Origin of the sequence: Pseudomonas sp. StFLB209 (genome assembly GCF_000829415.1) — a bacterium.
Classification (GTDB): Bacteria; Pseudomonadota; Gammaproteobacteria; order Pseudomonadales; family Pseudomonadaceae; genus Aquipseudomonas.
Window position 1 is genome coordinate 4,363,472 of the sequence record NZ_AP014637.1, and the last position, 55,551, is coordinate 4,419,022.

The following is a 55,551-nucleotide window of genomic DNA, read 5'->3' on the forward strand; positions in this document are numbered from 1 at the left end:
TGGCCCGCCAGTTACTCTTCAAACTTTCTCCGGAAACCTCTCATGACCTGTCGCTGGACCTGATCGGTGCGGGTGGCCGGTTGGGCCTGAACGGCTTGCTGTGCAGGGCGCCTGCTCAGGCACCGGTGACGGTCATGGGCCTGAGCTTTGCCAACCCGGTCGGGCTGGCAGCAGGCCTTGACAAGAACGGTGCGGCCATCGACGGTTTTGCCCAGCTGGGTTTCGGCTTTGTCGAGATCGGCACCATCACCCCGCGGGCCCAGCCCGGCAACCCCAAGCCGCGTCTGTTCCGCCTGCCCGAGGCTGAAGGCATCATCAACCGCATGGGCTTCAACAACCTGGGCGTCGATCACCTGATCAACCGGGTCAAGGCCGCAAAATACCGTGGTGTGTTGGGTATCAATATCGGCAAGAACTTCGACACCCCGGTCGAGCGCGCGGTGGACGACTACCTGATCTGCCTCGACAAGGTCTACGACCATGCCAGCTATGTGACCGTCAACGTCAGTTCGCCCAACACCCCGGGCCTGCGCAGCCTGCAATTCGGTGATTCGCTCAAGCAGTTGCTCGAAGCCCTGCAGTTGCGTCAGCAAGCGCTGACCCAGCAATACGGCAAGCGCGTGCCACTGGCGATCAAGATCGCGCCGGACATCAGCGATGAAGAAACCGCGCTGGTCGCGGCGACCTTGCTCGAAACCGGGATGGACGCGGTCATTGCCACCAACACTACCCTGAGCCGTGAAGGTGTCGAAGGCCTGACGCATGCCGCTGAAGCCGGTGGCTTGTCAGGTGCACCGGTGCGCGACAAGAGCACCCATACGGTACGGATTCTGGCGGGGGAACTGGGCGGGCGTCTGCCGATCATCGCCGCTGGCGGTATCACCGAAGGCCGCCATGCGGCCGAGAAGATTCAGGCCGGGGCCAGCCTAGTGCAGATCTACTCTGGCTTTATCTACAAGGGACCTGCGTTGATTCGCGAGTCGGTGGATGCGATTGCCGCGTTGTCGCGTCACTGAGCCGGTAACCATGGACATAAAAAGGGGCTTCATGAAGAAGCCCCTGAGCCTGTGGCCCGCCGCCTGATGAGGCAGTAACGATGTTGATCGAGAAGTCAGACAAATTTTCAGATTGACTGGTCGGAATTACCTCATCCGACTGCGTGAAGTTCGTTGAGTCTGTGAATGCCCGCGGTGCCGGTCATACCGTCCCAGTTGTCGCCTCGTCCTTCGCGCCAGCCATTGATCCATGCCTGACGAACTGACGGTAGAGTAAATGGGCAAAGCTCACGGGATTTACCATTAACGCCGTATTGATATCCGCGTAAAAATGCTCTTTCCAACGGATCACGCTTAAGTCTTCTCATAGGGTGTTGCCCTCGTCTGTTGACTATGTAATGTCCATGAACCTCATGTCGAGGTTAGGCAGAAATCTTCTGCCTTGTCTGCCCGCTGCCGGCGTCACGGGCGTGGTGCCGACACCGTTGCGGTGACAGCCTGAGGAGATTTCTAACCAATGCGTTAACGGCTGTGAATGATCGATTTGTCATAAGCACGTCACATTTAGGACTGATGAGCGATAAGAACACCTGTGTTTCACCGGCGAAACAGTCAATAATCCTGCCCCCGCAAGGAGTTGCGTCGATCAACGGTAAACCGGGCCGGGCGACATAATGGCTGAATGCTTTTAGTTATTATTCGACGAAGGGTAAGAATGTGACTTTATATGTCCTCAAAACTCGGGCTCACTGGCACGGGGCGATATTTCCCCTTTTGCATAACTGTCGTTGAAGCCTACAACGCTTCACACGGTGGACCGGCACACGTTATGTGCCACGCAGGCGTTTGCTGAAAAGCGCCTGTATTGAATCTGGTCGGGCAATGCGTTGCCCGCCGCTGACGGCTCAGGCCCTGGAATACACATGTCGGATCGCTACGAACTTTACCTCACCTGTCCCAAGGGCCTTGAGGGCCTGCTGGCCGAAGAAGCCTGCGGGTTGGGCCTTGAAGAAACCCGGGAACACACCAGTGCCATTCGCGGCACTGCCGACATGGAGACCGCCTACCGGCTCTGCCTGTGGTCGCGCCTGGCCAACCGCGTGCTGCTGGTGCTCAAGCGTTTCCCGATGAGCAATGCCGATGATCTGTACGAGCAGGTGCTGCACGTCGACTGGCAGGATCATCTGGAGGCTGACGGCAGCATCGCCGTGGAGTTCAGCGGGCATGGCTCGGGCATCGACAATACCCACTTCGGCGCCTTGAAGGTCAAGGATGCGATCGTCGACAAGCTGCGTACCCGCGATGGCTTGCGCCCTTCGGTGGACAAGATCAACCCGGACCTGCGGGTGCACCTGCGCCTGGACCGTGGCCAGGCGATCCTCTCGCTGGACTTGTCCGGGCACAGCCTGCACCAGCGCGGCTACCGACTGCAGCAAGGCGCTGCACCGCTCAAGGAAAACCTCGCCGCGGCCGTGTTGATCCGGGCCGGCTGGCCGCGCATTGCCGCCGAAGGCGGGGCGCTGGCTGACCCGATGTGCGGGGTGGGCACCTTCCTGGTCGAAGCGGGCATGATCGCTGCCGACATCGCGCCCAACCTCAAGCGCGAGCGCTGGGGCTTTTCGGCCTGGCTTGGCCATGTACCGGCGCTGTGGCGCAAGCTGCACGACGAGGCACTGGCGCGTGCCGAAGCCGGGTTGGCCCGGCCAGCGTCGTGGATTCGTGGCTACGAGGCTGACCCGCGGCTGATCCAGCCGGCGCGCAACAACATCGAACGTGCCGGTTTGAGCGACTGGATCAAGGTCTATCAGGGGGAAGTCGGCACGTTCGAGCCGCGCACCGACCAGAACCAGAAAGGCCTGGTGATTTGCAACCCGCCCTACGGTGAGCGGCTGGGTGACGAAGCCAGCCTGCTGTATCTCTACCAGAATCTGGGCGAGCGTCTGCGCCAGGCATGTATGGGCTGGGAGGCGGCAGTGTTCACCGGCGCGCCGGACCTGGGCAAGCGCATGGGGATCCGCAGCCACAAGCAATATGCGTTCTGGAACGGCGCCTTGCCGTGCAAGCTGCTGCTGCTCAAGGTGCAGCCCGATCAGTTCGTTACCGGCGAGCGGCGCAGCCCCGAGCAGCGCCAGGCCGACGTCGAGCGCCCGCCAACCCGCGACGAAAGCAAGCCGGCCGCGGTCGAGCAGGCACGCCTGAGCGAGGGCGGGCAGATGTTCGCCAACCGTCTGCAGAAAAACCTCAAGCAACTGGGCAAGTGGGCACGCCGTGAGGCGGTCGAGTGCTATCGGGTGTATGACGCGGATATGCCTGAGTATGCCCTGGCGGTCGATCTGTATCGCGATTGGGTGCATGTTCAAGAGTACGCGGCGCCCAAGTCGATAGACCCTGAAAAGGCGTCGGCGCGCCTGTTTGACGCGCTGGCGGCGATTCCGCAGACCTTGGGTATCGACAAGAGCCGGGTAGTGGTCAAGCGCCGTGAACGCCAGAGCGGCACTCGCCAGTACGAGCGTCAATCGGCTCAGGGCCAGTTCCTGGAAGTCAACGAGGGCGGCGTGAGGCTGTTGGTCAACCTGACCGATTACCTGGATACCGGGTTGTTCCTCGACCATCGGCCGATCCGCCTGCGTATTCAGCGCGAGGCCGAGGGCAAGCGGTTTCTCAACCTGTTCTGCTACACCGCCACGGCCAGTGTGCATGCGGCCAAGGGTGGTGCGCGCAGCACCACCAGCGTCGATCTGTCGCGCACTTATCTGGACTGGGCACGGCGTAACCTGTCGCTCAACGGTTTTTCCGACAAGAACCGCCTGGAGCAGGGCGATGTGATGAACTGGTTGCGTGAGTGCCGGGAAGAGTACGAGCTGATCTTCATCGACCCGCCGACCTTCTCCAACTCCAAGCGCATGGAAGGGGTGTTCGATGTGCAGCGCGACCAGGCGGAACTGATCGATCTGGCCATGGCCAGGCTGGCGCCGGGTGGGGTGCTGTATTTCTCCAACAACTTCCGCAAGTTCGTGCTCGATGAGCACATTGCCCAGCGCTACAGCGTGCAGGATATTTCGGCGCAGACCATTGATCCTGACTTCGCCCGCAATGACCGGATCCACCGCGCCTGGAAAATCACTCCACGCCAGGCATGATCGATCAGCAAGCGCCGCTATGCTCACGGCTGAAGCAATAAAGGAGCAGGATGCTCTGGCCATCCCGGACAACCGGTTCGGGGATGGCTCGATTTGTCCAAGTTATGTCTTTCATGGGCTAGGCAAATTAATGGCGAATAGCTATAAGGGAAGCACGGCCAGCTTGACGTCACAGCCTTGTTGGCGTCACGAGTCGTGAGTATGGCTGCAAAACAATCCAGACCCAGAATCCTCGGGTTCATCAGTGAACAGGCATCGGCATGGCTGGTAGCCAGCCTGGTACTGATGGCCGGGCTGGCCCTCACTGCATTGCTGGCGCTGAGCAACTACGAGTTGTATCAGCGCCAGTTGCGGCAGCGCTTCGACCTGTTGGCCAGCGAGCGCTTTGTACGTATCCAAGAGCGTCTCGACAGCCAGATCAGCCGGCTCGACAGCTTGCGGCGGTTCTTTCTGTATTCCAAAGACGTCTCACGTCACGAATACAATGGTTTCAGCTCGGCCCTGCTCGATGGCACTCGTGCCTATTCCTGGAGCCCGCGGGTTACCGATGCAGAGCGAGCCGACTTTGAAGCCAAAGTGCGCCGTGAGCAGGAACTTGCCGACTTCGCCATCCGCGAAAAAGGCCCTGATGGACAACTGCAAGTGGCCGGGCAACGCGAAGAGTACTTCCCGGTGCTGTTCACTCAGTCAATGAGTTCGCTGCCGCTGCCGTACGGCTTTGACATCAATTCCGAAACCCTGCGCCACCAGACCCTGGAGCGTGCGCGGATGCTTGGCTCGATTGCCGCGACACCGCGCATCGAACTGGTGGGTCTGGAACAGGATTACGCCTACGGCGTGCTGCTGGTTGCACCGGTTTTTGCCACGCACAATCGGGATGCGGGCAGTGCTGCGTTGCGTGGCTACGTGATGGCGGTCATCAGCGTCGGCGAGTTGATGAACGAAGGCCTGCCGACCCAGGACAATCTGGCGGTGACGATGCTGGACCTCAGTTCGCCCGCCGAACCCGAGTTGCTGTACCAGTCCCAGGCGCAGCCGGCCCAGGCTGATTTGCGGGTCAGTACCCTGCTCAGTCTGGGCGATCGCGACTACCTGCTTGAGGTGCGGCCAACCGAGTCATTTCTGCAAAACAACCAGTCCATGGCCGGCAGTGTCGCGGTGTTGGGCGGGCTGTTGAGCCTGATGCTCAGCGCCTTGCTGTTCAGCCTGATCGGCCAGCGCCAGCGGGCGCTGCTGCTGGTCGACCAGCGCACTGCCCAGTTGCGTCTGCGTGAACAACAGCTGCGCATTACCCACGGTCAGTTGCGCAACGTGCTCGATGCCTCGACGGAGGTCGCGATCATTGCCACCGATCTCAACGGGCTGATCAGCACCTTCAATGTTGGCGCGCAGAAAATGCTCGATTACCCCGAGGCGCAGGTGTTGGGCAGGGTCAATATCAGCGACCTGCATGACCCGGCCGAATTGCACGCCCATGCGGCCCGGCTCAGTGAGCGTTACCGGCGCGAGGTCATGCCCGAGCAGGCCATGCTGCTGGAGGCCGCCGAGCCCGATAGCCATCCGGCCCGCGAGTGGACATTCCGGCGCAGCGACGGCAGCACACTGACGGTCAATATGCTGGTGACGGCGGTGCGCGACGACCAGGATCAATGGATCGGTTACCTGGCGGTGTGTATTGATGTTACCGAGCGCAAGCAGATTCACGAGGCCCTGGCGGCCCGTGATCGCCTGCTTGAGCGCCTTGGCTCCCAGGTGCCGGGCGGTATTTACCAGTTCCAGCGCTCGGCCGATGGCAGTCCGCAGTTCAATTACATCAGCGTGGGGATGTGCCGCCTGTATGAGCTGACCGAGGCGCAAATTGTCGCCGATGCGTCGCTGGTGTTCGAGCGTACCTACGTGGAAGACAAACCGCGGGTCATGCGCGTGATGGCCGCCAGTACCGAACAGTGCAAGCCATGGCGCGACGAGTTTCGCCTGAACCTGCCCGAACGCGGAATCCGCTGGATACGCGGCGAGGCGACCCCGGAGCGGCTGCCTGACGGCGGGATTCTCTGGCATGGTTTTTTAAGCGATATCACTGACATGAAGCGCGTCGAAGATGAATTGCGCGCCTTGTCGATCACCGACGTGCTCACCGGTGCCTACAACCGGCGTTACTTCCAGGAGCGCCTGCAGGCTGAACTGCGCCGCACTGCACGTCATGGCGGCCAGCTATCGGTCATCATGATGGATATCGACCACTTCAAGCGCATCAACGACCAGTATGGCCACGCGGTAGGTGATGCGGTGTTGCAGGCGATCTGCCGCAGCATCAGCCAGCGTGTGCGTGCCGAGGATGTGTTCTGTCGGTTGGGCGGTGAAGAATTCATTATTCTTTGCCCGTCCACCCATCCAGAAGAAGCCGGCCAGTTGGCGACTCAACTATGGCAAAGCATGCGCAGTCAGCCGCTTGACACCGTTGGCCAGGTGACGGCCAGTTTCGGCATCGCCAGCTGGCGTCGGGGCGAGGGCGCCGACGCCTTGCTGCTGCGCGCCGACTCGGGGGTCTACGCGGCCAAGCAGGCTGGCCGCGACCGGGTGCAGCCCGAGCAGCCCTGAAACCTCAGGGCTGCTGGATCGACACGGTGGTGGCGTTCAGCTTGGGCTGGCGGTACAGATCGACCAGCACCTCGTCGAGCACCGATGAGGCGCCGAACGGGCGCGGGTCGTTGAGGATCGCCACCACCGCCCAGGTGTTGCCGTTGCTGTCGCGGCTGTAGCCGGCAATCGCTCGAACGGTGTTCAGGGTGCCGGTCTTGATATGCGCCTCACCCAGCAGCGGGGTGCGTTTGAGGCGTTTGCGCATGGTCCCGTCCATCCCGGCCAGCGGCATCGAGCTGGTGAACTCGGCGGCATACGGGCTGCGCCAGGCGGCTTGCAGCAGGACGGCCATTTCACGGGCACTGACCCGCTCGGCCCGCGACAGGCCCGAGCCATTTTCCATGACCAGATGCGGTGCGGTGATGCCCTTTTTGGCCAGCCACTGGCGAATCACCCGTTGCGCGGCCTTGGCGTCATCGCCATCGGCGCTGGTGCGGAACTCTTGGCCGAGGCTCAGGAACAACTGCTGGGCCATGGTGTTGTTGCTGTATTTGTTGATGTCGCGGATCACTTCCACCAGATCCGGCGAAAAAGCCCGGGCCAGCAACTTGGCACCCGATGGCACGTTACCGACCTTGTCAGCGCCCTGAATGCTGCCGCCCAGCTCTTGCCAGATCGCGCGCACGGCCCCGGCCGCGTAGGCCTGATGATCAAGCAGCGACAGATAAGTCTGAGAGTTGCAGCCTTTGGCCAACTGGCCGGTCACCTGCACCAGCAGGCTACCGTCGGCCTGCGGCACCGGGTTGTAACGGACATCGTCGCCGCACTGCTTGGCGGCGATATTCTTGACCTGATTGTCGATCCGGATCGTGGCGATCGGCGGCTCTACCGCCACCAGAATGCGCCCGTCGTCGTTGCGGGTCACGAAGCGCAGGGCCTTGAGGTTGACCAGTAGCGAGTCAGGGCGGACCAGAAACGGCTTGCTGTGGTCGCCGCCGTCATCATCGAAGACAGGCAGTTGTGGCTGGACAAAATGACTGCGGTCCAGGATCAGGTCGCCGGTGACCTGCTGTACGCCATTGGCGCGCAGGTCGCGCATCAGCAGCCAGAGCTTTTCCATGTTCAGCTTGGGGTCGCCCCCGCCTTTGAGGTACAGATTGCCGCGCAGGACCCCGTTGCTCAGGGTGCCGTCGGTGAAGAACTCGGTTTTCCATTGGTGGGTGGGACCAAGGATTTCCAGGGCGGCGAAGGTGGTGACCAGCTTCATGGTCGAGGCCGGGTTGACCGACACATCGGCATTGAACACGGTGGGCGTGCCGGGGCCGGTGAGCGGTATGGTCACCAGCGACAGTGCGTCGTCGGTCAGCTTGCTGGCTTTCAGAGCCTGCTGGACCTTGGGCGGGAGGGTGGTGTTGATCGGTGCTGCATGGACCTGAAAAGCGAACGGCAGAAGAACGCTGGCCAGTAACAAGGGGCGCAAGGATCTGATCATCAATAAAACCCTGATGCAAAGATGAAAAGCCAGATAAGGGTGAAAAAGCCCTCGCTGAACAATAAAGGCGCAGAGGTGGTGAGCATGCGCGGCAACAAGCTTGCATTATGCCCCAAGCGCACCGGGCTTCGGGCGCTGCGCCGGGAATTTTCATCTGCACAGGCCGATTCCAGAGCCTGCCGCTGTTCGCCGGGCTGTCGATTGGGCAAAAAAAAGCCATCCGCAAGGGATGGCTTGTTGATCAGCGCTCGGCAACCCTGAAGGATCAGGCCGTCGGGTTGATCGGCTTGTCCGGGTACCAGGCGTCCAGCAGCGGGCTGACTTCGACCTTGGTTGGCTCCGGGCGAGCCTTGAGCCAGGCTTCCACGGCTGCGCGCTGTTGTTCGTTGACCGAGCCGCGGTTGGCCAGGCAAACCAGGCCGTAGTCGTCACCGCCGACATAGTCCAGGCCATTGGCGTCCATGGCTTCGGTCAGGAAGGCGTCGAGGAAGGCGTCGATTGCTTCTTCGGACAGGTCTTCCTTGAATTCCAGGTTGAGTTCAAAACCCAGTTCCTGGAACTCATCCACACAGAGCTTCTTGCGCAGACGACGGGAGCGGTTAGTAGCCATGAAGCAATCCTCTTGAGTATTTTCGCCGCGCAGTCTAACAGCTAAGCCATGACAACGCTTGGTTGTCTTTAGAGGCCCCTTTCAGGCCCTTAGGGTGTATCCGTTCAGGCCGGGGTATCGCTCAGCTTTTGCGCAACTGCTCCTGCAGCTGTTTTTCCAGCGTCTGCATGACGGCATCAAGATGCTGCTGGCAGGCTCTGACTTGGCCTGTTGCCGCGACCGGGGTGCAGGCCCGCTCCAGAGCTTCGCAGGCTTCGACCAAGGGGGTCGCACAGATGATCCGCGCTGCGCCCTTGATCCGGTGGGCCATGGCCTGGAGGTCCGGGCGCTGGTGATGCGGGTCGAGGCCGATCAGCGCCTGACGGTCCTGCTGGTTGCTGTCGAGCAACTGGCGAAGCAGTCGCCGGGTCATCTCGTTGCGTCCTGCGGTCAGCTTTTCGAGGCTGCCCGGGTCGAACAGCAGCGCTCTGGCACCATGCTCTGGTGCCGCTGCAAGGCTTGCCAGTCGCTCACCCAGCACGCCCAGGCCGATCGGTTTGAACAGGCAGTCATCCATGCCGGCGTCGCGGCAGCGCTGGATTTCTTCCGGTTGAGCGTTGGCGGTGAAGCCCCAGATGATGCACGGCAAGCGTTGTTCAAGCAGTTCCTGGTCGCGGATTGCACCTGTCAGTTCATAGCCATTCATCACTGGCATGTTGCAGTCGACCATCAGCAGATCGAAATCGGTTTGCTGCCACAGCTGCAGGCCGACCTTGCCATGTTCTGCGCTCTGGCAGCGATGGCCGAGAAACTCCAACTGCTGGGTCAGCACCATCCGGTTGGCCGGATGGTCGTCGACCACCAGAATGTTCAGCGCAGGTGTTGGGGGCGAAACGGCAGGCAATATGACGGACGTCTCCTGCGCAGCGGGTTGGTCAGTTGCCAGACGCTCCAGCATCAGTTCGAAGGTCACACAGGTGCCTTGTCCTGGACGGCTTTGCAAGTGCAGCTTGCCGCCCATCATGGTGCACAGCGTGCGGCAGATGACCAGGCCCAGGCCGGCGCCGCTGCGCGGCATTTGTCCGTTGTTGTCAACCTGGGCGAAGGGTTCGAACAGGCGTTGCTGGTCGCTGGCGCTGATGCCGATGCCGCTGTCCTGAACGCTCAGTTTCAGGTCCAGGTGTTCATGGCTCGATTGCTTGCCGGCTTGCAGCGTGACGCGCACCTGGCCGGCCGCGGTGAACTTGATTGCGTTGCTGATCAGGTTGGATAGAACCTGCTTGAAGCGCAACGGGTCAATCAGCACGTCAACGTCGAGCCGGCTGTCGAATTCAAGTTTCAGCGCAAGGTTTTTCTGTTGCGCCAGGCCTTCGAACATGCGCACCACCGCGCCGCTCAGCAGGCGCAGGCGGGCGCGTTCAGGGTTGAGGCTCAATTGCCCGGCCTCGATACGCGCGATATCGAGAATGTCGCCGATCAGTTCCAGCAGGTCATTGGCCGAACTGTAGGCCACCTCGATGGCCGGGCGCTCCAGTTGTCCTTGGTCAGCGCGCTTGAGGGCCAGCTCAAGCATGCCGATCACGGCGTTCATCGGGGTGCGGATTTCGTGGCTCATGGTCGCCAGGAAGGTGCTTTTTGCCCGGTTGGCGTTATCGGCGCTGTCTTTGGCGGCCTGCAGGTCTTCGAGCAACTGACGCCGCTCGCTGATATCGATCCAGCCACCGATGGTGCCTTGCATCTCACCCAGCGAGTCGTGAAATGGCAGGATCCAGTGATAGATGGTCAGCCGTCGCTGGCCGATGTGCAGAGGCCGGTCGGTGATCAGCGGCGTACCGCTGGCCATCACCTGGCGATAATCCTCGGCGTACTGCCGTGCCTGGTCCGGGTCACTCAGCACGCCCTCGGTGACGGTGTGGCCGATGACCTGGTCGCGCTGCGTTGCAAAGGTTTGTAGATAGCTGTCGTTGCACAGCCGCAGGCGGCCTTCGCGGTCGCGAACGTAGAGCGGATGCGGGGTGCCGTCGAGCATCGCGCCCATGAACTGCAGTTGATCGCTCAACGCGCGTTCGGCGGCTTTGCGCTGGCTGATCTGGCGGCGCATCCAGGCGTTCCAGGCCAGCAGCGCCAGAAGCGTCACGCCCGCGCCGAGCAGCACGCGGTAGAGCAGCGGCCGGTAGTCATGGTGATTGGCCGCGCTGCTCCAGGTTCGCCAGCGATCGTGGATGCTGGCCATTTCCTGTGGCGTGATGCTGACCAGCGCCTTGTTGATGATCGCGGCGAGTTCCGGGTTATTGCTGCGGCTGGCCAGGCTAATCAGGGCTGGGGCTTCACCGGCGGTGGCAGTGATGTGCAGACGATTTTCGAATTCGGGTGCCGATAGCAGGTAATTGGCGCTGAGCAGCGGCATGACCACCCCTTCGACCTGGCCGCGCATCAGCAGCGTCAGGGCCTGGTGTGCGCTGTCGTAGGGGGTCTGTTCAATCAGTCGATGGTGTTGGGCAAGCCAGGCTTGCAGGGTGTCGGAGCCGGCGACGGCGAGGCGCTTGCCGCTGAGTTGCTGCAACAGGGTCGGCTGATCCTCGCCCAGCCGGGTGACCAGTACAAAAGCGTTGTCCAGGTACGGGCGGCTGTAAGTCAGCTGTCCGCCAAGCGCTTGATCCGGCAGCAGAGCAGCGATCAGGTCAGCTTCCTCGCGGGCCAGTTGCTGGGCCATGTCTTGCGCGCTGCTGGCCGGGCGAATGTCGAACTGCAGGCCAGTGCGCAGGCGCAGCAGGTCCAGTACATCAGCGCTGACGCCACGCAGGTTGCCGGTGTTGTCGAAGAAGCTCAGCGGCGCATCGGCAGGGTCGACGACGACGCGCAGTTTTGGATGTCGGCTGATCCAGGCGTGTTCGGCGGCGCTCAGCTGCAGGCTCTGGTCTGACGGCGCGAGGTCGTCTGCGGCATTCCAGCGCCGCGCAATGTCGTTGCGTGTTTCGCTTGGGATGGCCCGCAGTGTGCGGTTGAGAATCTCCAGCAGGTCAGGATTGTCGTGGCGCACGGCAAAACCAAAGCCACTGGCTTCGTGCTTGCCGAAGCGCGCCATGCGGATGTTATTGAGATAACCGTGGTTGATCACGTAGCGGGTCGAGATGGTGTCGCCGAGAAACACATCGGCCTGACCGAACGCCACGGCGTTGATGGCACTGCGAAACGACGGGTAGGTCTGTAGTATCGCGCCTGGGTACTGGGTCTGGACCTCGTCGGGCGGCAGATAGTGATAGACCATGCTCAGGCGCAGACCCGCAAGGCCGGCGCTTAGTGGCCGGGTATCGTCGCTGTGGCTGACCAGCACCGGCTGATCCGTTGCGTAGGGCAGCGACAGGCTGATGCCGCTGTCAATCGCCTCGAAGCGGTTGGCGCTGCCCAGCAGGTCGATACGTCCCTGTTTAAGTGCGTCGATGGCTGCACTGCGGCTTTCGAAGCGCAGGGTCCGGACCGGCACGTTGAGCGCCTGGGAGATGACGCTGGCGTAGTCGGCGCTGATCCCTTCGTAGTCACGGCCTGAAACGCTGATGTCGAACGGCGGATAATCGGGGGCCGAGGTGCCAAGGACCAGCTCGTGGCGCTCGGCCAGCCAGCGCTGCTGATGGTTGCTCAGTGGCGGTGATATCGCCACCGGCCCGGTGCGCCCCAGCAAGGTGTAAGGATCGGGGTTGCCGAGCGCCGAGGTGGCCACCAGGATCAGTAACAGGCAGATGGCTGGCTTGGCAGGTTCAAGGCATCTTGATATCAGCATATTCATACCAACGAATTGCGTTTTGCCATGTCGATAAGTTCTACCAGGGTTCGGGTTCTGAGCTTCTGCATGAGGCGGGTTTTATAGGTGCTGACCGTCTTGTTGCTGAGAAACATGCCTTTGGCGATTTCCTTGTTGGAGCGTCCCTGGGCAAATAACTGAAGTACCATCAATTCGCGATCATTGACCAGTTTGAACAGTTCGATTTCGCTGGGCTTGCCATCTTCTCCGGGGGGCGCACTAAGTGCCTGGCTGGGGAAGTAATTGTAGCCGGATAATACCGCTTTGACCGAGCTGAGCAGTTCGCTGAGGTCTTCCTGTTTGCACACATAACCGGCCGCGCCCGACTGCATGCAGCGGATGGCGAACAGACTGGGGGTCTGGGAGGTCAGGACCAGAATCTTCGAAGGCAGCCCCATGGCGTTGAAGCGGGCCAGCACTTCCAGGCCATCAAGCTTGGGAATGCTGATGTCGAGAATGATCAGGTCAGGCATGCACTCGCGGACCATCTGCATGGCGTCTACGCCGTTATCGGTCTCGCCGACCACTTCATAGTTTTCGTTTTCCAGCAGCATACGTACGGCCAGACGAATGACCGGATGATCGTCGATGATAAAAACTGAGTTCATAATTAAATCCATACAGGCAGCGAAGAAAGCGCGCACATTAGCTCAGATGTTTAGCGAGTCACATGAATGAATCCGGTCTGTTGATATATATAGGAAAGTTCCTACAGCAATTAAAGTATCGGCGTACGAAATGACCCCGATGTTCAGGGGGTTGTTTAATGGCGCGTCAGTATCAGGGGGCTAAAAGATGGCTAGATAAGATCATCGTTTAATGCACTAAACAGCGTCTGGAAGTGAGGCGGAGTTGAGTGCTATGGGTCGTAATAAGGTTAGTGGCCGGCGAGGCTGTACCGCGCGGGTTGCTCAAGGTCTATCGAGCAAGCGGGCCAGATCGGCAACGCGCAGCGGTTTGCTCAGGCAGCCCAGCAGCGGTAGCGCGCGGCGTCGGGCGGTGTGTTCGAGCTGCAGCAGGCCCTCTTCGGTCAGACCGCTGAAGATGATCGCCTGGCGTACCAGCCCTTTACGCCAGGCCTGGCCGACCAGCTCCAGCCCTGGCAGGTCGGGCAGGCGCTGATCGCAGAGCAGCAGGTCGTAAGGCGTGTGGCTGCGCTCAAGCGCGGCGAAGGCTTCGGCGGCGTTAAGGGCCGGCGTGAGCAGAAAATAGCCCTGATTGTTGAGCAACGCTTGGGTGGCGATCAACTGGAACGGATGATCTTCCACCAGCAGGATCCGCAGGTTGTGTCTGGGCATTGGTTTTCCGGGGCATTCTGGTACCGGCTGCCCAATGTTCAGGCCAGCTGTGCGGCAGGTGGGAACAGGGCATCTCTAAAAACTACCAACTGGCTGGACGCCTGCGGCGCTACGCGCGCCATCGCTGCGTTGAAAACCGGCTCAAAATGCTCATTTACAAGCCGTAAAGTCGAACGCGACTCCGACCGTTTTTCACCGGTTTTCGCCTTGCGCTGGCTGCTTCGCCTACGTTTTTAGAGGTGCCCAACAGTATTGAATGCCGGGATTATTCAGAAAACTTTGCTTACAGGGCGATAGGAGAATTCTGGTGGGTTTGTAGGAAACGTCTGAAGATGCAAAGCGGGCCGGGGTGATGCTGGATCCCCGGCCTGTTCCGCTCAGCGATGATGCCCCGCGCCGCCGGTCATTTCCTGAGCCATTTCGCTGGCATAGCTGTCGGTCATGCCGGCAATGAAGTCGATCATGCGCAGAAACGCGCTGTGCAGTGGGGCATCGGCTGCCGGCGCGCTGCTACCCAGCAGGTCGAGAATGCGCCGATGCTTGAACGACGGGGTGCGCCCGCCGAATTGCTCCACCGCAGCGCCACAGAAGGCATTGAGCAGCACTTCCAGGGTGGTGTAGGCGCCGATCTCGAGCAGGGTCTTGCGCTTGTCCTGGAAGATCTTCTTGCGTGCCATGTCCTTGGCATTGAGGACACAGCGTTTGGCCGGACCGTGCATATGCTCGACCAGATCGCCTTCCAGCGTGCCGTCAAGCAGCGCCTGTTGCTGTTCGACAAAGGCCTGGGCCGCCGCATTGGTCAGGTGCTCGATGGCCTTGCCGCGCAGGATCGCCAGCTTGCGCCGCCGGGAGTCGTCGGCACCCAGTTGCCGATAGGTGTCGGGCAGGTCGTCACCGACCAGGTCCAGCAGCAGGGCTTCGACTTCACTGTATTGCAGCAGGTCCATCTCCAGCCCGTCTTCCAGATCGATCAGGGCGTAGCAGATGTCGTCGGCCGCTTCCATCAGATAGACCAGCGGATGGCGCGCCCAGCGTTGATCTTCGACTTGCGGGATGCCCAGCTTGTTGGCGATCTGCTCAAGCACCGGCAGCTCGCTCTGGTAGCAACCGAACTTGTGTTTTTTATAGCCTAGCGAGTCGGCGTGGCGCGCGGTCCACGGGTATTTGAGGTAGGTGCCCAGGGTCGCGTAGGTCAGGCGCATCCCGCCATCGAACTGGTGATATTCCAGTTGGGTGAGCACCCGCAGGCCCTGGGCATTGCCTTCGAAGTTGAGAAAGTCCAGCCGCTCGGTGTCACTCATGCCATCGAGCCAGCCGCGCCCGGCCGCCTGTTTGAACCAGTTGCGAATGGCGTCTTCGCCGGAGTGGCCAAAGGGCGGGTTGCCGATGTCATGGGCCAGGCACGCCGACTGCACGATCATCCCCAGATCAGTGGGTTCGCACCAGTCCGGCAGGCTGGCGCGCAGGGTTTCGCCCACCCGCATGCCGAGCGAGCGGCCCACACAGCTGACTTCCAGCGAGTGGGTCAGACGGGTATGGATATGGTCGTTGCTCGACATCGGATGCACCTGGGTCTTGCGCCCCAGACGCCGGAACGCGCCGGAAAAGATGATCCGGTCATGGTCCTTGTGAAACGGACTGCGCCCCAGTTCTTCGGGGCTGTGCAGCGGTTTGCCGAGTCGTTCGCGGTTAAGCAGGGTCTGCCAGTCCAAGGCCATTGCTCCGTCTGTTCACAAACCCCTAGCTTCCCGGTTCAAGGCGCAGGCTGCAAGGGGCAGGGCGCTCATAACCCGGCGGCATCGATGTCGATCAACAGCAAGCGCTGGCCGGCGTCGAAGAACTGCCCGGCGGTCAGGCAGTACTGGTTGCTGGTCGCGTCGCGATAGGTGGTAGAGAGAATCAGCCGGCGTTCTTCCCAACCCTCGGCCAGCAGGTGGTAGAAGTAGGGCCGCCACGACCAGTTATGCCCCACGTAGCGGCTATCGGCCTGCCAGGTGCCGTTGCGCCACTCCAGATTCGGGGTGAGCTGGGTGCCATGCCGGTCGCACTGATAAAAGCGCAGCAACCAAGGGTATTCTTCGGGGCGGGCCAGCTCGTTGAGTTCGCTGCCCGGCAGTTCGTTTAGCGTCCAGCGTTGCAGTGCGCTCATCAGTGCGGCCAGCTTGCGCCGCAGCACCATCAGTCTGGCGCGCTCGGCCACTTTAGCCAGCACGTAACGGTCGCGCAGCACGGCAAAGGCGTTGACGAAACTGTCGGCAGCGAAGAAATCCGGTTCGGCGCGGGCGAACAGAAAGCCCTGCACATAGCGTGCACCGCACTCCAGGGCAAAATGCAGCTCGGCCTCGGTCTCGACACCTTCGGCAATGATCCAGCAGCCGGTTTTTTCGGCCATCTGCGCCAGCGCACGTACCACATCGCTGCTCGGGCCACCGCGGGCCGCCGCCTGAAACAGGCGCATGTCGAGTTTGAGAATGTCCGGCTGCAAGGCCAGAACCCGATCCAACTGCGAATAGCCGGCACCAAAGTCGTCGATGGCGATCCGTGCCCCGGCTTCGCGGTAGCGCCTGACGACCTCGCTCAGGCGCTGGATATCACCGCCCAGTTCGGTGATTTCAAACACGATCCGTTGCGCCGTCACGCCATGGCGCTGCAACTGCTCAAGGCTTGGCAGTGGCGCGCCGGGTGTCAGGCTGCTGATCCAGCGCGGCGACATGTTCAGGCTCAGAAACCAGTCCTGCGGCGCCAGATGCAAGCGGCTCAGCGCATCATCACGAATCAGTCGGTCCAGTTGGCGCAGGCTGTCGGCCGATTGGGCGGGGTCATTGAACAGTGGCCCTACCGAATGCAGTTGGCCTTGCTCATCGCGCAGCCGACCCAATGCTTCGATACCGGCGATTCGCCCCGTAGCGGTGTCGATGAAGGGCTGGAAGCAGGCAATGGGTTGCCCCGTGATCACATGACACTCCTTGCGCACATAATAAAAAACCGCGCGATGCAGATGCTGCGCAGCGCGGTCAATGTGATCGTGTGTTGCAAGACAGAGGCCAAACAGCCATCAGGGCTTGCGGGTACGGCTCTGGATCGCCAGTTTGATCAATGGCATCAGGGTTACCCCTAGACGTATCAGCCGAGCCAGGCCGCCGCCACCTTGCCGGGGCGGCTTGTTGGCGCCGCGACCGCCGAGAAACCCCAGCAGCGCGACGGCGCCCACGCCCCATAACGGCGCATGGCGAATCCCCAACGAGCCCGGCAGCCCTTGAGCCATGCCGCGCACCCGGCGCAGCGGTTGCAGGACCTGTGTCGACTCGTGGCGGATTTCCTGACGATGCATTTCCATGCGCAGGCGTACCAGTGCCTTGCGCAGTTCCCGGCGGGTATTGCCTTGATGAGACTTCGGTTCACTCATGGCAGCAATCGCTCACGGTCGTTGGCCAGCTCTTCGAGGGTTGCGCTGAACGGCGAGGACTCGTCGAAGATCGCCGCGCGCAGGCGCAAGCCACAGAACACGGCGGCCAGGAAATAAAACACGCACAGGCCGATGATGCCGACCAGGCGATAACTGTCCCATAGCACGATCAACAGCAGCGCCGAGAGACCGGTGAGCAGCAGCAGGCCGAATACCAAGGCGAGACCGGCAAACAGCAGCAGGCTCACCGTGCGGGCTTTCTGCTCTTGCAGCTCGATGCCGAACAGCTCGACATGACTGTGCAGCAAGCCTAGAAACGCGGCGCCCAGGCGCCGTGGCGCAGACCCCGGTTGCTCGGCCTGGGCGGCGGATTCGTTTTGCCCGTGCATGGCCTTAACGCCTGGAGGCCAGCAGGCCGATCAGAAAACCGACCCCGGCGGCGATGCCCACCGACTGCCAGGGATTGTTTTGCACATAATCTTCGGTCGCCTGCACCGCCGCTTCACCGCGCTGACGCAGCGAGTCCTCGGTCAGTTGCAGGGTTTCACGGGCGCGCTCAAGGCTGTCCTTAATCTGGTCACGCAATTGGTCGGCCTGTTCACCGGCCAGCGAGGCGGTGTGGTCAAGGAGTTTTTCGGTGTCGGCAACCAGGGTCTGGAAGTCGGCCAGCAGGATTTCCTGGGCGGTCTGGGCAGTACGGCGGGCCATGGTGTTCTCCGTGAAATGGCGTGTCTGGGTTCAGAGTATGGCGTGTTGCAGAAGGTTCATTTGAATTGAATCAGTGTGTTTTTCATAGCGGCTGGTACAGCTTTTGCTTCGTCATGGTGCGTCAACGCCGCTGGCTGCGCCAGATAGGCGCGCCTGCCGGGCGCAAACCTTACGCCAAACTTTAATAACCGGGAAACATCCTGAGCTTTTTTCGTTTCGTGCTCGTTATCAGAGCACGGCCTATGGATCGGGGAGTCCGTGCGCTGCTCCAGTTCGGTGCGCGCGGATGCAGAACGTCTCGCTTTGGTGCTTCCAAGAACTTGCAGGTCTGCCTTCGCAATGGAAAATTTGCACAGCGCCGTGGACACTCTGGTCCATAGTTCCAACACCTTGTTTCTGTTGCTGGGGGCCGTCATGGTCCTGGCCATGCATGCCGGGTTCGCCTTTCTTGAAGTCGGTACGGTCCGGCAGAAGAATCAGGTCAATGCCCTGTCGAAAATCCTCAGCGATTTCGCGGTATCGGCGGTGGCGTATTTCTTTATCGGCTACTGGATCTCCTACGGCGTGACCTTCATGCAGCCGGCGGCGGTGATCAATGCCGACCATGGTTACGGGCTGGTCAAATTCTTTTTCCTGCTGACCTTTGCCGCTGCGATACCGGCCATCATTTCCGGCGGCATTGCCGAACGTGCGCGGTTCGTCCCGCAGCTGTGCGCCACTGCGTTGATCGTGGCGTTCGTCTATCCGTTCTTCGAAGGCATGATCTGGAACGGCAACTATGGCCTGCAGGCCTGGTTACAAGCCAGCTTCGGTGCCAGCTTCCATGATTTTGCCGGCTCTGTGGTGGTGCACGCCATGGGTGGCTGGCTGGCGCTGGCGGCGGTGTTGCTGCTGGGTTCGCGTAACGGCCGCTATCGCGACGGTCGGCTGGTGGCTTACCCGCCGTCGAGCATTCCGTTTCTGGCCCTGGGTTCGTGGATCCTCATCGTCGGCTGGTTTGGTTTTAACGTGATGAGTGCCCAGACCCTGCCTGCAGTCAGTGGTCTGGTGGCGGTCAATTCATTGATGGCGATGGTCGGCGGCACCCTGGCGGCCTTGATCGTTGGCCGCAATGACCCGGGCTTTTTGCACAACGGCCCGTTGGCCGGGCTGGTGGCGATCTGTGCCGGCTCTGACCTGATGCACCCGGTTGGCGCACTGGTCACCGGCGCGATTGCTGGCGCGATGTTCGTCTGGTGCTTCACCGCCGCCCAGGTGCGCTGGAAGATCGACGATGTGCTGGGTGTCTGGCCGCTGCACGGCATCTGCGGCGTCTGGGGCGGTATCGCTTGCGGAATCTTTGGCCAGCAGGCACTCGGCGGGCTGGGCGGCGTCAGCCTGATCAGCCAGTTGATCGGCAGCCTGCTCGGTGTCGTGGTGGCGCTGGCCGGCGGCTTTGCCGTGTATGGCCTGCTCCGGTTCACCGTCGGCCTGCGCCTGAACCAGGAGCAGGAGTACTACGGCGCCGACCTGTCGATCCACAAGATCGGTGCGGTCAGCCAGGACTGAAACCGGCAATAGCTGCCAGCCTTGCTATGCTCTAGCCGCAAGATGAGGAGCGATCCTCGGCGAATCGGGTAGCAGGCCGTTGAAAAACGTAGGCGAGGCAGCCAGTGCAAGGCAAAAACAGGCGAAAAAGCGGAGTTTACAGGTTGTAAATGAGCATTTTGAGCCTGTTTTTAACGCAGCAATGGCAACGCAGGTAGTTTTTCAACAGCCTGATAGTGCATGAGGTGGGCATGGAGCGGCTGTTTTCCCTGCAAGGGCTCAGGGGCCTGGCAGTACTGGGCGTTGTGCTGTTTCACATGACCTCGGTCGAGGCCAAATACGCTGGTGGTGATCGTCTGCTGCCGGCGTGGCTGGATTTTTTCCAGTTGGGCGTCGACCTGTTTTTCGTGATCAGCGGCTTTGTGATGGTGATCGTCAGCCGCGGACGCTTTCAGGACCGTGTGCAGGCCCAGCGCTTTGTCTTCAACCGCGTGTCGCGCATCTACCCGACCTACTGGCTGTACTACTTCCTGACCCTGGCGGTGTTTCTCGCGCAGCCAGGCATGGTCAATAGCAGCCACGGTGAGTCCAACCTGCTGCTGTCGTTCTTGCTGCTGCCCAGTGACAAGGTGCTGCTGGTCATGGTCGCCTGGTCGCTGGTGTTCGAGCTTTGGTTCTATCTGGTGTTCAGCGCGTTGCTGCCCTTGCGCGAACGCTGGCTGCCCGCCGCACTGGCGGTCTGGGCGCTGATTCTGTTGGTGTTCAACAGCCTGCAGGACTGGCGGGACTACTCGCCGGCGGTACAAATCATGCTGCACCCGCATGCGCTGGAATTCATCGCCGGTGCAGCGCTGGCGCTGTTCTTTTACAGCCCGCACAGTGCGCGGCTGCCGGATCGACTGGTCTGGGCAATGCTGCTGCTGGCCACGCTGGTGGGCATGCCGCTTGTTGGCTATTGGCACCTTTACCAGAGTCATGGCCTGCCACGCATGCTGGCTGTAGCGCTGGTGTTCGGTGCGCTGGTGTTGAGTATGGTGCTGCTGGAGCGCCGTGCTCATTTGCGCTTGAGCACAGCGCTGGTGGCGGTTGGGGATATGTCCTACACCATTTACCTGTCGCACCTGCTGGTGCTCGGGGTGATCGGCCGACTGTGGGCGTGGCTGGGGCCGTGGCCGGGCAGCTACCTGGACAACGTCGGTTTTGCGCTGCTGATGATGGCGGCGGTGCTGTGTTATGGCTGGGTCGGCTATCGGTTGTTTGAAAAGCCGATCCTGGATCGGGCCAATGCGTACTGCAAAAAGCGTTTTGCGAGGCGGGCGCCGGTGGCTTCGGTTTAGCGGCAACTTCACTGATTATGGTGATCGTTCGGCCGCCTGTGGGCGCTTGCTCTGTCGATGTGCCACAGCATTCGTTGGCTTGCCGGGGTGCCGGACCACAGCGAAGACGGCGGCACATTCACAGCAGATGCTCGCCCCGCCAACCTCGACGCGTTCCCGGACCCGGCATAGAATAACGCTGTTCGCCGTATATCTTGCTGCTTGCAGGTACCTGTCATGCCTCCCGAATGTCAATTTTTAAGCACCCTCGGCTGCCACCTGTGCGAACTGGCCGAAGCCGAGCTGATGCCGTTGGTCGAGCACGGCCTGTTGGTCGAACTGCTGGACATTGCCGATGACCCGCAACTGGTCGAGCGCTACGGTCTGCGCATCCCGGTACTGCGCCGGATCGATACCGGCGCCGAACTGGACTGGCCCTTCGACACCGAGCAGATCGCCTTTTTCCTCAGCCGGCCGGCGTCGCGTTGAACATCGACACGCGGATCAAATACCGCCATCTGGTCTGTTTTCTCGAAGTCGCCCGCCAGGGCAGCCTGGCCAAAGCTGCCGATCAGTTGGCGATCAGTCAACCGGCGCTGTCCAAGGCACTCAAGGAGCTGGAAGGGCTGCTCGATGCCACGCTGTTTCTGCGCGGCAAGCATGGCGCCACGCTGACCGAGGCCGGGGTGGCCTTCATGCGTTTTGCCGGGCCCAGCGTCCAGGCGCTGCGCGAAGGGGTCAACAGCCTGCGCTCTGGCGAGCATGAAACCGCGACCGTGCGGCTGGGGGTATTGTCCACCGCTGAAAGCCTGCTGATGCCCGAAGTCATCGCTCGTCTGCATGAGCAGCACCCGGCCTTGATCGTCAGTGTCATGACCGGGCCCAGTGCCTACCTGCTGGCGCAGCTGCGGGTCGGTGAACTGGACCTGGTGGTCGGGCGGATGACCGATAGCCCGCAGATTCATGGCCTCAGTTTCGAGCATCTGTATAACGAGTCCATGACCCTGGTGGCGCGCCCGGCGCATCCATTGCTGGCGGCGCCGCTGCGCCGGGAAAGCCTGCAGCATTATCCGCTGGTGCTGCCTTTGGCCGGCACCACCATTCGCGCCTTTGCCGACAGCCTGTTCGTGCAGTACGGCATCCAGCCGCCGCGCCAGCGTCTGGAAACCCTGTCGTTGACCTTGAGCCGCTGCTACGTGGAGCGCAGCAATGCGATCTGGATCGCGCCGCTGGATGCGGTCTTGCAGGAACTGCGCAACGGCACGCTGGTGGAACTGGACCTGGGCATTCGCGAGCCGGGCGGCTCGGTGGGGGTGTGCAGTAATCCGGCCGTGCCGCTGTCACGGGCGGCGCTGTGGTGCGTCGAGCAACTGCGCCAGGTCGGCGGGGCATACCGTGACGGGCTTTACGCCTGATTATCCATAACCAAAAGGTTATGGGTTGCCCCAGGTTTTTCAATTTTCGCAACCTTCGAATCGCGTGACACTGCGCCCAGCCTGATGCGCAGCCCATGGTTGTGCGTCCGATAACAACAACTTCAAGGACCCAAGCCATGTCTGTTGCCGACAACAGCCGCTTCGTCATTCGCGATCGAAACTGGCACCCCAAAGCCCTGACCCCTGACTACAAAACCTCCGTGCTGCGCTCGCCGCGCCAGGCCCTGGTGAGCATCGGCCAGTCGATCTCGGAAACCACCGGCCCGGATTTCTCCCATCTGATTTTCGGCCGTCATGACAATGATCTGCTGCTCAACTTCGACCATGGCGGCCTGCCGATTGGCGAGCGCATCATCGTCGCCGGCCGGGTGATCGATCAGTATGGCAAGCCGGTGCCCAACACCCTGGTGGAGATCTGGCAGGCCAACGCCGGTGGTCGCTATCGGCACAAGCGTGACAGCTACCTGGCACCCATCGACCCGAACTTCGGCGGTGTCGGCCGGACCCTGACCGACCGCGATGGCAACTACAGTTTCCGGACCATCAAGCCAGGCCCGTACCCGTGGCGCAACGGTCCCAACGACTGGCGTCCGGCGCATATCCATGTCTCGGTCAGTGGTCCGTCGATTGCCACCCGGCTGGTTACCCAGCTGTATTTCGAAGGCGACCCGTTGATCCCGCTGTGCCCGATCGTCAAGTCGATTGCCAATCCTGAGGCTGTGCAGAGCCTGGTGGCGCGGCTGGACATGGGCATGGGCAACCCGATGGATTGCCTGGCCTACCGTTTTGACATCGTGCTGCGCGGCCAGCGCCAGACCCACTTCGAGAATCGCTGAGGAGCTTGTCATGCCTGTTCAATTACTGCCGGAAACCCCGTCGCAAACGGCTGGCCCTTATGTGCATATCGGCCTGGCCCTGGAAGTGGCCGGCAACCCGACCCGCGAGCTGGAAATCTGGAACCAGATGGCCCGTCCCGGTGCTGCCGGCGAACACATTCTGTTGCTGGGGACGGTGCTCGATGGCAATGGCCAGTTGATGCGTGATTCTTACCTTGAATTCTGGCAGGCCGACCATCAGGGGCAGTACCACCCGACCTATGATCCGGCCCGGCCGTTCAACGGCTTTGGCCGCACCGCCACCGGTGATGACGGGGTCTGGCAGCTGAAAACCGTCAAGCCGGGTGTGGTCAACAATGCCGCCGGGGTGCCGATGGCGCCGCACATCAACGTGTCGCTGTTCGCGCGCGGTATCAACATTCACTTGCACACCCGCCTGTACTTCGATGATGAAGCCGCCGCCAATGCCAATGACCCGGTAATCAACCTGGTCGAGCAGGTGCAGCGCCGCGATACTCTGGTGGCCAAGCGGTGCATGGTCGACGGGCAACTGGCGTACCGCTTTGACATCCGGGTACAGGGCGAGGGCGAGACGGTGTTCTTCGACTTCTAAAACCATCCTGCGTGCCTGACGCCTCCGCGTTCATTGAACCCGGAGGCTTTCCCATATAAGAACAAAAGGGAACTCATATGACGCTTGGTAAAAGCGCGAGCGGGGGCCAGACCCTCGATGTACAACGCTTCATCAATGACCAGCCGCTGTCGGCTTTCCAGTGGCGGGTGGTGATCCTGTGTTTTCTGATCGTGTTTCTCGATGGCCTGGACACTGCCGCGATGGGCTTTATCGCCCCGGCGCTGAGCCAGGAGTGGGGCATCGAACGCGCCAGCCTTGGCCCTGTGATGAGCGCCGCGTTGATCGGCATGGTCTTCGGCGCGCTGGGCTCCGGTCCCTTGGCCGACCGCTTCGGGCGCAAGCTGGTGCTGGTGGCTGCGGTGTTTCTGTTTGGTCTGTTCAGCCTGTTGTCGGCTTACAGCAGCAACCTCGATCAGTTGCTGATCCTGCGCCTGCTGACCGGTATCGGCCTGGGCGCGGCGATGCCCAATGCCACCACCTTGCTGTCTGAATACACCCCTGAGCGGCTCAAGTCGTTGCTGGTGACCAGCATGTTCTGTGGCTTCAACCTGGGCATGGCCTGTGGCGGCTTTGTCTCGGCGAAACTGATCCCGGCGTTGGGCTGGCACAGCCTTTTGCTGATCGGTGGCCTGCTGCCGCTGCTGCTGGTCCCGGCACTGATGCTGTGGTTGCCCGAGTCGGCGCGGTTTCTGGTGGTGCGCAACCGCGGTAGCGCCAAGGTGCGCAAAGTGCTGGAGCCCATCGCCCCGGCCGCGCTGGTCGGCGTCACTGACTTCAGTGTGCCGGAACAAAGCACCGTGAGCAGCCGCAACGTGTTCAAGGTGATCTTTTCCGGGACCTACAGTACCGGCACTTTGCTGCTGTGGCTGACCTATTTCATGGGCCTGGTGATCGTCTATCTGCTGACCAGTTGGCTGCCGACCCTGTTGCGTGACAGTGGCGCGAGCCTGGAGCAGTCGGCAGTGATTGGCGCGCTGTTCCAGTTGGGCGGGGTGCTCAGCGCAGTGGGGGTCGGCTGGGCCATGGACCGTTATAACCCGCACTGGGTGATCGGCATTGCCTACGGGCTGGCCGGGGTGTTCGCCTGGCTGGTGGGCAAGAGCCTTGACAGCGTGTTGCTGCTCGCCAGCCTGGTGTTGGTGGCCGGCATGTGCATTAACGGCGCACAGTCGGCGATGCCGTCGCTCGCCGCACGCTTCTACCCGACCCAAGGCCGCGCCACCGGCGTGTCATGGATGCTGGGTATCGGCCGCTTCGGCGCGATTCTCGGCGCTTGGGCCGGCGCCACCTTGCTGGGGCTGGGCTGGAACTTCGAGCAGGTACTGACCGCCCTGATTGTGCCGGCCAGCCTCGCTGCTCTGGCGATCCTGCTCAAGGGCCGGGTCAGCCATGCTGATGCAACCTGATCTTTACCGGAGCGCTGAAATGAGCACCGCAAGCAATCAACTGTTCGATGCCTACTTCACCCAGGCGCAGATGCGCGAGGTGTTTTCCGACACCGGTCGGGTGCAGGGCATGCTGGATTTTGAGGCCGCGCTGGCGCGGGCCGAGGCGCGCGTCGGACTGCTGCCTCAGGCACTGGTGACGGATATCCAGAGCCAGTGCCGCGCCGAGCTGTTTGACTTCGACGCGCTGGCTATCGCCATCGGCAGCGCTGGCAACTCGGCGATCCCGCTGGTCAAGGCGCTGGGCAAGCGCATCGCGGCGGTCAATCCTGAGGCCGAGCGCTATGTGCATATGGGCGCAACCAGCCAGGACGCCATGGACTCGGGTCTGGTACTGCAACTGCGTCGCGCCATCGAATTGCTGGAAGACGATTTACAACAGTTGGGCGAAGCGCTGGCCGTTCAGGCCCAGCGCCATGCCGCCACGCCGTTGGCCGGGCGTACCTGGTTGCAACAGGCGACACCGGTCACGCTGGGCATGAAAATCGCCGGCTGGCTGGGCGCTTTGACCCGCCATCGCCAGCGCCTCGCTGAACTCAGGCCGCGTTTGCTGTGCCTGCAGTTCGGGGGGGCGTCCGGCAGCCTGGCGGCGCTGGGCGGGCAGGCGTTCGAGGTGGCTCAGGCGCTGGCGCAGGAGCTGGATCTGCAACTGCCCGAACAGCCCTGGCACACCCAGCGCGACCGCCTGGTGGAGTTCGCCAGCCTGCTGGGCATGCTGGCCGGTAGCCTCGGCAAACTGGGCCGCGATATCAGCTTGCTGATGCAGACCGAAGTCGGCGAGGTATTCGAACCTTCGGCGCCGGGCAAGGGCGGCTCCTCGACCATGCCGCACAAGCGCAACCCGGTGGGCGCTGCCGTGCTGATTGGCGCGGCAACCCGTGCGCCGGGGCTGGTGGCGACCATGCTCAGCGCCATGCCGCAAGAACACGAGCGCAGCCTGGGCCTGTGGCATGCCGAGTGGGAAACCCTGCCGGATCTGTGCTGCCTGGTCTCCGGCGCCTTGCAGCAGGCGCTGCTGATGGTGCCGCAGTTGCAAGTGGATGCGGCGCGGATGCGCGCCAATCTTGATGCCACCCAAGGGTTGCTGTTGGCCGAGGCGGTGAGCATCGCGCTGGCGCGCTGCATGGGCCGTGATGCGGCCCATCACCTGATCGAACAAAGCTGCCGCCGGGCGGTGGAGCAGGGCGTCCATCTGCGCCAGGTGCTGGGCGACGACCCGCAGGTCAGCCACCACTTGTCGGCGGCGGACCTCGACCGGCTGCTCGACCCGGCGCACTACCTCGGCCAGGCCAGCCATTGGGTCGAACGCGCCGTCGCGCAGCACACCACTTTCACTGAATCAAGGAACTGCAAATGAACGAGAAAGACCGCTACGACGCCGGCATGCAGGTGCGCCGCGCCGTGCTGGGTGACACTCACGTCGACAACAGCCTGAAAAAACTCACGCCGTTCAATGAAGAGTTTCAGGAAATGATCACCCGCCATGCCTGGGGCGACATCTGGACCCGCCCCGGCCTGCCGCGTCACACCCGCAGCCTGATCACCATTGCCATGCTGATCGGCATGAACCGCGAAGGTGAGTTGCGCCTGCATCTGCGCGCCGCCAAAAACAATGGCGTGACCCGCGACCAGATCAAGGAAGTGCTGATGCAGAGCGCGATCTATTGTGGCATTCCGGCGGCCAATGCGACCTTTCACATGGCCGAAGAGGTGTGGGACGAGTTGGGTGTCGAGTCGCTGGATCAGTAAGCGTGGATCAGTAAGCGTTGCTCAGGGCGCTTGCTGTACGGCGCGGATCACCGTGTTGAGCTGGCCGGCCAGCGCTTTGTCCTTGACCGAACTGCCCACGGCCTGCAACGCCAGGCGAGTGATATCCAGTTGCTCGGTGTTGCCACTGAGCATCGAGGACACCAGCTCGATGGCAATGTCGTTGCCCACATTGGCCTTGAGACCGCCGGCACCCGGCAGGCTGCCGGCCAGTGAGCCACCGCCTGGCTGAGCGGCGTCCAGGCCGCCACGGGTCACGGTGGTGGCGACTTCACCCAGGATCGACAGTGCATAGAGCCAGCGCTTGCGCGACGCCTGCTCATCGAACTCTTCGCCGGCAATCTCCAGGTCGCGGCGGCGCTTGTTCTCCAGAATCGCCAGGTAGCCGGGGTCGGCTTTGAAGAACGTGACTTTCATCGCGGCTGCCGACTCACTGCTGACGTACAGCCCGTGTTCGCGCTCGTTTTCTTCCAGGTCCACCTGGTCGCCATAAAACACCCAGTAGCCATGGGTCCAGTGCCCGGCGGCCACACCCCGCGAGGGCAGGTACTGAAACCTGCCGCGGTACTGGATGCCGGTGCCGGTGTCGTACACACCCTGGTCGATGACCGCCACGACACTGCGCACGAACGGATGCTCGATGCGTTTGTACGTGCCGCTGAAGCTGGGTACCACCTGGCCTATAACCCCAAGGCTGAGCGGGCTGTCGCCGCTGTCGAGCAGGCCATCGGCGCCATAGCGCTGGACAAACTGGCGCTCAGGCACCCTGGGCAGGGTCACGGTGTAGATTTCTCCGGCAACCGTGCTGGCGTTCGACCAGCGCCCGCGCAGATCGACACCCAGCAGGTTGTCACGCACGATCCCCTGACCCATGCGGCAGTCGCCCTGCAGGCAGCTGTAACGCTGCGGGTCACTGATGTCTCTGGCCATCGCTAGCTGACTGACCAGGCACAGCACTGTCCAGCTAAGAGGCTTCATGTTCAGTTCGCCGGGCAAGGTGAGATCATGACCATCTGACCATTCTGGAAACACTGGCGTTTTTCAATCAGGTCAACCCCATTAAGGGTGACCTCCCTGGCGTTTTCCATGCCGGGAATTTTGTCCAGTTTCAGGTTGCTCTTTTTCGCAAAGTTGTCCATGTAGGTGATTTGCTCGCCGTGCGGCAGGCCTTCGCGGGTTGGCGTGATTGTCGTGAGTTTTTGATCGAGGTAGTTGCTGTGGCGGCCGCTCTGTTCAGTGGGATTTACGATGAACGAACTGAGTAACTGGATGCCGGCCGGGCCCGTGTTCATTTCTGTGAACGAGGCCAGCGTGCCGAATGCGCCCATGTAATTGACGCTGATGGTGGTCGACGGCTCGGGGTTCTTGAAGCCGAGCTTTTTGCTCATGGCGTCCATTTGCGGGTTGTCGTTGTCGGTGGTGATGATGGTCGTTGTGCGCGTGAAGTGGGCCGCCGCAAGGTTGTCCTTGCTGGCGTCGACCCGCTGCTCACTGCGCTTGACCACCTGCGAGCGGATGCGCGAAACCTGATTGCCACTGGCGGCGGCTATCCGGGTCTCCATCAGGCTGTCATAGGCGACCAGCAGCACCAGCTCACCGGACAGTTTGCCGGCGCTGCATTGCGCCTTGACCGGCACGATGCGGATGTTGCTATAGGTCGTCACCGGGATGCTGTCGGGCGACATGCCCTGGGCGCGGAACAGCTTGCGGGTCTGTTTCTCGATGTCCTTGCTCAGTTCAGGATGCGCCATGTTCAACTCGGCCAGGCGGTACTGCTCGATCTGCGGCACCTCACATGGCCAGGCCGGTGTGCTGGCCGGAAAGGCGAACAGGTCGGGCGATGCCAGGCGCGGCCGGTCCTGCTTGTAACGAGCGATATAAGACTGCTCCAGCGGATCGCTGGTTTGCGGGAAGTCTATGGCGAATGCGTTCGCTGCCATCAGGCAGCCGATCATCACGGTCAGAGTGCGCATCAAGGTGGTGCTCCAGGGTGTGCGGCGGCGCAGGAAACCTTCTTGTGGGTGTTCGCTGCGAGGCGCCAAGTGTTGGGTCTGTCACATGGCCAGTATTTTTCCGGGGCAGTGGATTGCGCGCATCACCACAATTGGCTAAATGGTGGGGCGGATCGCTACCTCGGGGGGAGGTGGTCGATAGCCGCTCATCCGCTCAGGGGCTTACATGACAGACAGCAACGCGCAGGATCTGGGCGCGATGATCGGCAGCATCTATGAAGCTGCACTGGACAGTCGGCGCTGGAATCAGTTTCTGGCCATGTTCGCGGCGCGGCTCGGCTCGCATGCGGCGATGATCTGGGGCCATGACTTCAGTGATCGCAGTGCGCAGATCGACGGGCGCAGCGGCTCGATCGCCACTCATTACGGTATTGATCCGGCGGCCATGGAGTCGTTTGCCGAGTATTACTGCCAGCGCAATGTGTGGATGGACGACCCGCTGCGGCACAAGGAGGGGCAGATCGTCACCTCGGCCAGCCTGTACCCGGACGAGTTGCTCAAACGCACCGAGTACTACAACGACTGGTTGCGTCCGCAAAATATCTTCAACTCATCGGCGGCGATTGTCGCCCGGCAGGACGATCGCTCGCTGAATGTCACGGTGGTACGCAGTGAACAGGCCGGCTCTTACAGCCGCGAGGAGTTGCAGGTTATCGAGATATTGATGCCGCATTTGCAGGCCGCGTTCGCCCTGCATCGGCGCCTGCATCGGCTGGAGGTGTTGTCCGGCGCAACCATCGCCGCCCTGGAGGCCAGTCCGTTCGGGGTGGTGCTGATTGATGAAAAGTCCCGGGTGCTACACGCCAACAGCCTGGCCGAGCGCTTGACCGCGCGTTCGCCGCTGCTGCGCCTGGCCAGCCAGAACCGCCTGCAAGCGGTGTCGGTGCTGGACGATGCGGCCTTGCAGCGCTGCCTGGATAGCGCCGTGCAAACCGGGCGCGGGCAACCGGCGCAAGGTGCCGGTGCCGGCCTGCGGTTGCGCGGGCTCGATGGGGCCTGCCTGGAACTGGTCGTCGCGCCCTTGCCGGGTTGGGCCTCGCCGTTTGGTGAGCACACCGCTGCGGCCGTGTTCATCAGTAACCCGGATGCTGCGCCGGCCCCGCTCAGTGCCATGCTGCGCAGCCTGTACGGCATGACCCCGGCCGAAGCCCGGCTGACCGAAGCGCTGGTGCATGGCCTGACCCCGCAGGAGTATGCCGAGCGCCAGCAGTTGTCGCTGCATACGGTGCGGGTGCAATTCAAGGCGGCGGCGCACAAGGCCGGTACCAGCCGTCAGGCCGATCTGGTACGGATCGTCCTGACCGGCCCGGCGGTTTTGGGGGCGGGATATCGCTGGTAATCAGAGGATCGACAGCGGATAGCTGACGATCAGCCGGTTCTCGTCGAACTGATTGGTGCTGAAGTCGCGGCGCATGGTGGAGTTGCGCCACTTGATGCTCAGGCTCTTGAAGCTGCCTTGCTGCACCACATAGGCCAGTTCCGATTCGCGTGCCCATTCCTTACCGTCGGTGATGGCCCCGGTGTGCACGTTGTCGCCCTTGATGTAGCGGTTCATCAGGGTCAGGCCGGGTACGCCGAGGGCGCTGAAGTCGTAGTCATGGCGCAATTGCCAGGAGCGTTCCTTGGCGTTGTCGAAGCTTGAGTTGTAGCTGTCGTTGGCCAGCGTCCCGCCGCTGGTGCCATTGACCCGCATCCACAGGCTGTCGCCGCTGACTTTCTGCAGGCCGACATAGAAGGTGCTGGCCCCGTAACGCGCCGAAAGCATGGCTGAGGCGGTCTTGTTATCCAGGTTACCGGCCAGCGACTGGCCGTCATCCTTGCCCACGAAGTAGCCCAGGTTGGCGCCCAGGGTCCAGTCGCCCAGCGGTTGGCTGTGGACCAGGTTGTAATACTGCTGCTGGTAGATATCTTCGAGCTGCGCGTACCAGACCCCGACCAGGGTGCGTTTGTCATTGAAGCTGTATTCACCGGCGGCAAAATTGAACCGGTCGGAGGTGATGCCTGCCCGGCCGTTCATGTTCATGTCTTCCATGCTGGCGTCGTTACGCGGGCTGTTGCCACGGAACTGGCCGCCATACAGGGTCACCCCGTCGATTTCTTTCGAGGTGAGTTGTGCGCCCTGGAAGGTCTGCGGCAGCGAGCGACCGTCGTCGGAGCGCAGGATCGGCAGCACCGGCATCCACTCACCGACTTTCAGTTCGGTCTTCGAAAAGCGTGCCTTGCCCGCCACGGCCAGACGGCCGAAGTCATCAGCAGGCCGGCCGTCGCTGTGGATCGGCAGCAATTGGGTGCCGCCCGACCCGCCACCCCCATCGAGCTTGATCGAATACATGCCTAATACATCGACACCGAAACCGACCGTGCCCTGAGTAAAGCCGGAGCGGGCGTCGAGGATAAAGTTTTGCGTCCACTCCTGGGCACCGCTCTGGGCGTTGGCCGGATCGACGAAGTTACGATTGATGAAGAAGTTGCGCAGGTTCAGATTGACCTTGGCATCGTCGACCAAGCCGGCAGCCTGGCTGGTGGAAGGCACCAGGACAGTGGCGGTGACGAGCGCACAGAAGCTGCCCAGCGGAACGCGAGGATTGGAAAAGCGCATGGCGAATGCCTTTTTGTAGTTATTGGTTGAATGCGATACGTGCGTTGTAACGCTTTGAAATAGTGCGGCGCATGTACGGGGTCTGCAATTGAGCGGAGGGGATAAAGGGCGATTATCGCACGTTAATTAACCAGTTAGAACATTATTGGTTTGGAGGCTATCCGGCATCCGCGCCGCTTGCGGCAAGATACGAAGAAAACGGACTTGCAAGCAGGCCGCCGCTGTCCTGACCATCAAGGCGCGACAAGCCCCGCCGTTCAGGGCGTGGAAAGATAGCGTGGACGGCGTAGCCGTCCCTGGCTGCAGTGGGGTGTCTGCTGCTGTTCGATGGACGCACCGCCACAGGATGATGCGAAGTAACACGGCGATACAGTATGCCTTCTACGGCGGTATTTCGTTACAAAGACCCCATGGGCATGCATCTTGAAAACACCGTGCCGTCCGCGCCTAATGTCGTCTTCATTGCTCATGGCTCAAGAGCAGCATGCAACGATTTCAAGCCTTCAAGTACGAACTCATGCCAGACGGCCAGCAGGAGCGGCAAATGCGCCGCTTTGCGGGTTCCTGTCGCTTCGTCTTCAACAAGGCGCTGGCGTTGCAGAAGGCGCGCCACGAGCAAGGCGAGAACAAGCTCGGCTATGCGGGCCTGTGCAAGTTGCTGACCGAGTGGCGCAATAGCCCGCAAACCGCATGGCTGGCCGATGCGCCTGTTCACCCGTTGCAACAGAGCCTCAAGGATCTGGAGCGGGCCTACACCAACTTCTTCGCCAAGCGAGCCGACTTTCCCCGGTTCAAGAAGAAGGGGCAGCGCGACAGTTTCCGCTATCCCGACCCGAAACAGATCAAGCTCGACCAGCCCAACAGCCGCCTGTTTCTGCCAAAGCTGGGCTGGCTGCGCTACCGCAACAGCCGCGAGGTGCCTGGCACGGTGAAGAACGTCACCGTGAGCCAGTCGTGTGGCAAGTGGTTCGTGAGCATCCAGACCGAACGACAGATCGATGAGCAGCCCACGGCGCAGGGTGCGGCAGTCGGTATCGACATGGGCATTGCCCGGTTCGCCACGCTTTCGGATGGTTCGTTCTACGCACCCCTCAACAGCTTCAAACGCCATGAGACCGCGCTGTGCAAAGCGCAGCAGGCGATGAGCCGCAAGGTCAGATTCAGCCGCAACTGGAAGAAGGCGAAAGCCTGCGTCCAGCGCATTCATTCCCGAATCGGCAATGCCCGCCGCGACTACCTGCACAAGTGCTCCACCACGATCAGCCAAAACCACGCGATGGTGTGTATCGAGGACTTGCAGGTACGCAATATGTCCAGGTCGGCGGCAGGCACGGCCGAGGCACCGGGAAGAAACGTTCGGGCCAAGTCTGGCCTGAACAGGTCCATCCTCGATCAGGGCTGGTTCGAGTTCCGCCGCCAACTGGACTACAAGCTGGCGTGGCGCGGCGGCTGGCTGATTGCCGTGCCGCCGCAAAATACCAGCCGCACGTGCCCGTGTTGCGGCCATGTGTCGGCGGCCAACCGCCAGACGCAAGCGCTGTTCAGGTGCGTGGGATGTGGTTTCGAAGGCAACGCCGATGTGGTCGGGGCGATCAATGTACTAAGGGCGGGACACGCCCGGTTAGCCTGTGAAGTGAGCGCAGAGGTCATGGCGCCAGCAGCAGGAACCTACCGAAGCGACTCGGGGGCGGCTCGATGCCGCGCCTGAGCGCCGTAGGAATCTCTGGTCTTCAGGCCGGGGAGGATGTCAACATGACCCAGCCAGTCGCTGACCGAATAAGGAAGCCCGATGAGCACGACCAGCACGCCCCTGTCCGGCGTCAATCATCCCCTGAAGGGGATCAGCTTCATCCTCTTGGCCACGTTGCTGTTTGCCAGCCACGACACCCTGTCGAAGTACCTGTCGGGTTTCTACCCGGTGATGTTTGTGGTCTGGGCGCGGTATCTGGTGCATACCCTGCTGATGAGCTGCATCTTCATGCCGTCGTCGGGGCTGCGCGTGTTGCGCACCAAACGTCCGCTGCTGCAAGTGCTGCGGGCGCTGGCACTATTGGGCACCAGCCTGCTGTTCACCAGCAGCCTGCTGTTCATTCCCCAGGCCGAGGCCACCGCCGTCAACTTCCTCGCGCCGCTGCTGGTCACGGCACTGTCGGTGCCGTTGTTGCGCGAGCATGTCACCCGTGGCCAATGGTGCGCGGTGATCGTCGGTTTTTCCGGGGTGCTGATCATCATCCACCCTGGCGGTGAGCTGTTTACCCCGGCGATTCTGCTGCCGCTGTCCTCGGCCCTGTGTTTTGCCCTGTATCAGCTGCTGACCCGGCTGGTCAGCCCCTACGACAGCCCGACCACCAGCAACTTCTTTGCCGGGCTGTTCAACACCCTGGTGATGAGCGCGCTGGTGCCGTTCTTCTGGGTGACCCCGGAAATTCAGCACTGGCCGTTCCTGCTGATGCTCGGTGGTTGCGGGATGGCGGCGCACTTGCTGCTGACCCAGGCGTTTCGCTACACGGCACCGGCGATTCTGGCGCCGTTCAGCTATTGCCAGATCGTCTTTGCCGGCCTGTTGGGCTGGCTGGTGTTCAACCATGTACCGGCGCTGGATGCGCAGATCGGCATCGCGATCATCTGCCTCAGTGGCCTGGCAGCGGCCTGGCAGCAGCGCAAGCGCTGACAGGCATTACCTCGTAGGAGCGGCTTTAGCCGCGAAAGGCTTCCTTCTGGCTTGCAACTTGCCGCTGCTTAAAGACAAAGGCCCGGTGACTCACGTCACCGGGCCTTTGCGTTGCTACCCTGGTCAGGCAGTCACTGCTTCAGATCAGGCACCTGGCGTGGCGCCATGAAGTACATCCAGGTCAGAGCGATGAAGTACATCGCCGGGATCAGCATGAACAGGATGCTGTAGTTGTTATTGGTCGCGGTCAGGATCGCGCCGACGATCTGGGTCATGAACATGCCGCCAATCGCTGCGCACATGCCGCCAAAGCCGAACACCGTGCTCATCAGGTGTTTGGGCGTGTAGTCCATCACCAGGCTCCAGATATTGGCCGTCCAGGCCTGGTGCGCACCGACGGCCACCGAGATGGCCAGTACCGCCACCCACAGGCCGCTGGCATTGGCGGCGAACACCACGCTGCAGATGGTCAGGGCGAAAATCAGCATCGACACCAGGCGTGCCTTGCTGGCCTTCATGCCGCGACCGATCAGCCAGGACGACAACACGCCGCCGCCAATGCTGCCGAAGTCGGCGGTCAGCCAGATCAGAATCAGCGGGATACCCATCTGGGTCACGCTGATGCCCAGGCTGTATTGCTGGTTGAGGAATGGCGGCAGCCAGTACAGGTAGAACCAGAACACCGGGGCCGTGATCGAGTAGGCCAGGGCAAAGGCCCAGGTGCCGCGCATTTTCAGGATGTGCGAGAAGGGCACCTTGACAGGCTCAGGCTCCGGGTCCTGGTTGATGTAGTCCAGTTCGGTTTTCTTGACGCTGGGGTGCTCTTCGGGGTTGTGGTAGTTGATCTGCCACATGACCAGCCAGAACAGGCCCAACAGACCCATGGCGATGAACGCCGCCTGCCAGCCCCAGACACTGAGGATCAGCGGCAGCAGGGCCGGGGTGATCATTGCACCGACGTTGGTGCCGGCATTGAAGATGCCGGTGGCCACGGCGCGCTCGCCGGCCGGGAACCACAGCCGGGTAGTCTTGACGCACGCCGGGTAGTTGGCCGCTTCGGTCAGGCCGAGAATGAACCGGCAGACCATGAAGCCCACCGCCGAGGTGGCCAGGCCATGCGCGCCGGTGGCCAGGCTCCACAGCAGCACGGCGAGGAAGAACGCGCGCTTGACGCCGACCTTGTCGATGAAGCGCCCCTGCAGAATGAAGCCGACCGCGTAACCGACCTGAAACCAGAAGTTGATGTTCGCGTAATCCATCGTCGTCCAGCCCATTTCCTTGGCCAGGATGGGCTGCATGACGCCAAGGGCGGCGCGGTCGATGTAGTTCAGGGTAGTGGCCAGGAACACCAGGGCAAGCATGCCCCAGCGAGTCTTGCCCACTGCCATGGCGCCACGGATCTTGTCGCCGATGCCGGCGCGTGCGGCGCTGGCCAGAGGATTGGTTTGGGTGTTGAGCATGATGGTTCGATCATCCGTTCCAGGACTGCGCCAAGGGCGTCAGCCGGACTGAGTAACTACCCGCCGCAGCAAGAGTGTCAGGGGCATTCGCGGCGTTGCAGGCACAGGCATGCAAGGCGAGGCGCGGATTCTGACAGATTCGGATGCAGGTGGGCGTGCTTTGGGGTATCAGGCCACTTGAGTCCGCCCGGTCAAATGACCGAACAGGTTCGTTTGCTCGAAGTCCCAGTCCTGGAAAGCGTGCGTGCAGGAGATTCAGTGAAGGCGCGCATGAGTCGTTATCCTGTTTTTGAAATTGTTATTTAGGTTCATCAGTCTTAGCGACAGACAAGGCAGTTAAGGCGGACGCGTATTGTGGAATGTTTCGGCTTTGCAGAACAGATGGTGTGCGTTGAACAAAACCTCGTCAATCGAGCGAAATGAGTTTTGTGCGATAAACGAACGAAAAACTAACCAGTTCGTACATAACTGGTTGCCTGGACGCGCGTCCGGGGAAATACTGAGATCATGCCCACCCTGTACTTGAATCCTGCGCACAGGGCGGCGATTTCGCGGCGTCAAATAGCCGCGCTCGTCCAGGAGTACAATAATATGCAGCGTTCCATTGCCACCGTTTGCCTGAGCGGCACTCTGCCAGAAAAGCTCGAAGCCATCGCCGCCGCCGGCTTTGATGGGGTCGAGATTTTCGAAAATGACCTGCTTTATTACGACGGCAGCCCACGTAACGTCCGGCAGATGTGTGCCGACCTGGGGCTGGCGATCACGCTGTTCCAGCCGTTTCGGGACTTTGAAGGCTGTCGGCGCGAGCGTCTGCAGCGCAACCTTGATCGCGCCGAGCGCAAGTTTGACCTGATGCAGGAATTGGGCACCGACCTGGTGCTGGTGTGCAGTAACGTGGCCGCCGACTCGCTGGGCGAACGCAACATCTTGCGCGATGACCTGAACCTGCTCGCCGAGCGTGCCGGGGCGCGCAAGCTGCGCATAGGCTATGAAGCGCTGGCCTGGGGGCGGCACGTCAATACCTGGCAGCAGGTCTGGGATCTGGTGCGTGAGGTCGATCATCCGGCGCTGGGCGTATTGCTCGACAGTTTCCATACCCTGTCGCTCAAGGGCGACCCGAGCGCGATTGCCGATATTCCGGGCGACAAGATCTTCTTTGTGCAGATGGCCGACGCGCCGCTGCTGGCCATGGATGTACTGGAGTGGAGCCGACATTTCCGCTGCTTCCCGGGCCAGGGCGAGTTCGACCTGCCGGGGTTCCTGGCGCCGATCCTGCGCAGCGGTTACACCGGCCCGCTGTCGCTGGAGGTGTTCAACGATGGTTTCCGCGCCGCGCCGACCCGCGCCAATGCTGCCGATGGCCTGCGCTCGCTGTTGTATCTGGAAGAAAAGACCCGTGAGCTGATGGCCCGCGAGAATCAGCCTGTGGCGCCCGAGCTACTGTTCAATCCGCCGGCCGCCAGCCAGTTCGATGGGGTCGAATTTCTTGAATTTGCCGTGGACGAGAGCCATGGCGCCCGGTTGGGCAACTGGCTGGAGCGACTGGGCTTTGCCCGCCTGGGCACGCACCGCTCCAAGGCGGTCAGTCTGATGGGGCAGGGCGATATCCGCATCGTGCTCAATGCCGAACCCTATTCATTTGCCCATGGTTTTTTCGAGGCCCATGGCCCGTCGCTGTGTGCCACCGCATTGCGGGTCGATGACGCACAGCAGGCGCTGGAGCGTGCCCGGGCCTTCAAGGGCCAGCCTTATCGCGGCCTGGTCGGCCCCAACGAGCGGGAAGTGCCGGCGGTGCGTGCGCCGGATGGCAGCCTGATCTACTTGGTGCAAGGCGCCGAGCCTGGCCAGTCGATCTATGACAGCGACTTCGTCATTGACCCGCGGGCAGTGGCCAGCGGCAGCCTGCAACGCATCGACCACATGGCCATGGCCTTGCCGGCCGACAGCCTGGACAGCTGGGTGCTGTTCTACAAGGGCTTGCTGGACTTCGAAGCCGATGACGAAGTGGTGCTGCCCGACCCTTATGGCCTGGTCAAAAGCCGCGCCTTGCGTAGCCGTTGCAGCAGCGTGCGGCTGCCGCTGAACATCTCGGAAAACCGCAACACGGCGATTTCCCATGCGTTGTCAACGTATCGCGGCTCGGGCGTGCACCACATCGCGTTTGCCTGTGAGGACATCTTCGCCGAGGTGCGCCGGGCCAAGGAAGCTGGGGTGCCATTGCTGGAAATTCCGCTGAACTACTACGATGACCTGGCGGCGCGGATGGACTTCGATGACGAATTCCTCAGCGAACTGGCTTACTACAACGTGCTGTACGACCGTGACAGCCAGGGTGGCGAACTGTTTCACGTGTACACCGAGGCGTTCGACGGGCGCTTCTTCTTCGAGATCATCCAGCGCAAGAATGGCTACGCTGGCTACGGCGCAGCCAACGTGCCGGTACGTCTGGCGGCGATGGCCAAGGCGCGCAGCGGCGCCGCACCGAAGGCGCGTCTGTAGCCGCAGTACGAGCAGTCAGTGAAACCGGATCGTCGTTTGCCGTTGCCGTGCATGCCTAGATGGCACAGACGACACGAATCGCGACTTGGGCGCTGGCCGAGGGTAGGCGTCGATTCGGGGGAGAAACCGACAGGGAAGTCGGTTTCAGGTGCGCTGGGCAGGGATGCCCATCGCGCCGACCCCCGAATCGATGCCGGACGGAGGGAAGTTCGCCCGCAGGGCGGACCCAAGCCAGGAGCAAATGCCTTTGCCTACTTTGGGCAAAACCAAAGTAGGTCGCCCAGCAGGGCGAAACCTGCATATCAAATCACGCGATGAAGGATTTTCCATTGCTCGAAAGGGCGTAGCGAACAGTTGCTCCCTTCCATCGTGCCGCCGCTGGGCCTCATAATTGGCGGTTCAACCGTGCTCGTGAGCCAACAATGAATACAATGACCGACTCTCCTGCGCTGCAGCCTGAAAAAACACTGCGCAAGAGCCGCAAGAACAACCCGGAAAAGACCCGCGACGACATCCTCCAGGCCGCCATCGCCGAGTTCGTGGCCCACGGCCTGTCCGGGGCGCGGGTCGATGCCATCGCCGAGCGCACCCATACCTCCAAGCGCATGATCTATTACTACTTCGGCAGCAAGGAGCAGTTGTACGTCGAGGTGCTGGAGAAACTCTACGGCGATATCCGCAATACCGAAGACCAGCTGCATCTGGTCGATCTGGAGCCCCACGCAGCGATCCGCCGGCTGGTGGAGTTCACTTTCGATCACCACGACCGTAACGTCGATTTCGTGCGCATCGTGTGTAACGAAAACATCCTTAACGGCGAGAACGTCAAACAGTCCGAAAGCATCAGCGCCAAGAGTGAAAACATCATCAAGACGCTGGATGCCATTTTGCGTCGTGGCGAAACCAGCGGGGTGTTCCGTCAGGGCGTCGACGCTGTGGACCTGCACATGCTGATGACCTCGTTCTGCTTCCACCGGGTCTCGAACCGCCACACCCTGGGGGCGATTTTCAAGATCGATCTGGCTGACGAGCAGGTCAAGCAACGCCACAAGCTGATGATTTGCGATTCAGTGCTGCGCTACTTGCAGCGCTGAGCGAGGCCGACGATTCAGCATCTGGCTGAATCGTCACCCCGCCTGAGCTTCAGGCCGGCAGGCTGTGAAAGTGCGCCATCATGCGTTCGGCATCAGCACGCTGGCCGCTGAACAGTTCGAAGGCCTTGACCGCCTGGAACACGGCCATGGTGGTGCCGTCCAGGGTCCGGCAACCCAGGCTGCGGGCCTGGCGTAGCAGTTCGGTTTCCAGCGGGAAGTAAATGATATCTGCCACCCATAGCCCGCCATGCAGATATTCGGCCGGCAGCGGCAGGCCTGGCAGCTTGGCCATGCCCACCGGGGTGGTGTTGACCAGACCATCGGCCTCAGCCACTGCACCTGCCAGATCCAGCCCCAGCTGCGCGCGGCCGGCGCCGAAATGAGCATTGAGATTGTCGACCAGAGCCTGGGCACGCTGCGCCTCGACTTCAAAAATCACCAGGCGCTCGACCCCGGCGTCCAGCAACGCATGGGCCACCGCAGCGCCGGCACCGCCGGCGCCCATTTGCACCACATAGCGGCGCGCAGCGCCTTGCAGGCCACGGGTGAAGCCTTCGGCAAAACCCAAGCAGTCGGTGTTGTGGCCGATACGCCTGCCGTCCTTGAACACCACGGTGTTGACCGCGCCAATGCCCCGCGCTTCGGCCGACAGCTCGTCGAGCAAAGGAATCACTGCCTGTTTGCACGGAAAGGTGATGTTCAAGCCGGTAAAGCCGCTGCTTTGTGCGCCGTCAAGCAGCCGTGGCAGGGCGCTGGGGTCAAGCCCGAGGGCGTCGATATCGATCAGACGGTACAGGTAGCGCAGGCCCTGAGCGTCACCTTCGTGTTCGTGCAGGGCGGGGGTACGGGAAGCCTGGATACCGGAGCCGATCAGGCCGGCGAGCACGGAAGGTCGTTGAGTCTGGGTCATCGGGAAATCTCTTGTTGTTGTGATGCGGGACGCTGTCGTGAAATGTACCAGATGGTTCAAAGTGCTGCATGAGCTGTTCCAGACGCTGCGCCTGAATGTGTTCGATGATCGCCCGGCGGCAGCCAGGTGAAACAGGCAGGTCGCGCCCGCTCCTGGGTTCGGGGATAATCCGTGTTTTTCAGTGGCCGAACCGCGCATGACCGAATCGTCTTTCAATCCTGCTCAGCATCAGGCCAGTACCCTTTGCCTGCCGCCCGGCGCCTGGACGACAGTGCTCCAGTGCCTGTGTGCGCGCTTTCCGGCGATCAGCCGCGAACAATGGCTGGACCGCATCAATCGTGGCCGGGTGCTCAACGCTGAGGGGCAGCCGATCAGTGTCGATCTGGCCTACCGCGAAGGCCTGCGTATTCACTATTTCCGTGAAGTGCCCAACGAGACACCGATTCCGGTGCTCGAAACCATCGTGCACATCGATGAGCATCTGGTGGTCGCTGACAAGCCGCATTTCTTGCCGGTGATTCCTACCGGTGAATACGTTGAGCAGACCCTGCTGCGCCGCCTGATTCAGCGCCTGGACAACCCGCATCTGGTGCCGCTGCACCGGATCGACCGGCACACTGCCGGGCTGGTGCTGTTTTCCGCCAACCCGGCCAGCCGTTCGGCTTACCAGGCGCTGTTTCGCAACCGCAGCATCGACAAGTTTTACGAAGCCATTGCCCCGGCGCTGCCGCAACTGGCGTTTCCCCGCGATCACGCCAGCCGGCTGGTCGATGGCGTACCGTTTTTTCGCATGCAGGAAGGTGAGGGCGCCGCCAACACCCTGACCCGGCTTGAGGTGCTGGAGCGGCAGGGCGATCTATGGCGTTATGGACTGTCGCCGGTGACCGGCAAGAAGCATCAGTTACGGGTCCACATGGCCGCGCTGGGGGCGCCGATCTGCAATGATCCGTTCTATCCCGAGGTCGTGGCTTCAGCGCCGGACGACTATCAGAAGCCGTTGCAATTGCTGGCGCGTGGGCTGCGCTTCAATGATCCGCTCAGTGGCGAGTCGAGGGCGTTCGAAAGTGCTTTGCGGCTGACGTTCAGCATGGCCGGCCAGTGATAGGCGGGCGCGAGGCTAGCGAAGCGCCGTATAGCGCGCTTCGCCATGGGTAACGCGGATTACAGGTCTTTGACGGTACGAACCTGATCCTTGTTCACGCGGGCTTTCTTGCCGTCGAGCTGTTCGAACTCGTAGAAGCCGGCGTCTTCGTCATATTCAGGGGTGTCGACGGTCTGGATTTCGCGGCCATCGTTAAGGGTGATCACTGTAGGTGAAGAGCAACCGGCCAGCGAGGCGAGGCCCAGAGCAAGCAGGAAGGCGGCAGGAAGTGTCTTGTGTTTCATGGCAGTGGCTCCGATGGATACTGATTACTGACGTCTAAGACGTGCAGCGTAGACGCAAGTTCCCCAAGCGGCTAATGGCCGGCGTGGGGATTGATCTGGCTCAACAACTCGGGGGTATTGAGGTTGGCCAGGCGCGGGTCACCCGCCAAACATTGCAGCGCCACCGGGTCCAGAGGCTGCAGGGCACGTCGCGGGCTGCGCTCGCCCTGTTGCCAGGCGGCTTCCAGCAGCGCGGCATGTTGCACTGGGATCACGCACAACAAGGGCTGCCAGTATTCGCCTTCACGAACCATCACCGGCCGGCCGGGGTGCTGTACGGCGCAGTCGAGCAGCTCATTGAGCAATTGCGCCTCGAGCAGCGGGGTATCGCAGGGCAGCACCAGCAGGTAATCATGCTTCGCAATCGCCAAGGCAGCGCGAATGCCCGCCAGCGGCCCCGGAAAATCACGGTCGGCATCCTCGACCAGGCGGTCGGCGTAAGCGGCGTAGCGGGCCTGATTGCGGTTGCAGGAAATGATCAGGTCGTCGGTCAGTGGCCGCAGCAGCCCATGCAAGGTGGCCACCAGCGGCTGGCCGCGCCACTCCAGCAGGCCCTTGTCGCGCCCGCCCATGCGCCGGCCCTGGCCGCCGGCCAGCAACAGGATCGAACAAGGAGGCAAGGGCGCTGTGGCAGGCATGTCGGTCTCAATAAGGTGGAACAAAGCGGGGCTGTGATATAACACCGGCCTGCCTCATTTCACAACCGGATCAAAGCCCATGAGCGTCAAACCTGATACTCCCTTCGTGCCCTTGAACATCGCCGTGCTGACGGTCAGCGACACCCGCACTCTGGAAACCGACAGCTCCGGGCAGATGTTCGTCGACCGCCTCAGTGCTGCCGGTCATGGCCTGATTGCCCGGGTATTGCTCAAGGATGATCTGTACCGGATCCGTGCCCAGGTCGCGACCTGGATTGCCGACGACGATGTGCAGGTGGTGCTGATTACCGGCGGCACCGGCTTCACCGGCCGTGACAGCACCCCCGAAGCGGTGGCCTGCCTGCTGGACAAGCAGGTCGACGGGTTTGGCGAGCTGTTCCGACAAATTTCAGTCGCGGATATCGGCACCTCGACCATTCAGTCGCGGGCCCTGGCCGGCCTGGCCAATGGCACGCTGGTGTGCTGCCTGCCGGGTTCGACCAACGCGGTGCGCACCGGCTGGGACGGCATTCTGGCCCAGCAACTCGATTCGCGTTTCAGGCCTTGCAATTTTGTCGCCCACCTGAAAAAAGCCGAACCTTGCGGCACGCGGGGCTGACTGTCGATGATCGCTCTGGAACAAGCCCTGACCCGGCTGCTCGACAGCGCCGCGAGCACTCCGATTCTCGATCATGAGCAGGTCACTCTGGCCGATGCCAAAGGCCGGGTGCTGGCCGAAGACATCATCGCCAGCCTTGACCTGCCGCCCTGGCCCAACAGCGCCATGGACGGCTATGCCTTGCGCGTCGCTGACTGGAATGGTGAGCCGCTGAGCGTCAGCCAGCGGATTTTCGCAGGCCAGGCGCCACAGCCACTGCAGCCAGGCACTTGCGCCCGGATCTTTACCGGTGCGCCAGTGCCGGCCGGTGCCGATTGCGTCGAGATGCAGGAAAACGCCGAGCTGCTGGACGATGGCCGGGTGCGGTTCACCCAAGCGCTGAGCGCGCAGCAGAACATTCGCCCGCAAGGCCAGGAAACCCGTAAGGGTGAGACGGTATTGCAGGCCGGCACCCGGCTCAGCCCGGTCGAGCTGGGCCTGGCGGCATCGCTGGGCGTGGCGCAATTGCGCGTGGTGCGGCGGCCACGGGTGGCCGTGCTGTCCACTGGCGACGAACTGGTCGAGCCCGGTTTGCCGCTCGGGCCGGGGCAGATCTACAACAGCAACCGGGTGCTGCTGTGCAACTGGCTGCAGGCATTGGAATGTGAGGTGGTGGACGCCGGCATTCTGGTCGATGACCTGCAGCAGACCCGCGCTGCCCTGGCGCGGTTGAGCCGGGTGGACCTGATCGTTTCCACCGGCGGCGTTTCGGTGGGCGAGGCGGATTTTCTCGGCCAGGTGCTGCGCGAAGAAGGTGAACTGGCGCTCTGGAAGCTGGCGATCAAACCCGGCAAGCCGCTGACCTTCGGCCATTACCAGGGCACCCCGGTGATTGGCCTGCCGGGTAATCCGGCTTCGACCCTGGTGACCTTTGCACTGCTGGCCCGGCCATACCTGTTGCGCCGTCAGGGCGTTGCGGCCGTCGCGCCGTTGCAGTTCCAGGTGCCGGCCGGTTTTGCCTGGAGCAAGGCCGGCAAGCGCCGCGAGTACCTGCGTGGCCGCCTGGAAAATGGCCGCGCCGTCCCTTACGCCAACCAGAGCTCCGGGGTGTTGCGCAGCGCGGCTTGGGCGCATGGTTTGATCGAGGTACGCGAAGACCGGACCCTGGCCGAGGGCGAACTGGTGAGCTTTATCCCGCTGAGCGAAGTGCTGGGCTGAATGGTTGAGTCGCACGGCATGAGCTACCCTCAGAGGCGATAACGAGTTGAGCGATGGATTACGCTCTGGAGTATTGTTATGCCGTCTTTGCGTGTGGCTTGTGTCATCCCGACTTATAACGGACGCCGGGACCTTGAGCGTCTGCTTGATTCGTTGCTTCACCAGAATGCCGCTTTCGATACCCTGATCGTCGACTCCAGTTCCACCGATGGCACCGGTGAGCTGGCCCAGGCGCGCTGCGCCAATGTGCTGGTCATCGACAGCAAGGACTTCAACCACGGTGGCACCCGACAGATGATGGTCGAGCGCTTCCCTGACTACGACGTCTATGTGTACCTGACCCAGGATGCCTACCTGGAACAGAGCGACGCGATTGCCAATATCCTCCTGCCGTTCGCCGACCCGAAAGTCGCTGCGGTCTGTGGTCGCCAGTTACCACACAAGGACGCCAACCTGCTGGCTCAGCATGCCCGGTTGTTCAACTACCCGCCGGTGTCGCGGATCAAGACCCTGGCCGATGCCGACAGCCTGGGCATCAAGACCCCGTTCATGTCCAACTCGTTCGCGGCCTACCGCCGCGAGGCGCTGCTGGCAGTGGGCGGTTTTCCCCGTCATGTGATTCTCTCGGAAGACATGTACGTGGCGGCGAAGATGCTGCTCGACGGCTGGAAAGTCGCCTACGAAGGCTCGGCCGTGTGCCGTCACTCGCATAACTACAGCCTGGTCGAAGAGTTTCGCCGTTACTTCGATATTGGCGTATTCCAATGCCGTGAGGCCTGGATCTACGACAGCTTTGGTGGCATCGCCGGGGAGGGCATGCGCTACGTGAAATCCGAGCTGGCCTACATCGGCCCGCGGCGCTGGTGGTGGTGGCCGATGTCGATTGTGCGCAATGCCCTGAAGCTGCTGGCCTACAAGCTCAGCCGTCAGGAAAAGCGCTTGCCGACTCGCTGGAAAAAGCGCTTGGGCATGTACAAGCGTTACTGGGATAGCCCCTATGCCTGAGATAACGCCAGGAGCAATCCGCGGGCTGTTACACATGCGTCTGATGCACTAATAAGCTGCCTAAATGTAAATTTTCTTTACCAGGCCGGCTGCTTAGACTTTTCCGGGTATTGAATGCCCGGATTGTTTGTTGATGACCTCCCTCGCTTCTCCTGCTGCGGCTGCGCCCGTTCAGCCAGCCGCTCCGGCATTCGGCCTTGAGCGGATCATCGGCCTGTTGGGCGTATTGCTCGCTGTGCTGGTTGCCGGTATCAACGATGGGGTGACCCGCATTGCCATGGCCGATATTCGCGGCGCGATGTTCATTGGCGCCGATCAAGCCAGTTGGTTGATCGCCTGCTACTCGGCCAGCTCCGTCGCGGCCATGGCCTTCGCACCCTGGTTTGCGGTCACCCTGTCGTTACGGCGCTTTACGCTCGGCGCGATTGCCGTCTTTGTCCTGCTGGCGCTGCTCTGCCCACTGGCACCCAATTACCCGAGCCTGCTGCTGTTGCGGGTACTGCAAGGGCTGGCGGCCGGTTGTCTGCCGCCGATGCTGATGACCGTCGCGCTGCGCTTTCTGCCGCCCTCGATCAAGATCTTTGGCCTGGCTGGCTATGCCTTGACCGCCACTTTCGGGCCGGGGCTGGGCACGCCACTGGCGGCGTTGTGGACCGAGTATTTCAGTTGGCAGTGGACCTTCTGGCAGGTGATCCCGCCGTGTCTGGTGGCGATGATCGCCATCGCCCATGGCATCGTCCAGGATGCCCCGCGCCTGGAGCGTTTCCGCACTTTTAACTGGCGCGGCCTGTTGCTGGGGCTGCCGGCGATTGTCATGACGGTCGCAGGCTTGCTGGAAGGCAACCGGCTGGACTGGTTTGAATCGTCGCTGATCTGCTTTTTGCTGCTTGGCGGGCTGCTGTTACTGGTGGCGTTTCTGGTCAGCGAATGGTTCGTCGAGGTGCCGTTCTTCAAGCTGCAACTGCTGGCCGGGCGCAATTTGTCCCACGCCTTGCTGACCCTTGGCGGGGTGCTGGTGGTGCTCACTGCCGTGGCCTCGATTCCTTCGGCCTACCTGGCCCAGGTGCATGGCTATCGGCCGTTGCAGACCGCGCCGCTGATGCTGTTGGTGGCCGTGCCGCAGTTGCTGGTGCTACCGCTGCTTGCGCTGCTGTGCAACATCCGTCGGGTCGACTGCCGCTGGATCCTGACCCTCGGTTTGCTGCTGCTGGCGGTGCATTGCGCGCTGGCCACGCAGATGACCTCGGCCTGGATTCGTGACAACTTTTACCTGCTGCAGGTGTTGCAGGTGTTCGGCCAGCCCATGGCGGTGCTGCCGTTGCTGATTCAGTCCACCAGCGGCATCGCCCCGCCGGACGGCCCCTTCGCTTCGGCCTGGTTCAATACCGTGCGCGGCCTGGCCACGGTGGTTGCCACGGCGGTCGTGGAGGCCCTGACCACGGCCCGTCAGCATTTTCACTCCAACACCCTGGTCGACCGGTTAGGCAATTCACCCTGGCTGAGCGACGGCGCCGAACCGGCCGCCTTGAGCCATCGCCTGCATGAGCAGGTCGTGGTGCTGACCAGTGCCGATCTTTATTACTGCATGGGCTGGCTCGCTGTGGCCCTGATTGTGTTGATTCCGATCATGCCGACGCGGGTTTATCCGCCGCGGGCATTGTCCTGATTTTCCGGAGAACAACGTTCATGAACATGACCTCGAAACAGACCTTGGCGCTGTGCGGCGCGGCGCTGTTGCTCGCCGCGATCGGGCTGTACGCACTGGCCGGTCAGGGCGATCGGCAGAGCACCGATGACGCCTTCATTGCGGCCGATTACTCGGTGGTCGCGCCCAAGGTCTCGGGCTTTATCAGTGAGGTACTGGTGGACGATAACCAACAGGTCAAGGCCGGGCAGTTGTTGGCGCGAATCGATGACCGTGATCTGCAGACGGCCGTTACCGCTGCCGAGGCCGAGGTGCAGGCGGCCACCGCCCGGCGCGATGAGGCCAGCGCCCTGTTGCAGCGCCAGGACTCAGTGATCGCCAAGGCCCGCGCCGCGTTACTGGCCAGCCAGGCGGCGCTGACCTTTGCCGGCCAGGAACGTACCCGCTATGAGCATCTGGCCGGCAGCGGCGCCGGCACTGTGCAAAATGCCCAGCAGGCACGCACCCGGATCGAAACCGCCAATGCCCAGCACAGCAGTGCAGTGGCATCGCTGGCTGCCGAGCATAAACAGGTCGACATCCTCCTCGCCCAGCAACACAGCGCTGAAGCCGCCTTGCTGCGCGCGACTGCGGCGCTGGAGCAGGCGCGCCTGCAATTGTCATACACCCACATCGTCGCACCGATTGACGGCACGGTGGGCGAGCGGGCCTTGCGGGTCGGTAATTACGTGGTGCCGGGCAGCCGCCTGCTGTCGCTGGTGCCGTTGCAGCAGGCGTATGTTGTCGGCAACTTTCAGGAGACCCAGTTGACCCACGTGAGCATCGGCCAGCCGGTGCAGGTGCGTGTCGACACTTATCCGGACCAGCTACTCAAGGGCCATGTCGACAGCATCGCGCCGGCCACCGGGGTGACCTTTGCCCTGATTAAACCGGATAACGCCACCGGCAACTTCACCAAGGTCGTGCAGCGCATCCCGGTGAAAATCGTCCTTGAGCCGGGTCAGCCACTGGCTCGGCAACTGCGGGTCGGCATGTCGGTACAGGCCAGCATCGATACCGAGGCGTTGCACGCCGCTGAGCAGGTGACGACGCGATGACCGGGTTACGAATCTGCGCGTTGGGTGTGATCGCTTGTGCGGTTTTGAGTGGCTGCCAGGTGGGCAAGGATTTTCAGCGGCCAGAGAGCGACAGCCGCATCGAATGGTTGCCGGTCAGTGGTGAGGCGGCGCCCAGCCAGCCGGTTGCTGCGCCGATCAATGCGCGCTGGTGGGAGGTGTTCAACGACCCGCTGCTGTCGTCGCTGATCGACCGCGCAACGCAGGCGAGCCTTGATCTGCGTATTGCCGCCACGCGTCTGGAGCAAAGCCGGGCGGCGTATCGAGTGAGCACTGGTGAGCAGTTGCCGCAGCTCGATGGCACTCTCGGCTACCAGCGCAAGCGCAACAGTGGCAAGGGCTTGAACGATCCATCCGGCCAGCAGGGCAGGGCGCCGTTTGAGCAGTGGGACAGCGGCCTGAGCGCCAGTTGGGAGCTCGATTTCTGGGGCCGGGTACGCCGCGAAATCGAGGCTGCCGGCGCCCGGGTCGAGATGGCTGAGAGCGATCAGCGCGCGGCCTTGCTGGCCTTACAGGCCGAGGTGGCGCGCCAGTATCTGGCCCTGCGTGGCGTGCAGAGCAGCCATGAGGTGACCCGCCAGAATCTGGCGCTGGCGCGCAGCAGCCTTGAGCTGTCTCGCGAGCGGCTGCGCAACGGCGTCGCCACCGAGCTGGATGTGGCTGAAGCGGCGGCGCAAGTCGCGGCGGTGGAATCGCGCTTGCCGGTGCTGGAGCAGCGTCAGGCGCAGTTGATCAACGCCTTGGGCCTGCTGCTGGCGCAAGCCCCGCGGGCCTTGCAGCGCGAGCTGGAGCAGCCGGTACAAATGGCCGCCGTGCCGTTGCAGGTTCCGGTCGGCTTGCCATCGGAGCTGGCCGAACGGCGTCCGGACATCCGCCGCGCCGCCGCCCACCTGCATGCCGCGACGGCCAGCACGGGCGTGGCGCAAGGTGATTTCTACCCGCGCATCACCCTGTCAGGCAATGTCGGTCTGCAAGCGTTGCAGTTGTCCGACCTGGGCAGTTGGGGGGCGCGGCAATTCGCGTTCGGGCCGCAGCTCAGCCTGCCGATCTTCAATGGCGGGCGCTTGCGCGGCATGTTGCAACTGCGTGAGGCCCAAGAACAGGAGGCGGCGCTGGCCTACCAGCAGACCGTGCTGCGAGCCTGGCAGGAAATCGACGATGGCATGAGCCTGTACAACGCCAGCCAGTTGCAGCAGCGCAAGCTCCAGGAGGCGGTGCAACATAACCGGATGGCTCTGGCCGCCGCCAAACGCCAGTACGTCGAGGGTGTGGTGGACTTTCTCAATGTGCTGTCGGTGCAGCGGGCGTTGCTCAGTACCCAGCAGCAGTGGGTCCAGAGCTCCACCACCCAGGCCCAGGCCTTGGTCAGCCTGTATGCAGCGCTGGGCGGTGGCTGGTGAGGCCGCCACCGCTCACGACGCTCAGGGTTTGAGCGCAGCCTGCTCTTCCAGGCGGTCGGTTTCGAACAGTTGCTCAAGTTCCTTGCGCGCCTCGCGGGCGGTCTGCAGAACCTTGGCAGCGTCGTCGTAGACCTTGTGCTGTTCGGCCAGCACTGCTTCGTCATGGCACTTGAAGCGCTGGATGCGCGCCTGGGCCTGGCTTTCCGAGAGGCCCAGGCCAAGCAGGGTCTGGCGGCCCATTTCCAGGCTGGAGTGGAAGGTTTCGCGCACCGCATGGGCACCGACGTCGATCAGCCGGTGCACGTGCTGGCGGTTGCGCGCCCGGGCGATGATCTTCATGTGCGGGTAGAGCTTGCGCACCAGTTCGGCGGTCTTGATGTTGGTGTCCGGGTCGTCGGTGGCGATGACAAAGAATTCGGCGTCCTGGACCCTGGCGGCGCGCAGGATTTCCGGGCGCAGCGGGTCGCCGTAAAACACCGGCACATTGCCGAAGCTGCGAGTGAACTCGATGGTTTCCACCGACATGTCCAGGGCCACGAAAGGAATCTGCTGGGCACGCAGGATCCGCGCGACGATCTGCCCCATGCGGCCCATGCCGGCAATCACTACCCGCGGGTTGTCGCTGTGGATCTCACTGTACTCCTCGGGCACCGGGGAGGCGGCTTTGGGGCGCGGCTTGATCCAGCGTGCCACGGCCATGAACAGCAACGGGGTCATGGCCATCGACAAGGTGATGGTCAGCACCAGAATGTCGTAGACCCGTGGCTCGAACAGGCCGTTGCTGCTGCCGAGCTTGAACACCACGAAGGCAAACTCGCCACCGGCAGCCAATACCAGCCCTAACTGAAATGCACTCTGGCGCTCCAGCCCGGCAGCCATGCGGCCGATGAACATCAGCAGCGGCAGTTTCAGGGCAATCAGCAGCAGGGTCAGGCCCAGCACAGTAACCGGAGCACTGAGCAGCAGGCTCAGGTTGGCACCCATGCCGACGCTGATGAAAAACAGGCCCAGCAGCAGGCCCTTGAACGGCTCGATCTGTGCTTCAAGCTCATGGCGGTATTCGGAATCAGCCAGCAGCAGGCCAGCCAGAAACGCGCCCAGGGCCATCGACACACCGACCAGCTCCATCAGCCAGGCGGTGCCGATCACCACCAACAGGGCGGTGGCGGTGGACACTTCCTGGATCTTGGTCCGTGCCACGATGCGAAACACCGGACGCAGCAGGTAACGCCCGCCAATCACCACGATCGCGATGCTGCCGACCACTTCTAGGGCGTGGGTCAGGCTTGCGCCAGGGGCGAGGTCCTGATTGGCACCGGCCAGCACTGGCACCAGGGCAATCAGCGGGATGGCGGCGATGTCCTGAAACAACAGAATGGCAAATGCAGTGCGCCCGTGCGGGCTGTTGAGTTCTTTACGCTCGGCCAGGCTTTGCAAGCCGAACGCCGTTGAAGACAGTGCCAGGCCCAGGCCGAGCACGATCGCGGTGTTCAACGGCTGGTCGAACGCCAGCAGGGCGATGCCGCCAATCACCACGCCGCACAGCAGCACCTGCAGCATGCCGACCCCGAACACCGCTTTGCGCATGACCCACAAGCGCTTGGGCGACAGCTCCAGGCCAATGATGAACAGTAGTAATACCACCCCAAGTTCCGAGATGTGGCTGACACTCTCTGGATTCCCTATCAGGCCCAGCACCGAGGGGCCGATGATCACACCGGCGAACAGGTAACCCAGCACCGAGCCCAGTTGCAGGCGCTTGGCCAGCGGAACGGCGAGGACGGCGGCGAACAGGAAAACGACAGCGGCCTGCAGCAGGCTGCCTTCATGGGGCATGGTCAAACTCCTTTGCATAACAGCAGCATCAGGCCGTGCGCCTGAGCAGAGCGGCATTAAACACAGGCATTGTTGACAGGGCAATGTCGGCGGCGTTGCATCGCGTTCGCGCAGGCGCCAGGGAAGGGCGCTGGATGGTTTATTGCGGTGCTGCTCTGCGCGTAACATAGGCGCGCCTTGCTGCTGCAATCGGGCAGCCCATGTTGAATTGACAGGAACCCTCATGAGTAACAAACAACGCTTGATCTATTCGCTGCTGATTGCCTTGGGCGTGCTGGCAATCATGCTTGGACTCACCCGTTTACAGGATACCGGTGTGATCAGCGAAAAAACCTTCCAGTACATTGCCATCGCGGTGGCGGTGCTGGTGGTGGTTCTCAACGGCATCATGCGCCGCAAGGTCAAGCGTTGAGCATTGCTGGTATCCGGTTCACTGGACTGGCTGGTCATCTTCCGTGTTCAGCCATTGCAGTGCCTTGGGATGCAAGGAGTAGGTCTTGTCGCTGGCCAGTACAATCACGCCTTCGTCACACAGCCGCTTGAGCACTTCGCGCACGCTGAGAAACGACAGCGGCACATCCAGGCGCAACAAGTGGCTGTGAATGCCGCGAACCCCCATGGGCTGACCTTCTTCGCCAGCAGCCAGCAGGGTGTCGAGTACTTTGAGCCGAACCAGGCTGGTACGCAGCCCGAAGGCTTTGAGCAAGGCTCTGATCTGTTCGTTGCCGCCCCGTTCGTGGTCGGCCGGCGCGGCGCTGGCCTGGGCGGCCATGGCCGTCTGCTTCAGGATGGAACGGGTGGTGATTCCTTGGCGGTTGAGCATGCGCAAACTCCCTTTCAGGCTTCAATTTTCTCGGTTTCCATCTACTAAGACGGATGAGCGCGAAAAAACCTCATCTGCCGGGCGAAATAATTTGCCGGCAGGCACTGTCGGGATGCTCAAAAAGCTCTCGCAGACCTTTATATCCGTGGCCTGCAAGGGATCATGAAGATTTTTTAAGGTTGCGTGTCGGGAGGTGAGCCCGATCAACTGCGCGGAGGCGTGGCGGGCTGGCGATACAGCACCGGGTTGCCCTGGGCGTTGGGGATGATCTGCACCGGCAGTACCTGTGGCAGTGCATTGACCAGTGCCGACATCTCTCGGGTGTTGTAATTCAGGCCCAGGCGCAGATCGCCGGTTGCACTGTCGGCGAGCATCACCGGTGTGCTCAGGTAGCGGTTGATCAGCGGCAGTGCCAGGCGCAGCGGCAGGTCATTGAACACCAGCTTGCCGTAACGCCAGGCTAGGCTGGTGTCGGCCGTGCGGGAGTGGCTGATGGTCGGTTGCGTATCACCGGCCTGGTAACCCGCCTGCATACCGGGCCTGAGCTGCACGCTGTGCTCGGGGTGGGCGCGGTCACTGACCACCTGGACCGAACCCTCGACCAGCATGACCTGCACCTGCTGCTGGTACAGCCATACGTTGAAGCGCGTGCCGGTGGCCTCGATGCTGCCCTGGCCGGCCTGCACGATGAAGGGATGCAGGGCATCGCGCGCCACTTCAAAGAACGCTTCGCCTTTATCCAGGCTGATGATGCGTCGGTCCCGGTAGCCGGTATAGGTCAGACGGGTATTGATATTGAGTTCCACCCGGCTGCCGTCGGGCAGTGTGACAATGCGCGTGTTTTTGTCGGCTTGCTGACTCTCGTACTGGCTTGGTATCCAGCCTTGGTGCCAGCCGACCAGTAACGCCATGGCACTGGCAGCGGCAAACAAAAAGACCTGCCGGTGACGTCTTGGTCGGCTGCCGGGGGGCGCGGCGTTGTCGGCTACAGGCGAGGCTGGCGCTGTGATTGCGGGCTTGAGTCCTTCGCAGGCGGCCCAGGTGCCGCCCATGGCCTGGTACTCGCGGGCATGGCGTGGATCAGCGGCCAGCCACTGGGTGAACTGATGGCGCTCGACGTCCGTGCAATCGTCTTCCTGCAGGCGCATGAACCACTGCGCAGCGGTCTCGATGATCGCGTCGTCGCTGACTTGACTGGACGTTGTCTGGTGCATGGGTTCTCCGCTGTCGCCAGAAAGGATTCTACCTCTGGCTATTGACGAGTGAGAACCATGGATAACCAGTCAGGCTCATATCTGGTTGCATTTTTCTGTAAATGTCACACACTCTCATTCATTTAGTCGAAAACGTGGTTTTTCTGGCGTCAGAAACGCTCTGGAGCGGCTTCTTCAGCTGTCACCTGCACCAATGTGGATGAATCTGCTGCCTGCGGTTCAGGCGGGGCGAAGATGATTCGCCGGTCGGCATCATGGGGGCACACGCTACCGTTCGTCGTGGTCAGGCTTGCGGGGTTGTCATTATCCTAATACTGTACGCCCATACAGTATTTCGAGGTTGACGATCATGTTGATGGAGTCTGTGCAGAACAGCGTAGCGAATGTAGTGCGTCCTGGCGCCATGTTCGAAGAAATGCAGCGTGAGGATTTCCTGGCTCTGGCAGCTGCCTTGCGCCAGTTCAATCTCTACCAGCCGTTGGCGGCCGAGCGGGAGGTAACCTCCTGTTTCGATCGAGAGCCACGCCTGGCCTTGGTCATGGAATCCTGAGCGCGGGACATCCGTCACACTGGCAAAATAGGGTTTATGGTATGAGTGTCGACCTGGTTTGGGGGCACTCACATGGATACGTTTGCAACCCGTTTGAAACAAGAGCGCAAGACTCTAGGGCTGACCCAGCAGCAGTTTGCGAGCCTGGGCGGTGTGGAGGTTAATGCACAGGCGATGTATGAAAGCGGCGTGCGGGTTCCGCGATCTGCGTACCTGGTTGAACTATGGCAAAACGGCGTTGATGTTCTTTACCTGATTTCAGGCAGGCGCACGGCGCTTGACCTCGACAGGTTGTCTGCAACCGAGCGCGAGGTGATCACCAGTTTTCGTGCCATGGCGCCGGAAGACCGAGAGTCGATCAGTGCGCTGACGGCCTCTCTGTCTGAGCGCATGCGCAAACAGTAAATCAGGGCATGGCTTGTTTGTGAGTATATGAAACATATATGATTCGTATATTCGACGCAGAGGGGCAAGCATGGGCCTGGTAAAAATTTCTGAACACATGCACGCCAATGTGCGTGCTGCCAGTGCGGCGCTAAGCCGCTCGATCAACGCGCAAGCCGAACACTGGATGCGGGTTGGGATGTTGGCTGAACTCAATCCGGCACTGACCTACAGCGAAATCTGCCAGTTGCTGCTCAAGGCTGAAAGTAATGGCGGCGCAGCGCTGGGTGTGCAGGTTCTGGACCTGCCAGCGGTCGAGAAGGTGGCTTCATGAGCCGTGGCATTACCATTAAAACTGCGCAGGATATCGAAGCGCTGCGCGTTTCCGGTCGGCTTGCGGCTGACGTGCTGGCGATGATCGCACCTTATGTCAAAGCGGGCGTCAGTACCGAGGCGCTGGATGACATCTGTAATCAGTACATCGTCAATGAGCTTAAGGTGATTCCTGCCAACGTCGGTTATCACGGCTTCACCAAGACCACCTGCATTTCTCCCAATGCCGTGGTTTGCCATGGTATTCCTTCGGCATCGGACATCCTCAAGGACGGTGATATCGTCAATATCGATGTGGCGGTGATCAAGGATGGCTGGTTTGGCGATACCAGCCGCATGTATCTGGTGGGTGAAGTCAGCCCGCTGGCCAGGAAACTGGTCGAGACCACCTATGAAGCGACCTGCGCCGGCATTCGTGCGGTTCGCCCCGGCGCGACACTGGGTGACATCGGCCACGCCATCCAGACCGTCGCCCATCGTGATGGCTTCAGTGTTGTGCGTGAGTACTGCGGTCATGGTATCGGCCGGGTGTATCACGAAGAGCCTCAGGTTCTGCATTACGGCACGCCGGGCAAGGGGCTGCGGCTCAAGCCTGGCATGGTGTTCACCATTGAGCCGATGATCAATGCCGGCAAACCGGGGACCAAGACCCTGGCTGATGGCTGGACGGTGTTGACCCGTGATCTATCGTTGTCGGCGCAATGGGAGCACATGGTGGCGGTCACGGATGACGGCTTTGAGGTATTGACGCCCTGGCCTGATGGTCCGGGTGACTATCCAGCCATTTGAACCCGGCGGCCCGGTCTTTGACCGGGCTATTTGCGTGCCCGGCAGGCGTTCAGATTGACCGGCCCGACGAACTCGTTGCCACGGCCTGTTACACAGGCAATAAGCTGGTTACGCTGACGCTCCCACTCTTGAACCGGATAAGTCTTGTTCCAGGCCTGGAACAATTGCTGGTCCTGGCGCGACAGGCGCAGTTGGTAGCGTTTGCTCATGTACAAATGGGTGCGGGCGACCATGCCGCGAACTTGGGTGCGCGGCATGACCTTGCGGGCCTTGAAGTCTATCTGGGTCTGGCATGCACCATACTGGCTCTGCCGCGTCGGCAGCCAGGCAAAGCTGAAGTTACTGCGATCGGCGTTCACTTCGCC

52 protein-coding genes and 1 pseudogene (2 of these 53 only partly in view) are annotated in these 55,551 nt (G+C 61.8%); 30 read left to right on the forward strand and 23 right to left on the reverse strand.

Going from position 1 to position 55,551, the window contains the following annotated elements; translation table 11 throughout:
- Positions 1–1,016 carry the 3' portion of a quinone-dependent dihydroorotate dehydrogenase gene (locus PSCI_RS19575; RefSeq protein WP_045490226.1) on the forward strand. The gene continues 10 nt to the left of window position 1, outside the view, so only the last 1,016 of its 1,026 coding nucleotides appear in the window; its start codon lies beyond the left edge, outside the window; its stop codon occupies positions 1,014–1,016.
- A 131-nt stretch (positions 1,017–1,147) separates the two neighbouring features.
- Here PSCI_RS19575 and rmf read toward each other — a convergent pair whose 3' ends face one another.
- Positions 1,148–1,363 carry a ribosome modulation factor gene (gene rmf / locus PSCI_RS28725; RefSeq protein WP_010448881.1) on the reverse strand — a complete coding sequence of 72 codons (216 nt, stop codon included), beginning with the start codon at positions 1,361–1,363 and terminating at the stop codon, positions 1,148–1,150.
- A gap of 555 nt (positions 1,364–1,918) precedes the next feature.
- On the opposite strand from rmf, the gene rlmKL reads away from it, so the two are divergent.
- Positions 1,919–4,135 carry a bifunctional 23S rRNA (guanine(2069)-N(7))-methyltransferase RlmK/23S rRNA (guanine(2445)-N(2))-methyltransferase RlmL gene (gene rlmKL, locus PSCI_RS19580; protein WP_045490228.1) on the forward strand — a complete coding sequence of 739 codons (2,217 nt, stop codon included), beginning with the start codon at positions 1,919–1,921 and terminating at the stop codon, positions 4,133–4,135.
- Between the two features lie 201 nt (positions 4,136–4,336).
- A complete protein-coding gene (locus PSCI_RS19585) occupies positions 4,337–6,733 on the forward strand; it encodes a sensor domain-containing diguanylate cyclase (RefSeq protein ID WP_045490231.1) in 2,397 nt (798 codons plus the stop codon).
- A gap of 4 nt (positions 6,734–6,737) precedes the next feature.
- Here the strand turns inward: PSCI_RS19585 and dacB are convergent, their stop codons facing one another.
- Positions 6,738–8,207 carry a D-alanyl-D-alanine carboxypeptidase/D-alanyl-D-alanine endopeptidase gene (gene dacB, locus PSCI_RS19590; RefSeq protein ID WP_045490234.1) on the reverse strand — a complete coding sequence of 490 codons (1,470 nt, stop codon included), beginning with the start codon at positions 8,205–8,207 and terminating at the stop codon, positions 6,738–6,740.
- 21 nt (positions 8,208–8,228) lie between these two features.
- On the opposite strand from dacB, the gene PSCI_RS29165 reads away from it, so the two are divergent.
- A complete protein-coding gene (locus tag PSCI_RS29165; RefSeq protein WP_144403284.1) occupies positions 8,229–8,468 on the forward strand; it encodes a hypothetical protein in 240 nt (79 codons plus the stop codon).
- A gap of 4 nt (positions 8,469–8,472) precedes the next feature.
- Here PSCI_RS29165 and PSCI_RS19595 read toward each other — a convergent pair whose 3' ends face one another.
- The 9 genes from PSCI_RS19595 to PSCI_RS19635 form a co-directional block, all read right to left on the reverse strand.
- Positions 8,473–8,817 (reverse strand): YggL family protein, encoded by a 345-nt coding sequence (locus tag PSCI_RS19595; RefSeq protein WP_045490236.1) that lies wholly within the window; start codon positions 8,815–8,817, stop codon positions 8,473–8,475.
- Between the two features lie 121 nt (positions 8,818–8,938).
- Entirely contained in the window at positions 8,939–12,580 is a 3,642-nt protein-coding gene (locus PSCI_RS19600; RefSeq protein ID WP_084710036.1) for a transporter substrate-binding domain-containing protein, read from the reverse strand.
- The gene (locus PSCI_RS19605; protein ID WP_045490239.1) at positions 12,577–13,203 is read right to left on the reverse strand and encodes a response regulator transcription factor; all 627 of its coding nucleotides are present in this window, start codon (positions 13,201–13,203) and stop codon (positions 12,577–12,579) included. The genes PSCI_RS19600 and PSCI_RS19605 overlap by 4 nt, the downstream gene beginning before the upstream one ends.
- Positions 13,204–13,506: 303 nt before the next feature.
- Positions 13,507–13,893, reverse strand: coding sequence for a response regulator (locus tag PSCI_RS19610; RefSeq protein WP_045490242.1), 387 nt, complete (start codon positions 13,891–13,893; stop codon positions 13,507–13,509).
- Positions 13,894–14,270: 377 nt separating this feature from the next.
- Positions 14,271–15,605, reverse strand: a complete 1,335-nt coding sequence (locus PSCI_RS19615; protein ID WP_045494617.1) for a deoxyguanosinetriphosphate triphosphohydrolase — start codon at positions 15,603–15,605, stop codon at positions 14,271–14,273.
- A 71-nt stretch (positions 15,606–15,676) separates the two neighbouring features.
- On the reverse strand, positions 15,677–16,849 hold the full coding sequence (locus PSCI_RS19620) for an EAL domain-containing protein (RefSeq protein ID WP_045490244.1): 1,173 nt from the start codon (positions 16,847–16,849) through the stop codon (positions 15,677–15,679).
- Between the two features lie 99 nt (positions 16,850–16,948).
- Positions 16,949–17,299, reverse strand: a complete 351-nt coding sequence (locus tag PSCI_RS19625; protein WP_045490246.1) for a hypothetical protein — start codon at positions 17,297–17,299, stop codon at positions 16,949–16,951.
- Entirely contained in the window at positions 17,296–17,688 is a 393-nt protein-coding gene (locus tag PSCI_RS19630; protein ID WP_045490247.1) for a phage holin family protein, read from the reverse strand. The genes PSCI_RS19625 and PSCI_RS19630 overlap by 4 nt, the downstream gene beginning before the upstream one ends.
- Positions 17,689–17,692: 4 nt before the next feature.
- A complete protein-coding gene (locus PSCI_RS19635; protein WP_045490249.1) occupies positions 17,693–18,007 on the reverse strand; it encodes a DUF883 family protein in 315 nt (104 codons plus the stop codon).
- 339 nt (positions 18,008–18,346) lie between these two features.
- Between PSCI_RS19635 and PSCI_RS19640 the strand changes: the two genes are divergently transcribed.
- From PSCI_RS19640 to pcaC, 9 genes are all read left to right on the forward strand, one after another.
- Positions 18,347–19,555 carry an ammonium transporter gene (locus PSCI_RS19640; protein ID WP_045490252.1) on the forward strand — a complete coding sequence of 403 codons (1,209 nt, stop codon included), beginning with the start codon at positions 18,347–18,349 and terminating at the stop codon, positions 19,553–19,555.
- 230 nt (positions 19,556–19,785) lie between these two features.
- A complete protein-coding gene (locus tag PSCI_RS19645) occupies positions 19,786–20,871 on the forward strand; it encodes an acyltransferase family protein (protein WP_045490255.1) in 1,086 nt (361 codons plus the stop codon).
- 216 nt (positions 20,872–21,087) lie between these two features.
- Positions 21,088–21,339: a glutaredoxin family protein gene (locus tag PSCI_RS19650; protein ID WP_045490256.1), complete on the forward strand. Its 252-nt coding sequence runs from the start codon at positions 21,088–21,090 to the stop codon at positions 21,337–21,339.
- Complete coding sequence (pcaQ, locus tag PSCI_RS19655; protein ID WP_045490259.1) at positions 21,336–22,265, forward strand: pca operon transcription factor PcaQ; 930 nt, start codon at positions 21,336–21,338, stop codon at positions 22,263–22,265. The genes PSCI_RS19650 and pcaQ overlap by 4 nt, the downstream gene beginning before the upstream one ends.
- Positions 22,266–22,402: 137 nt before the next feature.
- Positions 22,403–23,122, forward strand: coding sequence for a protocatechuate 3,4-dioxygenase subunit beta (pcaH, locus tag PSCI_RS19660; RefSeq protein ID WP_045490261.1), 720 nt, complete (start codon positions 22,403–22,405; stop codon positions 23,120–23,122).
- 10 nt (positions 23,123–23,132) lie between these two features.
- Positions 23,133–23,735, forward strand: coding sequence for a protocatechuate 3,4-dioxygenase subunit alpha (pcaG, locus tag PSCI_RS19665; protein WP_045490263.1), 603 nt, complete (start codon positions 23,133–23,135; stop codon positions 23,733–23,735).
- Between the two features lie 77 nt (positions 23,736–23,812).
- On the forward strand, positions 23,813–25,162 hold the full coding sequence (locus tag PSCI_RS19670; RefSeq protein WP_045490265.1) for an MFS transporter: 1,350 nt from the start codon (positions 23,813–23,815) through the stop codon (positions 25,160–25,162).
- Between the two features lie 19 nt (positions 25,163–25,181).
- Positions 25,182–26,558 carry a 3-carboxy-cis,cis-muconate cycloisomerase gene (locus PSCI_RS19675; RefSeq protein WP_045490268.1) on the forward strand — a complete coding sequence of 459 codons (1,377 nt, stop codon included), beginning with the start codon at positions 25,182–25,184 and terminating at the stop codon, positions 26,556–26,558.
- Positions 26,555–26,950: a 4-carboxymuconolactone decarboxylase gene (gene pcaC, locus PSCI_RS19680; RefSeq protein ID WP_045490271.1), complete on the forward strand. Its 396-nt coding sequence runs from the start codon at positions 26,555–26,557 to the stop codon at positions 26,948–26,950. The genes PSCI_RS19675 and pcaC overlap by 4 nt, the downstream gene beginning before the upstream one ends.
- A 21-nt stretch (positions 26,951–26,971) precedes the next feature.
- On the opposite strand, the gene PSCI_RS19685 is transcribed toward pcaC, so the two are convergent.
- A complete protein-coding gene (locus PSCI_RS19685; RefSeq protein WP_144403286.1) occupies positions 26,972–27,946 on the reverse strand; it encodes a hypothetical protein in 975 nt (324 codons plus the stop codon).
- A 2-nt stretch (positions 27,947–27,948) separates the two neighbouring features.
- Entirely contained in the window at positions 27,949–28,941 is a 993-nt protein-coding gene (locus PSCI_RS19690; protein ID WP_045490275.1) for a hypothetical protein, read from the reverse strand.
- A gap of 205 nt (positions 28,942–29,146) precedes the next feature.
- Here PSCI_RS19690 and PSCI_RS19695 point away from each other — a divergent pair, with 205 nt between their 5' ends.
- Positions 29,147–30,319 (forward strand): helix-turn-helix transcriptional regulator, encoded by a 1,173-nt coding sequence (locus PSCI_RS19695; protein ID WP_045490277.1) that lies wholly within the window; start codon positions 29,147–29,149, stop codon positions 30,317–30,319.
- On the opposite strand, the gene PSCI_RS19700 is transcribed toward PSCI_RS19695, so the two are convergent.
- Together PSCI_RS19700 and PSCI_RS30250 are read right to left on the reverse strand one after the other, a co-directional pair.
- Entirely contained in the window at positions 30,320–31,579 is a 1,260-nt protein-coding gene (locus PSCI_RS19700; protein WP_045490279.1) for an OprD family porin, read from the reverse strand.
- 380 nt (positions 31,580–31,959) lie between these two features.
- Positions 31,960–32,049: pseudogene (locus tag PSCI_RS30250) on the reverse strand (IS200/IS605 family transposase); the annotation flags it as partial.
- Positions 32,050–32,063: 14 nt separating this feature from the next.
- On the opposite strand from PSCI_RS30250, the gene PSCI_RS19705 reads away from it, so the two are divergent.
- Together PSCI_RS19705 and PSCI_RS19710 are read left to right on the forward strand one after the other, a co-directional pair.
- A complete protein-coding gene (locus PSCI_RS19705; RefSeq protein ID WP_045490281.1) occupies positions 32,064–33,287 on the forward strand; it encodes an RNA-guided endonuclease InsQ/TnpB family protein in 1,224 nt (407 codons plus the stop codon).
- Positions 33,288–33,368: 81 nt separating this feature from the next.
- On the forward strand, positions 33,369–34,250 hold the full coding sequence (locus tag PSCI_RS19710) for a DMT family transporter (RefSeq protein ID WP_045490284.1): 882 nt from the start codon (positions 33,369–33,371) through the stop codon (positions 34,248–34,250).
- 131 nt (positions 34,251–34,381) lie between these two features.
- On the opposite strand, the gene PSCI_RS19715 is transcribed toward PSCI_RS19710, so the two are convergent.
- On the reverse strand, positions 34,382–35,710 hold the full coding sequence (locus tag PSCI_RS19715; protein ID WP_045490286.1) for an MFS transporter: 1,329 nt from the start codon (positions 35,708–35,710) through the stop codon (positions 34,382–34,384).
- 591 nt (positions 35,711–36,301) lie between these two features.
- Between PSCI_RS19715 and quiC the strand changes: the two genes are divergently transcribed.
- Complete coding sequence (quiC, locus tag PSCI_RS19720; protein ID WP_045490287.1) at positions 36,302–38,209, forward strand: 3-dehydroshikimate dehydratase QuiC; 1,908 nt, start codon at positions 36,302–36,304, stop codon at positions 38,207–38,209.
- A 422-nt stretch (positions 38,210–38,631) separates the two neighbouring features.
- On the forward strand, positions 38,632–39,303 hold the full coding sequence (locus PSCI_RS19725) for a TetR/AcrR family transcriptional regulator (RefSeq protein ID WP_045490290.1): 672 nt from the start codon (positions 38,632–38,634) through the stop codon (positions 39,301–39,303).
- A gap of 49 nt (positions 39,304–39,352) precedes the next feature.
- Here the strand turns inward: PSCI_RS19725 and PSCI_RS19730 are convergent, their stop codons facing one another.
- On the reverse strand, positions 39,353–40,213 hold the full coding sequence (locus PSCI_RS19730; RefSeq protein ID WP_045490294.1) for a shikimate dehydrogenase: 861 nt from the start codon (positions 40,211–40,213) through the stop codon (positions 39,353–39,355).
- A gap of 196 nt (positions 40,214–40,409) precedes the next feature.
- Between PSCI_RS19730 and PSCI_RS19735 the strand changes: the two genes are divergently transcribed.
- The gene (locus tag PSCI_RS19735; RefSeq protein ID WP_045494623.1) at positions 40,410–41,315 is read left to right on the forward strand and encodes an RluA family pseudouridine synthase; all 906 of its coding nucleotides are present in this window, start codon (positions 40,410–40,412) and stop codon (positions 41,313–41,315) included.
- A 59-nt stretch (positions 41,316–41,374) separates the two neighbouring features.
- On the opposite strand, the gene PSCI_RS19740 is transcribed toward PSCI_RS19735, so the two are convergent.
- Positions 41,375–41,599 carry a YgdI/YgdR family lipoprotein gene (locus tag PSCI_RS19740; protein ID WP_045490304.1) on the reverse strand — a complete coding sequence of 75 codons (225 nt, stop codon included), beginning with the start codon at positions 41,597–41,599 and terminating at the stop codon, positions 41,375–41,377.
- Between the two features lie 71 nt (positions 41,600–41,670).
- Positions 41,671–42,276: a molybdenum cofactor guanylyltransferase MobA gene (gene mobA / locus PSCI_RS19745; RefSeq protein ID WP_045490307.1), complete on the reverse strand. Its 606-nt coding sequence runs from the start codon at positions 42,274–42,276 to the stop codon at positions 41,671–41,673.
- 79 nt (positions 42,277–42,355) lie between these two features.
- Between mobA and moaB the strand changes: the two genes are divergently transcribed.
- The 6 genes from moaB (at position 42,356) to PSCI_RS19775 (ending at position 49,257) form a co-directional block, all read left to right on the forward strand.
- Complete coding sequence (gene moaB / locus PSCI_RS19750) at positions 42,356–42,895, forward strand: molybdenum cofactor biosynthesis protein B (protein WP_045490309.1); 540 nt, start codon at positions 42,356–42,358, stop codon at positions 42,893–42,895.
- Positions 42,896–42,901: 6 nt separating this feature from the next.
- Complete coding sequence (locus PSCI_RS19755; protein ID WP_045490311.1) at positions 42,902–44,092, forward strand: molybdopterin molybdotransferase MoeA; 1,191 nt, start codon at positions 42,902–42,904, stop codon at positions 44,090–44,092.
- 78 nt (positions 44,093–44,170) lie between these two features.
- A complete protein-coding gene (locus PSCI_RS19760; RefSeq protein WP_045490313.1) occupies positions 44,171–45,097 on the forward strand; it encodes a glycosyltransferase in 927 nt (308 codons plus the stop codon).
- Between the two features lie 133 nt (positions 45,098–45,230).
- Positions 45,231–46,763, forward strand: a complete 1,533-nt coding sequence (locus PSCI_RS19765; protein ID WP_045490316.1) for an MFS transporter — start codon at positions 45,231–45,233, stop codon at positions 46,761–46,763.
- A 20-nt stretch (positions 46,764–46,783) separates the two neighbouring features.
- Positions 46,784–47,839 carry an HlyD family secretion protein gene (locus PSCI_RS19770; RefSeq protein WP_045490318.1) on the forward strand — a complete coding sequence of 352 codons (1,056 nt, stop codon included), beginning with the start codon at positions 46,784–46,786 and terminating at the stop codon, positions 47,837–47,839.
- Positions 47,836–49,257 carry an efflux transporter outer membrane subunit gene (locus PSCI_RS19775; protein WP_045490321.1) on the forward strand — a complete coding sequence of 474 codons (1,422 nt, stop codon included), beginning with the start codon at positions 47,836–47,838 and terminating at the stop codon, positions 49,255–49,257. The genes PSCI_RS19770 and PSCI_RS19775 overlap by 4 nt, the downstream gene beginning before the upstream one ends.
- A gap of 21 nt (positions 49,258–49,278) precedes the next feature.
- Here PSCI_RS19775 and PSCI_RS19780 read toward each other — a convergent pair whose 3' ends face one another.
- A complete protein-coding gene (locus PSCI_RS19780) occupies positions 49,279–51,093 on the reverse strand; it encodes a monovalent cation:proton antiporter-2 (CPA2) family protein (protein ID WP_045490324.1) in 1,815 nt (604 codons plus the stop codon).
- Positions 51,094–51,316: 223 nt separating this feature from the next.
- Between PSCI_RS19780 and PSCI_RS19785 the strand changes: the two genes are divergently transcribed.
- Positions 51,317–51,505 carry a hypothetical protein gene (locus PSCI_RS19785; RefSeq protein WP_045490327.1) on the forward strand — a complete coding sequence of 63 codons (189 nt, stop codon included), beginning with the start codon at positions 51,317–51,319 and terminating at the stop codon, positions 51,503–51,505.
- An 18-nt stretch (positions 51,506–51,523) separates the two neighbouring features.
- Here the strand turns inward: PSCI_RS19785 and PSCI_RS19790 are convergent, their stop codons facing one another.
- Together PSCI_RS19790 and PSCI_RS19795 are read right to left on the reverse strand one after the other, a co-directional pair.
- Positions 51,524–51,916 (reverse strand): Fe2+/Zn2+ uptake regulation protein, encoded by a 393-nt coding sequence (locus tag PSCI_RS19790; RefSeq protein WP_045490330.1) that lies wholly within the window; start codon positions 51,914–51,916, stop codon positions 51,524–51,526.
- Positions 51,917–52,119: 203 nt separating this feature from the next.
- Positions 52,120–53,130 carry a FecR family protein gene (locus tag PSCI_RS19795; protein WP_045490332.1) on the reverse strand — a complete coding sequence of 337 codons (1,011 nt, stop codon included), beginning with the start codon at positions 53,128–53,130 and terminating at the stop codon, positions 52,120–52,122.
- Positions 53,131–53,479: 349 nt separating this feature from the next.
- On the opposite strand from PSCI_RS19795, the gene PSCI_RS29175 reads away from it, so the two are divergent.
- From PSCI_RS29175 to map, 4 genes are all read left to right on the forward strand, one after another.
- Positions 53,480–53,680: a hypothetical protein gene (locus PSCI_RS29175; protein ID WP_144403288.1), complete on the forward strand. Its 201-nt coding sequence runs from the start codon at positions 53,480–53,482 to the stop codon at positions 53,678–53,680.
- Positions 53,681–53,752: 72 nt separating this feature from the next.
- Complete coding sequence (locus tag PSCI_RS19800) at positions 53,753–54,085, forward strand: helix-turn-helix domain-containing protein (protein ID WP_045490334.1); 333 nt, start codon at positions 53,753–53,755, stop codon at positions 54,083–54,085.
- A 70-nt stretch (positions 54,086–54,155) separates the two neighbouring features.
- A complete protein-coding gene (locus tag PSCI_RS19805; protein WP_045490335.1) occupies positions 54,156–54,398 on the forward strand; it encodes a ParD-like family protein in 243 nt (80 codons plus the stop codon).
- Complete coding sequence (map, locus tag PSCI_RS19810) at positions 54,395–55,186, forward strand: type I methionyl aminopeptidase (RefSeq protein ID WP_045490338.1); 792 nt, start codon at positions 54,395–54,397, stop codon at positions 55,184–55,186. Before PSCI_RS19805 ends, map begins: the two co-directional genes overlap by 4 nt.
- A gap of 26 nt (positions 55,187–55,212) precedes the next feature.
- Here map and PSCI_RS19815 read toward each other — a convergent pair whose 3' ends face one another.
- On the reverse strand, positions 55,213–55,551 hold the 3' end of the coding sequence (locus PSCI_RS19815; RefSeq protein WP_045490341.1) for an endonuclease. The gene runs 372 nt beyond the window's last position; only the last 339 of its 711 coding nucleotides appear in the window; the start codon falls outside the window, past its right edge; its stop codon occupies positions 55,213–55,215.

Excerpts from the sequence above, each read along its gene's own strand:
- rmf (WP_010448881.1), bottom strand. The coding sequence starts at position 1,363 with ATGAGAAGACTTAAGCGTGATCCGTTGGAAAGAGCATTTTTACGCGGA.
- rlmKL (WP_045490228.1), top strand. The coding sequence starts at position 1,919 with ATGTCGGATCGCTACGAACTTTACCTCACCTGTCCCAAGGGCCTTGAG.
- PSCI_RS19585 (WP_045490231.1), top strand. The coding sequence starts at position 4,337 with ATGGCTGCAAAACAATCCAGACCCAGAATCCTCGGGTTCATCAGTGAA.
- dacB (WP_045490234.1), bottom strand. The coding sequence starts at position 8,207 with ATGATCAGATCCTTGCGCCCCTTGTTACTGGCCAGCGTTCTTCTGCCG.
- PSCI_RS29165 (WP_144403284.1), top strand. The coding sequence starts at position 8,229 with ATGAAAAGCCAGATAAGGGTGAAAAAGCCCTCGCTGAACAATAAAGGC.
- PSCI_RS19595 (WP_045490236.1), bottom strand. The coding sequence starts at position 8,817 with ATGGCTACTAACCGCTCCCGTCGTCTGCGCAAGAAGCTCTGTGTGGAT.
- PSCI_RS19600 (WP_084710036.1), bottom strand. The coding sequence starts at position 12,580 with ATGAATATGCTGATATCAAGATGCCTTGAACCTGCCAAGCCAGCCATC.
- PSCI_RS19605 (WP_045490239.1), bottom strand. The coding sequence starts at position 13,203 with ATGAACTCAGTTTTTATCATCGACGATCATCCGGTCATTCGTCTGGCC.
- PSCI_RS19610 (WP_045490242.1), bottom strand. The coding sequence starts at position 13,893 with ATGCCCAGACACAACCTGCGGATCCTGCTGGTGGAAGATCATCCGTTC.
- PSCI_RS19625 (WP_045490246.1), bottom strand. The coding sequence starts at position 17,299 with ATGAGTGAACCGAAGTCTCATCAAGGCAATACCCGCCGGGAACTGCGC.
- PSCI_RS19630 (WP_045490247.1), bottom strand. The coding sequence starts at position 17,688 with ATGCACGGGCAAAACGAATCCGCCGCCCAGGCCGAGCAACCGGGGTCT.
- PSCI_RS19635 (WP_045490249.1), bottom strand. The coding sequence starts at position 18,007 with ATGGCCCGCCGTACTGCCCAGACCGCCCAGGAAATCCTGCTGGCCGAC.
- PSCI_RS19640 (WP_045490252.1), top strand. The coding sequence starts at position 18,347 with ATGGAAAATTTGCACAGCGCCGTGGACACTCTGGTCCATAGTTCCAAC.
- PSCI_RS19645 (WP_045490255.1), top strand. The coding sequence starts at position 19,786 with ATGGAGCGGCTGTTTTCCCTGCAAGGGCTCAGGGGCCTGGCAGTACTG.
- PSCI_RS19650 (WP_045490256.1), top strand. The coding sequence starts at position 21,088 with ATGCCTCCCGAATGTCAATTTTTAAGCACCCTCGGCTGCCACCTGTGC.
- pcaH (WP_045490261.1), top strand. The coding sequence starts at position 22,403 with ATGTCTGTTGCCGACAACAGCCGCTTCGTCATTCGCGATCGAAACTGG.
- pcaG (WP_045490263.1), top strand. The coding sequence starts at position 23,133 with ATGCCTGTTCAATTACTGCCGGAAACCCCGTCGCAAACGGCTGGCCCT.
- PSCI_RS19670 (WP_045490265.1), top strand. The coding sequence starts at position 23,813 with ATGACGCTTGGTAAAAGCGCGAGCGGGGGCCAGACCCTCGATGTACAA.
- PSCI_RS19675 (WP_045490268.1), top strand. The coding sequence starts at position 25,182 with ATGAGCACCGCAAGCAATCAACTGTTCGATGCCTACTTCACCCAGGCG.
- pcaC (WP_045490271.1), top strand. The coding sequence starts at position 26,555 with ATGAACGAGAAAGACCGCTACGACGCCGGCATGCAGGTGCGCCGCGCC.
- PSCI_RS19685 (WP_144403286.1), bottom strand. The coding sequence starts at position 27,946 with ATGAAGCCTCTTAGCTGGACAGTGCTGTGCCTGGTCAGTCAGCTAGCG.
- PSCI_RS19690 (WP_045490275.1), bottom strand. The coding sequence starts at position 28,941 with ATGCGCACTCTGACCGTGATGATCGGCTGCCTGATGGCAGCGAACGCA.
- PSCI_RS19695 (WP_045490277.1), top strand. The coding sequence starts at position 29,147 with ATGACAGACAGCAACGCGCAGGATCTGGGCGCGATGATCGGCAGCATC.
- PSCI_RS19700 (WP_045490279.1), bottom strand. The coding sequence starts at position 31,579 with ATGCGCTTTTCCAATCCTCGCGTTCCGCTGGGCAGCTTCTGTGCGCTC.
- PSCI_RS19705 (WP_045490281.1), top strand. The coding sequence starts at position 32,064 with ATGCAACGATTTCAAGCCTTCAAGTACGAACTCATGCCAGACGGCCAG.
- PSCI_RS19710 (WP_045490284.1), top strand. The coding sequence starts at position 33,369 with ATGAGCACGACCAGCACGCCCCTGTCCGGCGTCAATCATCCCCTGAAG.
- PSCI_RS19715 (WP_045490286.1), bottom strand. The coding sequence starts at position 35,710 with ATGCTCAACACCCAAACCAATCCTCTGGCCAGCGCCGCACGCGCCGGC.
- quiC (WP_045490287.1), top strand. The coding sequence starts at position 36,302 with ATGCAGCGTTCCATTGCCACCGTTTGCCTGAGCGGCACTCTGCCAGAA.
- PSCI_RS19725 (WP_045490290.1), top strand. The coding sequence starts at position 38,632 with ATGAATACAATGACCGACTCTCCTGCGCTGCAGCCTGAAAAAACACTG.
- PSCI_RS19730 (WP_045490294.1), bottom strand. The coding sequence starts at position 40,213 with ATGACCCAGACTCAACGACCTTCCGTGCTCGCCGGCCTGATCGGCTCC.
- PSCI_RS19735 (WP_045494623.1), top strand. The coding sequence starts at position 40,410 with ATGACCGAATCGTCTTTCAATCCTGCTCAGCATCAGGCCAGTACCCTT.
- PSCI_RS19740 (WP_045490304.1), bottom strand. The coding sequence starts at position 41,599 with ATGAAACACAAGACACTTCCTGCCGCCTTCCTGCTTGCTCTGGGCCTC.
- mobA (WP_045490307.1), bottom strand. The coding sequence starts at position 42,276 with ATGCCTGCCACAGCGCCCTTGCCTCCTTGTTCGATCCTGTTGCTGGCC.
- moaB (WP_045490309.1), top strand. The coding sequence starts at position 42,356 with ATGAGCGTCAAACCTGATACTCCCTTCGTGCCCTTGAACATCGCCGTG.
- PSCI_RS19755 (WP_045490311.1), top strand. The coding sequence starts at position 42,902 with ATGATCGCTCTGGAACAAGCCCTGACCCGGCTGCTCGACAGCGCCGCG.
- PSCI_RS19760 (WP_045490313.1), top strand. The coding sequence starts at position 44,171 with ATGCCGTCTTTGCGTGTGGCTTGTGTCATCCCGACTTATAACGGACGC.
- PSCI_RS19765 (WP_045490316.1), top strand. The coding sequence starts at position 45,231 with ATGACCTCCCTCGCTTCTCCTGCTGCGGCTGCGCCCGTTCAGCCAGCC.
- PSCI_RS19770 (WP_045490318.1), top strand. The coding sequence starts at position 46,784 with ATGAACATGACCTCGAAACAGACCTTGGCGCTGTGCGGCGCGGCGCTG.
- PSCI_RS19775 (WP_045490321.1), top strand. The coding sequence starts at position 47,836 with ATGACCGGGTTACGAATCTGCGCGTTGGGTGTGATCGCTTGTGCGGTT.
- PSCI_RS19780 (WP_045490324.1), bottom strand. The coding sequence starts at position 51,093 with ATGCCCCATGAAGGCAGCCTGCTGCAGGCCGCTGTCGTTTTCCTGTTC.
- PSCI_RS19785 (WP_045490327.1), top strand. The coding sequence starts at position 51,317 with ATGAGTAACAAACAACGCTTGATCTATTCGCTGCTGATTGCCTTGGGC.
- PSCI_RS19790 (WP_045490330.1), bottom strand. The coding sequence starts at position 51,916 with ATGCTCAACCGCCAAGGAATCACCACCCGTTCCATCCTGAAGCAGACG.
- PSCI_RS19795 (WP_045490332.1), bottom strand. The coding sequence starts at position 53,130 with ATGCACCAGACAACGTCCAGTCAAGTCAGCGACGACGCGATCATCGAG.
- PSCI_RS29175 (WP_144403288.1), top strand. The coding sequence starts at position 53,480 with ATGTTGATGGAGTCTGTGCAGAACAGCGTAGCGAATGTAGTGCGTCCT.
- PSCI_RS19800 (WP_045490334.1), top strand. The coding sequence starts at position 53,753 with ATGGATACGTTTGCAACCCGTTTGAAACAAGAGCGCAAGACTCTAGGG.
- PSCI_RS19805 (WP_045490335.1), top strand. The coding sequence starts at position 54,156 with ATGGGCCTGGTAAAAATTTCTGAACACATGCACGCCAATGTGCGTGCT.
- map (WP_045490338.1), top strand. The coding sequence starts at position 54,395 with ATGAGCCGTGGCATTACCATTAAAACTGCGCAGGATATCGAAGCGCTG.